46 protein-coding genes are annotated in these 51,999 nt (G+C 69.1%); 24 read left to right on the top strand and 22 right to left on the bottom strand.

Going from position 1 to position 51,999, the window contains the following annotated elements; genetic code table 11:
* From MOQ72_RS34075 to MOQ72_RS34035, 9 genes are all read right to left on the bottom strand, one after another.
* On the bottom strand, nucleotides 1-806 hold an 806-nt coding region (locus MOQ72_RS34075), incomplete at its 3' end, for an iron-sulfur cluster assembly protein (RefSeq protein WP_308198031.1).
* A complete protein-coding gene (locus tag MOQ72_RS34070) occupies nucleotides 803-1,807 on the bottom strand; it encodes an amidohydrolase family protein (RefSeq protein WP_242189939.1) in 1,005 nt (334 codons plus the stop codon). The genes MOQ72_RS34070 and MOQ72_RS34075, both read right to left, overlap by 4 nt.
* A gap of 34 nt (nucleotides 1,808-1,841) precedes the next feature.
* Nucleotides 1,842-2,870 (bottom strand): NAD(P)-dependent alcohol dehydrogenase, encoded by a 1,029-nt coding sequence (locus tag MOQ72_RS34065; RefSeq protein ID WP_242189938.1) that lies wholly within the window; start codon nucleotides 2,868-2,870, stop codon nucleotides 1,842-1,844.
* A 170-nt stretch (nucleotides 2,871-3,040) separates the two neighbouring features.
* A complete protein-coding gene (gene groL / locus MOQ72_RS34060) occupies nucleotides 3,041-4,690 on the bottom strand; it encodes a chaperonin GroEL (protein WP_242189937.1) in 1,650 nt (549 codons plus the stop codon).
* 55 nt (nucleotides 4,691-4,745) lie between these two features.
* Complete coding sequence (locus MOQ72_RS34055; RefSeq protein WP_242189936.1) at nucleotides 4,746-5,210, bottom strand: hypothetical protein; 465 nt, start codon at nucleotides 5,208-5,210, stop codon at nucleotides 4,746-4,748.
* A 111-nt stretch (nucleotides 5,211-5,321) separates the two neighbouring features.
* The gene (mimD, locus tag MOQ72_RS34050; RefSeq protein WP_242189935.1) at nucleotides 5,322-5,675 is read right to left on the bottom strand and encodes a propane 2-monooxygenase effector subunit MimD; all 354 of its coding nucleotides are present in this window, start codon (nucleotides 5,673-5,675) and stop codon (nucleotides 5,322-5,324) included.
* Nucleotides 5,672-6,775: an aromatic/alkene monooxygenase hydroxylase subunit beta gene (locus MOQ72_RS34045; RefSeq protein WP_242189934.1), complete on the bottom strand. Its 1,104-nt coding sequence runs from the start codon at nucleotides 6,773-6,775 to the stop codon at nucleotides 5,672-5,674. Before MOQ72_RS34045 ends, mimD begins: the two co-directional genes overlap by 4 nt.
* A 39-nt stretch (nucleotides 6,776-6,814) precedes the next feature.
* Nucleotides 6,815-7,849 carry an FAD-binding oxidoreductase gene (locus MOQ72_RS34040; RefSeq protein ID WP_242189933.1) on the bottom strand — a complete coding sequence of 345 codons (1,035 nt, stop codon included), beginning with the start codon at nucleotides 7,847-7,849 and terminating at the stop codon, nucleotides 6,815-6,817.
* A gap of 111 nt (nucleotides 7,850-7,960) precedes the next feature.
* Nucleotides 7,961-9,595, bottom strand: a complete 1,635-nt coding sequence (locus tag MOQ72_RS34035) for a ferritin family protein (RefSeq protein WP_242189932.1) — start codon at nucleotides 9,593-9,595, stop codon at nucleotides 7,961-7,963.
* Between the two features lie 214 nt (nucleotides 9,596-9,809).
* Here MOQ72_RS34035 and MOQ72_RS34030 point away from each other — a divergent pair, with 214 nt between their 5' ends.
* The 3 genes from MOQ72_RS34030 to MOQ72_RS34020 all read left to right on the top strand — a co-directional run bounded on the left by MOQ72_RS34030 (nucleotide 9,810) and on the right by MOQ72_RS34020 (nucleotide 12,986).
* Nucleotides 9,810-11,597 (top strand): sigma-54-dependent Fis family transcriptional regulator, encoded by a 1,788-nt coding sequence (locus MOQ72_RS34030; RefSeq protein WP_242189931.1) that lies wholly within the window; start codon nucleotides 9,810-9,812, stop codon nucleotides 11,595-11,597.
* A gap of 91 nt (nucleotides 11,598-11,688) precedes the next feature.
* Entirely contained in the window at nucleotides 11,689-12,162 is a 474-nt protein-coding gene (locus MOQ72_RS34025) for a GbsR/MarR family transcriptional regulator (RefSeq protein ID WP_242189930.1), read from the top strand.
* On the top strand, nucleotides 12,159-12,986 hold the full coding sequence (locus tag MOQ72_RS34020; protein WP_242189929.1) for a class I SAM-dependent methyltransferase: 828 nt from the start codon (nucleotides 12,159-12,161) through the stop codon (nucleotides 12,984-12,986). Before MOQ72_RS34025 ends, MOQ72_RS34020 begins: the two co-directional genes overlap by 4 nt.
* A 4-nt stretch (nucleotides 12,987-12,990) precedes the next feature.
* Here the strand turns inward: MOQ72_RS34020 and MOQ72_RS34015 are convergent, their stop codons facing one another.
* Entirely contained in the window at nucleotides 12,991-14,391 is a 1,401-nt protein-coding gene (locus MOQ72_RS34015; protein WP_242189928.1) for an MFS transporter, read from the bottom strand.
* Between the two features lie 104 nt (nucleotides 14,392-14,495).
* On the opposite strand from MOQ72_RS34015, the gene MOQ72_RS34010 reads away from it, so the two are divergent.
* Both MOQ72_RS34010 and MOQ72_RS34005 read left to right on the top strand, forming a co-directional pair.
* Complete coding sequence (locus MOQ72_RS34010) at nucleotides 14,496-15,269, top strand: IclR family transcriptional regulator (protein WP_242189927.1); 774 nt, start codon at nucleotides 14,496-14,498, stop codon at nucleotides 15,267-15,269.
* A gap of 147 nt (nucleotides 15,270-15,416) precedes the next feature.
* Nucleotides 15,417-15,563 carry a hypothetical protein gene (locus tag MOQ72_RS34005; protein WP_242189926.1) on the top strand — a complete coding sequence of 49 codons (147 nt, stop codon included), beginning with the start codon at nucleotides 15,417-15,419 and terminating at the stop codon, nucleotides 15,561-15,563.
* Between the two features lie 75 nt (nucleotides 15,564-15,638).
* Here the strand turns inward: MOQ72_RS34005 and MOQ72_RS34000 are convergent, their stop codons facing one another.
* The 6 genes from MOQ72_RS34000 to MOQ72_RS33975 all read right to left on the bottom strand — a co-directional run bounded on the left by MOQ72_RS34000 (nucleotide 15,639) and on the right by MOQ72_RS33975 (nucleotide 22,440).
* Nucleotides 15,639-16,661 (bottom strand): hypothetical protein, encoded by a 1,023-nt coding sequence (locus MOQ72_RS34000; protein WP_242189925.1) that lies wholly within the window; start codon nucleotides 16,659-16,661, stop codon nucleotides 15,639-15,641.
* Nucleotides 16,662-16,860: 199 nt separating this feature from the next.
* The gene (locus tag MOQ72_RS33995; RefSeq protein ID WP_308198030.1) at nucleotides 16,861-17,526 is read right to left on the bottom strand and encodes a response regulator; all 666 of its coding nucleotides are present in this window, start codon (nucleotides 17,524-17,526) and stop codon (nucleotides 16,861-16,863) included.
* Nucleotides 17,502-18,713 (bottom strand): sensor histidine kinase, encoded by a 1,212-nt coding sequence (locus MOQ72_RS33990; protein WP_242189924.1) that lies wholly within the window; start codon nucleotides 18,711-18,713, stop codon nucleotides 17,502-17,504. The genes MOQ72_RS33995 and MOQ72_RS33990 overlap by 25 nt, the downstream gene beginning before the upstream one ends.
* Before the next feature lie 193 nt (nucleotides 18,714-18,906).
* Nucleotides 18,907-20,121 (bottom strand): SfnB family sulfur acquisition oxidoreductase, encoded by a 1,215-nt coding sequence (locus MOQ72_RS33985; RefSeq protein ID WP_242189923.1) that lies wholly within the window; start codon nucleotides 20,119-20,121, stop codon nucleotides 18,907-18,909.
* A 168-nt stretch (nucleotides 20,122-20,289) separates the two neighbouring features.
* Complete coding sequence (locus MOQ72_RS33980) at nucleotides 20,290-21,462, bottom strand: LLM class flavin-dependent oxidoreductase (protein WP_242189922.1); 1,173 nt, start codon at nucleotides 21,460-21,462, stop codon at nucleotides 20,290-20,292.
* Between the two features lie 216 nt (nucleotides 21,463-21,678).
* Nucleotides 21,679-22,440 (bottom strand): 3,4-dihydroxy-2-butanone-4-phosphate synthase, encoded by a 762-nt coding sequence (locus MOQ72_RS33975; RefSeq protein ID WP_242189921.1) that lies wholly within the window; start codon nucleotides 22,438-22,440, stop codon nucleotides 21,679-21,681.
* Nucleotides 22,441-22,572: 132 nt separating this feature from the next.
* Between MOQ72_RS33975 and MOQ72_RS45810 the strand changes: the two genes are divergently transcribed.
* Both MOQ72_RS45810 and MOQ72_RS33970 read left to right on the top strand, forming a co-directional pair.
* Nucleotides 22,573-22,653 carry a putative leader peptide gene (locus MOQ72_RS45810; RefSeq protein WP_372495608.1) on the top strand — a complete coding sequence of 27 codons (81 nt, stop codon included), beginning with the start codon at nucleotides 22,573-22,575 and terminating at the stop codon, nucleotides 22,651-22,653.
* Between the two features lie 127 nt (nucleotides 22,654-22,780).
* Nucleotides 22,781-24,112 (top strand): MFS transporter, encoded by a 1,332-nt coding sequence (locus MOQ72_RS33970; RefSeq protein WP_242189920.1) that lies wholly within the window; start codon nucleotides 22,781-22,783, stop codon nucleotides 24,110-24,112.
* 20 nt (nucleotides 24,113-24,132) lie between these two features.
* Here MOQ72_RS33970 and MOQ72_RS33965 read toward each other — a convergent pair whose 3' ends face one another.
* Nucleotides 24,133-25,026 carry a LysR family transcriptional regulator gene (locus tag MOQ72_RS33965; protein ID WP_242189919.1) on the bottom strand — a complete coding sequence of 298 codons (894 nt, stop codon included), beginning with the start codon at nucleotides 25,024-25,026 and terminating at the stop codon, nucleotides 24,133-24,135.
* 121 nt (nucleotides 25,027-25,147) lie between these two features.
* Here MOQ72_RS33965 and MOQ72_RS33960 point away from each other — a divergent pair, with 121 nt between their 5' ends.
* The 4 genes from MOQ72_RS33960 (at nucleotide 25,148) to MOQ72_RS33945 (ending at nucleotide 29,642) form a co-directional block, all read left to right on the top strand.
* Complete coding sequence (locus MOQ72_RS33960; protein WP_242189918.1) at nucleotides 25,148-26,224, top strand: alpha/beta fold hydrolase; 1,077 nt, start codon at nucleotides 25,148-25,150, stop codon at nucleotides 26,222-26,224.
* A 124-nt stretch (nucleotides 26,225-26,348) separates the two neighbouring features.
* Nucleotides 26,349-27,644 (top strand): flavin monoamine oxidase family protein, encoded by a 1,296-nt coding sequence (locus MOQ72_RS33955; protein WP_242189917.1) that lies wholly within the window; start codon nucleotides 26,349-26,351, stop codon nucleotides 27,642-27,644.
* A gap of 125 nt (nucleotides 27,645-27,769) precedes the next feature.
* Complete coding sequence (locus MOQ72_RS33950) at nucleotides 27,770-28,387, top strand: TetR/AcrR family transcriptional regulator (protein ID WP_242189916.1); 618 nt, start codon at nucleotides 27,770-27,772, stop codon at nucleotides 28,385-28,387.
* Between the two features lie 73 nt (nucleotides 28,388-28,460).
* Entirely contained in the window at nucleotides 28,461-29,642 is a 1,182-nt protein-coding gene (locus MOQ72_RS33945; protein WP_242189915.1) for a macrolide family glycosyltransferase, read from the top strand.
* Nucleotides 29,643-29,828: 186 nt separating this feature from the next.
* Here MOQ72_RS33945 and MOQ72_RS33940 read toward each other — a convergent pair whose 3' ends face one another.
* Nucleotides 29,829-31,067, bottom strand: a complete 1,239-nt coding sequence (locus tag MOQ72_RS33940; RefSeq protein ID WP_242189914.1) for a cytochrome P450 family protein — start codon at nucleotides 31,065-31,067, stop codon at nucleotides 29,829-29,831.
* Between the two features lie 97 nt (nucleotides 31,068-31,164).
* Here MOQ72_RS33940 and MOQ72_RS33935 point away from each other — a divergent pair, with 97 nt between their 5' ends.
* Entirely contained in the window at nucleotides 31,165-31,758 is a 594-nt protein-coding gene (locus tag MOQ72_RS33935; RefSeq protein WP_242189913.1) for a TetR/AcrR family transcriptional regulator, read from the top strand.
* 86 nt (nucleotides 31,759-31,844) lie between these two features.
* Here the strand turns inward: MOQ72_RS33935 and MOQ72_RS33930 are convergent, their stop codons facing one another.
* A complete protein-coding gene (locus MOQ72_RS33930; protein ID WP_242189912.1) occupies nucleotides 31,845-32,039 on the bottom strand; it encodes a hypothetical protein in 195 nt (64 codons plus the stop codon).
* 602 nt (nucleotides 32,040-32,641) lie between these two features.
* On the opposite strand from MOQ72_RS33930, the gene MOQ72_RS33925 reads away from it, so the two are divergent.
* From MOQ72_RS33925 to MOQ72_RS33870, 12 genes are all read left to right on the top strand, one after another.
* Nucleotides 32,642-33,511 carry a HalD/BesD family halogenase gene (locus MOQ72_RS33925; protein WP_242189911.1) on the top strand — a complete coding sequence of 290 codons (870 nt, stop codon included), beginning with the start codon at nucleotides 32,642-32,644 and terminating at the stop codon, nucleotides 33,509-33,511.
* Between the two features lie 29 nt (nucleotides 33,512-33,540).
* Nucleotides 33,541-34,362 carry a class I SAM-dependent methyltransferase gene (locus MOQ72_RS33920; RefSeq protein ID WP_242189910.1) on the top strand — a complete coding sequence of 274 codons (822 nt, stop codon included), beginning with the start codon at nucleotides 33,541-33,543 and terminating at the stop codon, nucleotides 34,360-34,362.
* Entirely contained in the window at nucleotides 34,359-36,167 is a 1,809-nt protein-coding gene (locus MOQ72_RS33915; protein WP_242189909.1) for a choline/carnitine O-acyltransferase, read from the top strand. Before MOQ72_RS33920 ends, MOQ72_RS33915 begins: the two co-directional genes overlap by 4 nt.
* A gap of 243 nt (nucleotides 36,168-36,410) precedes the next feature.
* Nucleotides 36,411-39,107, top strand: coding sequence for a sensor domain-containing protein (locus MOQ72_RS33910; protein WP_242189908.1), 2,697 nt, complete (start codon nucleotides 36,411-36,413; stop codon nucleotides 39,105-39,107).
* A 191-nt stretch (nucleotides 39,108-39,298) separates the two neighbouring features.
* Entirely contained in the window at nucleotides 39,299-39,676 is a 378-nt protein-coding gene (locus tag MOQ72_RS33905; RefSeq protein ID WP_242189907.1) for an ArsR/SmtB family transcription factor, read from the top strand.
* Nucleotides 39,677-39,753: 77 nt separating this feature from the next.
* Complete coding sequence (locus MOQ72_RS33900; protein ID WP_242189906.1) at nucleotides 39,754-40,239, top strand: NADH-quinone oxidoreductase subunit B family protein; 486 nt, start codon at nucleotides 39,754-39,756, stop codon at nucleotides 40,237-40,239.
* Between the two features lie 78 nt (nucleotides 40,240-40,317).
* Complete coding sequence (locus MOQ72_RS33895; RefSeq protein WP_242189905.1) at nucleotides 40,318-42,252, top strand: proton-conducting transporter transmembrane domain-containing protein; 1,935 nt, start codon at nucleotides 40,318-40,320, stop codon at nucleotides 42,250-42,252.
* Nucleotides 42,249-43,196: a respiratory chain complex I subunit 1 family protein gene (locus tag MOQ72_RS33890; RefSeq protein ID WP_242189904.1), complete on the top strand. Its 948-nt coding sequence runs from the start codon at nucleotides 42,249-42,251 to the stop codon at nucleotides 43,194-43,196. Before MOQ72_RS33895 ends, MOQ72_RS33890 begins: the two co-directional genes overlap by 4 nt.
* 14 nt (nucleotides 43,197-43,210) lie before the next feature.
* Complete coding sequence (locus MOQ72_RS33885; RefSeq protein ID WP_242189903.1) at nucleotides 43,211-43,873, top strand: hypothetical protein; 663 nt, start codon at nucleotides 43,211-43,213, stop codon at nucleotides 43,871-43,873.
* Complete coding sequence (locus MOQ72_RS33880; protein WP_242189902.1) at nucleotides 43,873-45,342, top strand: proton-conducting transporter transmembrane domain-containing protein; 1,470 nt, start codon at nucleotides 43,873-43,875, stop codon at nucleotides 45,340-45,342. Before MOQ72_RS33885 ends, MOQ72_RS33880 begins: the two co-directional genes overlap by 1 nt.
* Nucleotides 45,339-46,847 carry a hydrogenase large subunit gene (locus tag MOQ72_RS33875; RefSeq protein ID WP_242189901.1) on the top strand — a complete coding sequence of 503 codons (1,509 nt, stop codon included), beginning with the start codon at nucleotides 45,339-45,341 and terminating at the stop codon, nucleotides 46,845-46,847. Before MOQ72_RS33880 ends, MOQ72_RS33875 begins: the two co-directional genes overlap by 4 nt.
* Nucleotides 46,848-47,326: 479 nt before the next feature.
* Nucleotides 47,327-49,153: a phosphoenolpyruvate carboxykinase (GTP) gene (locus tag MOQ72_RS33870; protein ID WP_242189900.1), complete on the top strand. Its 1,827-nt coding sequence runs from the start codon at nucleotides 47,327-47,329 to the stop codon at nucleotides 49,151-49,153.
* A gap of 26 nt (nucleotides 49,154-49,179) precedes the next feature.
* On the opposite strand, the gene MOQ72_RS33865 is transcribed toward MOQ72_RS33870, so the two are convergent.
* The 3 genes from MOQ72_RS33865 to MOQ72_RS33855 all read right to left on the bottom strand — a co-directional run bounded on the left by MOQ72_RS33865 (nucleotide 49,180) and on the right by MOQ72_RS33855 (nucleotide 51,785).
* A complete protein-coding gene (locus MOQ72_RS33865) occupies nucleotides 49,180-50,067 on the bottom strand; it encodes a universal stress protein (protein ID WP_242189898.1) in 888 nt (295 codons plus the stop codon).
* A 58-nt stretch (nucleotides 50,068-50,125) separates the two neighbouring features.
* The gene (locus MOQ72_RS33860; RefSeq protein WP_242189896.1) at nucleotides 50,126-50,635 is read right to left on the bottom strand and encodes a universal stress protein; all 510 of its coding nucleotides are present in this window, start codon (nucleotides 50,633-50,635) and stop codon (nucleotides 50,126-50,128) included.
* Between the two features lie 265 nt (nucleotides 50,636-50,900).
* On the bottom strand, nucleotides 50,901-51,785 hold the full coding sequence (locus MOQ72_RS33855) for a universal stress protein (protein WP_242189894.1): 885 nt from the start codon (nucleotides 51,783-51,785) through the stop codon (nucleotides 50,901-50,903).
* Nucleotides 51,786-51,999 lie beyond the last annotated feature (214 nt).

Genomic DNA, 51,999 nt, shown 5'->3' with positions numbered 1-51,999 from the left:
CGGGCGCGGCCCCCCCCCCCTCCCACCCCCCGCCGGCCGCCCCCCCCCCCCCCCCCCCCCCGCGGGGGGGGGCGGGGGGGGGGCGGGGGCCCCCCCCCCCCCCCCCCCCCCCACGACCCTGTTGTCGCATCTCCGTAGCGGGTTGCGAGCAGGCCGCGGCACCAGCCCGCGTTCGCTTCGATGCTGACGCGCGTGGTCCGCGCGAAGCGCAGCCGCACGGGCAGCTCCTCCGCGGTCATCGGTGCGCCGTCGTCGTCGACCAGCAACGGCGCTTCGTCGTCCGCGGGCAGGCCGAGCTGCCTGCGACGGCGGCGCAGTTCGTCGAGTTCGCGGCCTTCGCCGAGGTCTCCCAAGCGCAGCCGCACCAGCTCCTCGCGGGTGGTCCGCGACGCCAGGAGCCGACTCGCCAGCTTCTCCTGGAATGCGAGATGTGCCTTGCGCAGGAACGTTTTTCGGAGCTCGTCGAGTTCTCCGGCAGCCAGTCCCGGGAATGCGGCGTCGAATCCACCACCCGCGCTCACCCCGGCGTTGATCTCCGCCGCCGCGAAGTGGTCGAGCAGCCGCACCGAAACCCGGTCCACACCGGGGATCGCCGCCACCGCGTCGTGGGCGTCGGACACCATGAGGTAGGCGAAGTTGGGTGCGCAGAAGTAGGTCGGCAACCGGAGGTCCACGCGCACCGCCGCGCCGACGACCTCGCAATCGACGACGAACCGCAGGTCGGTGATCGGTTCGTCGAGTTCGGGATCCACGACGGTGCCCAGCGCCCGCCACACCTCGGACACCAGGTCGACGGCCGCCGTCACGACGCCATCACCTCCTCCGACGCGCGCAGCTCCGCAGGCACTTCGATGTCGTAGAGCCGGGCCATGTTCAGCCCGAGGATCTTCCGCTTGACCTCCGGGGTGAGCGTGCCGTACTCGCTCTGCAGGTCCGCCGGGATCTGGAAGTCGACGAACTTCTCGATCAGCCACTTCGGCGTCCAGATCGCGTAGTCGCTGGCGAAGGTGATCCGGTCGGGGTCCAACCAGTACAGCAGTTCGCCGAGGATCTGCGCGAAGTAGCGCGGCCGGGAATGGATGAACGGCATCGCCACCGCCAATCCGCCGTAGACGTTGGGCTCCTGGGTGGCGATCCAGCAGAAGTCCTCCAGCCGGGGCAGGCCCACGTGCTCGACGATGAAGTTCAGCTCCGGGAACGCGGTGGCCACGTCGTCGACGTCGGCGACGTCGAAGGCGTCCCGGTTGAGCGGGTAGATGGTCGGTCCCTTGTGGATGTGGATGTTGCGGATCCCCAGCTCCAGGCACTTCTCCAGGTAGCGGTAGGACCACGGGTCGGTCAGCTTCCAGCCCTTGGAGTTGCCCTTCCACTCCGCGGTGTAGAGCTTCACGCCCTTGAGCTGCCAGCGGTCGGCCAGATTCGCCAGCTCCGCCAGTCCGGCCTCGCCGTCGCGCGGGTCCCAGCTGCCGTTGACGATGAACTTGTCCGGGTGCTTCTCGGCCAGCGCCCCATCCTGCTCGGTGGTGTTGAACCCGTTGACGAAGAAGTCCGTCAGGTAGGTCGGCTGGAAGATCGCCTTGTCCACGTAGCCGACCTCGAACAGGTCGTGCAGCACATCCGCTTCGCTCTGCTTCTGGAAGTGCTCCAGCGACCACAGGGCGTCCGCCGGGCTCAGGTTGCGGTGGTAGTCGTAGAAGCAGTTCAGGAATCCCGTGCCGTAGCGGTTCGCCTGATTCTCCGGGGTGCCGTCCCAGAAGTGGACGTGGCCGTCCACGATGAAGTACTTCTCGCCGTCCTTGGCGTACATGGCTGCCGCCTTTCCGTGTCGTCCGGTGCGGATGTCAGGGCACGAGGATGGCGCGGCCACCGGGAATCCGGCCCGCGTCGAGGTCTGCCAGGGCCTGCAGCGCTTGGTCCAACGGGTACTGCCGGGTGCGCAGCGCGACCTTGCCCTGCGCGGTCAACGCCATCAGCTCGACGAGGTCGTTGTAGGAGCCGACCAGGTTGCCGATCACGTTGATCTCGCGGGAGATGATGTCGATGGTGGGGACGTCGACCCGGCCGCCGTAGCCGATCACGAAGTAGGAACCCGCTTGCCGGGTCAGCGCTACCCCGTCGGCCTCGGTGCCCTGCTCCCCCACGAAATCCAGCACCACGTGCGCGCCCTTGCCCTCGGTGATCTCCAACGCGGCGTCGATGTGCGTGCCATCGGCGAGCACCGCGTGGTGCGCCCCGAGCTGGGTTGCGAGGTCGAGCGCTTCCGGCGATCGGTCGATCACGGTGATCTCGGCCGGGGTCATCGCCAGCAGTGACTGCAGCCCGATGTGTCCCAGCCCGCCAGCCCCGATCAGCGCGACGTGCGTCCCCGCGTACAGCAGCGGCACCGCCTTGCGCACCGCGTGGTAGGCCGTCAGCCCCGCATCGGCGAGCGCCGCCACCGCGGCGGGCTCCAATCCCTCGTCGAGCTTGACGACTGAGCGCGCGCTGGTCAGCAGCAGCTCCGCCATCCCGCCGTCGGTGTTGATGCCGGGGAACTGGGAGCTCTCGCAGTGCACGTCGTCGCCGGAACGGCACGCGCGGCACAGCCCGCAGGTCACCAGCGGGTGCAGGATCACCTTGTCGCCCGGCGACGCATTGGTCACCGCGCTGCCCACCTCGCGCACCGTGCCCGCGTTCTCGTGACCGATGGTGTAGGGCAGCTGGACACCGCTCTTCTCCCGCCACTGCCCCTCGATGATGTGCAGGTCGGTTCGGCACACCCCGGCGGCGTTGATCTCCACCAGAACGTCCCACGGACCCTTCACCACCGGCTCGGGCACGGATTCGATCGTCGGCTGCCGGTCGTAGGCGTGCACTCGTACTGCTTTCACCTGACACTCCTTCGTGTCGAAGTACCTGGGCCACTCTCAGGTTGCGACGCCGCGTCCTGGCGCGCTAGGGGGTGCCGGGCACCCGTGGGGTTCCAACCGCCGCGACCCGACCGGAGACCCCACGAGCTCTACCGGCGGCGCCGGTAGTTCAGGGCCCCCGGCTGTGCTGGTCAAGCAATGTTCGAAGGTCTCACCATGCCCTCGGCGAGATCGCCGAAGCCCGGCGCCACGATCGCTCCCGGGTTCTGCACGACCTCCTCGACCAGCAGGGTTTCGGTGGTCAACAGCAGCGAGGCGATGGATGCCGCGCTCTGCAGCGCGGAGCGGGTGACCTTCAGCGGGTCGATCACGCCGAAGTCGAACATGTCCCCGTACGCACCGAGCAGGGCGTTGAACCCGTGCCCGGCCGGTAGCTCCGCCACCCGCGCGAGCACCTCGTCGGCCGGATGACCTGCGTTGATCGCGATCCAGCGCAGCGGCTCGGGCAGCGACCGGCGGACGATCTCGTGGCCGAGCGCCGCGTCGCCGGTCAGGTCGGCCGAGTCGAGCGCGACCGCCGCCTTCACCAGGGCTGTTCCGCCACCGGCGAGGACCCCTTCCTCGATGGCCGCCCGGGTGGCCGAGATAGCGTCCTCGACGCGGTGCTGCTTCTCCTTCAGCTCCACGCCGGTGGCTGCCCCCACCCTGAGCACGGCGACGCTGCCGGACAGGCGGGCGATGCGTTCCTGCAGGGCGTCCTGGTCGTGCTCGTTCTCCGCGCGCGCGAACTCGTGCTTGAGCTGGTCGATGCGGGCCGACACGGAATCCGGCCGTCCCGCGCCGCCGACGATCGTCGTGCTGTGCTCGGTGACGGTGATCTTCTCGCAGCGGCCGAGGTGTTCCAGCTGGGTGGACTCCAGCCGCAGGCCCGCGTCGCCGGTGATCACCTGCCCGCCGCACAGCGTGGCGATGTCGGCCAGCTGCGCCAGCCTCCGGTGCCCGAAGCCGGGCGATCGGAGGGCGACCGAGCGGAACGTGCCGTGCACGTTGTTCGTGACCAGCATGCCCAGCGGCGGGCCCTGCACGTCTTCGGCGATGACCACGAGCGGTTTGCCGGTGCGGGTCACCTGCTCCAGCACTGGCATCAGCGCCTGCACCTGGGTGATCTTCTCGTTGGTGAGCAGCAGGTACGGGTCCTCCAGGACGGTTTCCATCCGCTCCGGGTCGGTGACCATGTAGGGCGAGAGGTAGCCGTGGTCGAACTCCAGGCCGTCCACGAAGTCGACCTCGATGCCGAAGCTCGGGGACTCCTCGACGGTCACCACGCCGGTGGTGCCCACCCGGTGCATGGCCACCGCGATCAGCCGCCCGACCTCCGGGTCGTTGTTCGCCGACAGGGTCGCGACCTGGGCGAGATCCGCCTCGCCGGTGACCGGACGCGCTTCGGCGCGCAGCACCTCCACGACCGCGCGCACGGCGTGCTCGATGCCGTTCTTCAGCAGCATCGGGTTGGCGCCTTGGTCGACGGCCTTGAGACCTTCCCGCACCATCGCCTGCGCCAGCACGGTCGCCGTGGTGGTGCCGTCCCCGGCGACCCCGTTGGTCTTGTTCGCGACCTCCTTGACAAGTTGTGCGCCCATGTTCGCGAACGGGTCCCGCAACTGGATTTCCCGCGCGATGGTGACCCCGTCGTTGGTGATGCTCGGTGGCCCGGTGAGCTTCTCGATGACCGCGTTGCGCCCCTTGGGGCCCAACGTCACCTTGACCGCGTCGGCCAGCGCGTTGACGCCGGATTCGAGCAGCTGCCTTGCTTCCACGTTGAAGCGGAGATCCTTGGCCATCTCTGGTTCGTCCTTCTGGCTAGTTGGTTCGTCGCGGCGGTGCGGAAGAACGAGTTCAGGCGGTGCGCAGCGGACCGCTCACCGCTTCTCCGGCCCGCTGGCGGACGCGGGCCTCGACGATCACACGCACGGTGCCGCTGCGGTCGAGTCCGGCCGTGTTCGGGCGTTGTTCGATCCCGCTGATCCGCCAACCTTTCGCGTGCAGTCCGGACAGCGCGTTCCGCACGCAGTCGTGATGCTCGGCCAGCGGCGGCCGGTAGACCTTGACGCTCGTCCGAACGTCGTGCAGTGCCGGAGCGGTCCGCACGGCGGCTTCGATCTCCGGCAGCAGCTCGCGTTGTGCACCGGTCCGCCACAGCGTGGCTGGCAGCCGCAGCAGGATCCGCAGCGAACGGCCGTCGGTCGAAACAGCGGTGACGAGTTCCCGTTCCGTCAGCGAGAGTTCGCCGTCTCCGGGGCGGATCCGGGCCAGCGCATCCCACACCTCGGCCAGCACGTGACTGCAGAAATCGCGTTCCATTCCAGTACCGCTTCCGTGTGATCGTCGACAGCGGGCACCGAGGGCGGGCGGCCGGAGGCATCCCTTCCGCGCCGCCGCCCGCTCCCGGCTTCACCCCAGCCGACCGGTTCGTCAGGACATCGGTTTGAGGTCGAAATCGATGTGCTCGGCGGCGTCCTCGGGATTGGCGAACAGCACCGTCCGGTCGTCGAGGTGCACCATCCGCCCGTAGTGGGTGGACATGATCTCCTCGAAGTCGGCCTGGTCGAAGTCGAACCCGATCTCCTCAGCGATCTCGTCGAAGTCGAAGACCAGCGAGCCGCGCCCGTCGACCCGGATCATGGACGGCAGGTGGTCCACCTGGACGCCCTCCTTGCGGGCCATGATCTCGGCCACCACGTGGCCGTTCTGGTTGTTCATCAGGGTCACGCCGCACATGTTCGAAGCGGTCTTGTTCGCGGTGAACGGCTCACGCGTCGCGCTCATTCGGTCAGCTCCTTCGGTTCGGACAGGCCCAGTTCGCCGAGCAGGGCGGCGAAGCCTTCGCGTGCGGCCGTCCACGAGTCGGCGAAGGCGACGACCTTCTCCTGGGGTTGCGACCAGATCGGCTGCAGTTCATGCGCCGCGCCGCGGCACAGCGGCGCCCATTTGTCCACCCACGACTGCAGGAGTTGCCGATTCGCCGGGGCATGTTGGGGATCCTGGGTGAGCATGGTGAAAAGCGCGCGGGTGTACTTCAGGTCGCGCTCGTAGTCGTTCTCGCCCGCTCCGACGAGCGTCGGGGTGACGTAGTCGCCGTTGCGCGCCGCGATCTGCATCACCAGGTGGCTGCGGAACAGCACGCCCACCAGCGACTCGAAGACGACGTTCGTCGCGAACAGCGCCTCGGCCCAGTCGCCGATGGCGGTGAGGTTCTCGACGACTTCGCGGACCGGTTGCCACACCGGATCGGTGTGCCAGGCGGACCGGTGCGCGGTGCCGTCGAAGTCGTCGAAGGATTCGCTGAGATCCAGGTTGTACAGCGCGAGGTCCTGCGCGTAGCGCAGCTTGTGCGCGCTGTTCACCGCGATGGCGTTGTTGATCATGTTGGTGGGACCGGAGCGCTGGGCGGCCACGAAGACGTGCATGCCCAGCCCGTTCTCCGCGTGCATCCAGGCACCGAGGTGTTGTTCGACGAAGCGGGTCCAGCCGCGCGACCAACCGCGGTAGGCACCGGCCTGCTTGGCGTTGGCCAGGTTCTGCTGGATCTGCCGGACCACGTTTGAGTTGTTCCGGTAGATCGTCTGCTCCCACTCCTCGTTCGGATCGCGGAACCGGTGCCAGTCGGCGGATTTCAGCGCCGTCCAGTCCTTTGGGTAGCCGCCGTCACCGTCCGCGAAGCCGTAGATCCAGCCCTGGCTGAGGTGTCGTTCGGGGTCGGGCTGCACGTCGAAGGTGACGTCCTCGTACATGGTGGCCCGCATCTTCTTGGGCGTGAAGTAGTTGTACGAGCGGCTGCCGGAGCTCGGGAACTCCAGCGCACCCGCCTCGGCGTCGGTGAACTCCGGTTTCGGGAAGCTCCGCCCGCTCTTCTGCTGCGTTGCCATGGATGCACTTCCTCGTCAGTTGGTCGTCCACTGTGGATCTCATCGGTCGGCTTCCGCGGAAACCGTGAACTTGTCGTAGAAAACCTGCTCCTGCGGTACCTGCCGCTCGGCCAACATCGCGAGTCCGGCTTCGACCATGGGCGGTGGCCCGCACAGGTACACGTCGCAGGCCGCCAGCCGGTCCTCGCAGCTGTCGACGACGTCGGTCACCATCCCGCAGCGCCCGGACCAATCGACGTGCGAGAGCACCGGGACGAAGTCGAACCCTGCGATGCCGGAGCCCAGGTCCCGGATCTCGTCGAGGTAGAACAAGTCCTGCTCGGTCCGGGCGCCGTAGTAGAAGACGACATCGCGGTCGAAGTCGGTCTTCGCCGCGATCTGCCGCAGGATCGACAGCACCGGCGCCATGCCCGCCCCGCCCGCCACCAGCACGATCCGGCGGTCGGATCCGGCCCGCAGGGTGAAGGTGCCGTACGGGCCGGTGACCTCCAGTTCGTCGCCGACCGACAACCCGTCGGCCAGCAGCGCGGAGAACTTCCCGCCCGGGTAGCGCTTGATGATGAATTCGAGGGTGCTGTCGTGGCTGCGCGGCAGGTTCGCCATCGAGAACGACCGGTGTTCACCGGTACCGGGCACAGCGATGTCGACGTATTGGCCGGGGTGGAACTTGAACTCGTCGGCGCCGGTGACCACCAGCCGCAGCAGGCTGATGTCGGCGGTGACCGCTTCGACCGCGGCGACCCGCGTCGGGACGGTGACCACCGGGAGCCCGGCGCGGATCATGTCCTCGTCGTAGTTGAGCAGTTCGATGTCCAGATCGCTGTAGGCGTGCGATCGGCACAGCAGCACGTACCCTTCTTCGCTCTCGTAGTCCGCCAACGCGAACGTGGAGTAGCGCCCCATCTGCAGGTCACCGTCGAGCAGGAACGACTTGCACGACGAGCACTGGCCTTCCTTGCAGCCGTGCATCAACATCACGCCCTGCCGGAACGCCGCGTCGAGCACGGTCTCGTCCTCGTTCGCCTCGATCTCGATGTCGACGGGATCGAAGTGGATGCGATGGGTATCGCCCATGGACGTCACTTCCTTTCAGCGCTGCGGAAACTTCCGGCGGCGCCTTGAAACGACGTGTGTGACGGGCGGCGGCGGCCCAGGCCCCGTCCGGCCGCCGCCGCCCGAGCTCGATCAGGCCGACACGTTCGGATTCGCCCGGTAGGCGGCCACGTGCCGTTCGCGTTCCTCGTCGGTCATCTCGTTCAGCGCCACGTTCGGACTGCCGAACTCGATGCCGCGGACGTCGTCGAGCGTCCACAGCTTGCGCTGGTCGTCGAGGTCCAGGTGGGGCTGCGGGATCAACGTCTTGCCGTCGTCCCGGACGTATCCGAGGTCGGTGACCACATCGGCCAGGTCCCAGCCGTGGTAGAGGGTCTCCCACTCGCGCTTACCGGTCAGCCGCCCCATGTTCGGCGTCTCCCGGCCCTCGTAGGACGCGCGGAAGGCCACCGCGTCGGTCCAGTGGCAGGTTTCCGAGCAATAGGTGCGCCACTGGTCGTCGACCTCGTCGACCACCATGTCCTCGCGCACCAGGCACGGCACCATGCAGGTCCAGCAGCGGTGCGGGTACTCGTACCCGACGTCCTCGAACGCGATGGGCTTGTTCCGGCCCGGATAGCGCAGCCGGTTGTAGTTCTCCCACCACTTGCCGAACTGGGCGTACCAGCCGGGGTACTTCTCCTCGAACCACTCGAAGTCCGCGTCGGTCATCGGATCGATGCGCCAGTAGTTGACCGGCCACCCGGTCGCGAAGAACTGCGCGACCCGGTGCACGTAGTGCTTGTTGACGATCCGGTTCCACGCCTCTTCGACCAGGTCGTGCGGGATGACCAGGCCGTACTTCTCCAACGGGATGAGGTAGCTGCGGTAGTAGTCGTCGTAGATCCACCGCCGCCACATCTCCGCGTAGCTGTCCCGGTCCTTTCGCCGGTCCTTGGAGCCGTACTCGATGAAGGTGCCGATCGCGGCGTCGACCACGCAGTGGTTGTTCCACCACGCGTACCGCAGATCGCGTTCCAGCAGCTTGCGGTTCTCCTCGTCGGCCAACGCCATCAGCAGGATCGAATACCCGTTGCTGATGTGCCGCGACTCGTCGGACTGCACCGAGTGGAACACGGTCGGCAGCAGGTAGTCGCCGTTGGCCGCCGCCTCGGACGGCATCGCCACGAACAACGTGTTGGTGAAGGCGGTTTCGGCCACCACGGTCAGGTAGATGTTCGCCGCGGTGATCGCGTCGCCGGTGATGAAACCCTCGCCGAACTGCCGACCGATGGTTCCGGCGTAGTTGTTGGCGAACGCCTTCTCGCTGATGTCGAACCCGGCCGGGTCGATGTAGTGGTTCATGTACAGCCGCTTGAGGTTCATCTGGATCGTCGAGTGCCGGACCTCGTCGATCATCTGCACCGCCAGCCCGTTGTGGATCTGCGGGTTCGGCACTGCGTCGATGGCCATCGGCATCGCCCGCGCCGCCGAGATCTCCGGGAACGGGATGATCGACAGGAACAGCTTCTGCCACTCCATCCAGCGTTGCTGGACCTGGCGGAACATGTTGCCGCGGATCGCGCCGTCCATGGCGCCGTAGACCCGGTTGTCCTTCTCCTCCTCCATCGGGAAGTACGACCGGAGGATCTGCTTCAGCGGGTCCTTCTTCGGGGACTTGTCGAACCGGTAGTCGGTGCCGAACCGGGTCGCCGGGGTGGCGAAGGTCGGCTCCCAGGACAGCTCCGTGATCTTCTTGTGCGCCTTGCTCAGACTCTGTCGGCTCACGCCTGCCTCCTGCGCTTAAGGTGCTCCCGGAGAGATCCGTCGCGGTGCCGGGATGAACAGAATCACAGCGCAGAGATGCCTGGTTGTTCATCTCAATATGAGACAATGCGCGGCGTTCATCGAGCAGTAACATCACGGTCACGCAGCGGCCACAGCTGCGCCCGCGACCGAGGCTGTGGCCGGACGGACGCGAGCCAGCGCTGGAGGAGCCGCCATGACCGTCTGGCCGAACCCCACGTCGCGCCCACCGGGCACCGGTCTTGCGGTGGGATTACCAGCTGGTGGGTTGGGTCTGGCCCGCGCGAAATTCCTCAGCGCCGAGCCGGTGGAATCAACGGAGGTCCGCAGCGCGATCTTGGCTTCCTGGCGGCGCTCCAACGATTTCCGGGTGGACTGCGACGAGCTCAGCGCGCCGTTCGAAGCGGATCTGGACGTCCAGGGCCACCTCGTGCAGGCCGCGGCCCCGGTGCTGGACCAGTTGTCCAACCGGCTCAACGAGCAGGCGGTCAGCATCGTGCTCACCAATGCGGACGGATTCGTGCTCGACCGGCGCACCGGCAAGCGCGACCTGCAGGACTACCTCGATAGCGTCTACCTGGCACCGGGTTTCAACTACGCCGAGCAGTTCGTCGGCACCAACGGCATCGGCACCGCGCTGGAAGCCGGTGAGGCCGCACTGATCTACGAGCAGGAGCACTTCACCGGTCCGCTGGTCAACCTGGCCTGCGCGGGCGTGCCCATCCACGATCCCATCACCGGCTCGCTGGAGGGCGTGCTGGACATCACCTGCTTCGCCCGCGACGCGAGCCCGCTGCTGATGGCGATGGCCATCAGCGCGGCGCAAGGTGTGCAGGAGCGGTTGCTCGACGAGAGCCGAGGCCAGGACATCGCGCTGCTCCGGGAGTACCTGCGGGCCACGCGCCGATCCGGCGATCCGATCGTCGCGGTCAACGACGACGTCGTGATGCTCAACCCCCGGGCGCAAACCAGCCTGAGCGCGCAGGACCAGGTGCTGCTGATGGACCACCTGCGCACCGAACGCCCCTCGGCCCGCCCGGCGGAGCTCGATCTCCCGAGCGGCGCGAAGTGCCGCGTGCACACCAAGCGGGTGGCCGACCGCGGCTTCGGCGCCGTCGCCCGGATCCAGTTCGTGGACCCGAGTCCCGCAGGCGCCCTGGAAATCCAGCCGCCACCAGTGCTGCCGGGCGTGGTCGGTTCCGCGGTCATGTGGCGCCGGTGCCACCGAGCGCTCGATGCCCACTACCGGGACGGCTGTTGGGTCGTCCTCGAAGGCGAGTCCGGCAGCGGCAAGGCCGCCATCGCCCAGGCCGTGCACCGCTACCACAACCCCGACCAGCAGATCCGAGTGGTCGACGCGCTGGAGAGCAGCGGCCCCAGGTCCTGGGTGCCCGACGAGGTGCTCGGCCGCCCAGGTGCGGTGCTCCTGCAGCACCTCGACCGTCTCTCGGATGCCCAGCTCGCCGAACTGGCGGAGCTGCTGGAATCCGCGGACAAGCGCCGAAACTGGCTTGCGGGCACGGTGGACAGCACGACCACCAGAAGTCCGCTGCTGGACCGGGTCCTCGCCTTCTTCCCCCGGTCCGTGGAGGTCCCGCCGCTGCGGCACCACATCGAGGACGTCGCCGAGATCGCCGACTTCCTGTTGCAGCAGGCCACCAAACGCGCCAACTCGCACTTCTCCCCCGCCGCGCTGCGGGTGCTGATGCGCGCCCAATGGCCGGGCAACATCGCCGAACTGCAACGGGTCGTGCAGTCCGTGGCAGCCCGCACCAGATCGGCCACCGTCCTGCCGGAGGACCTGCCGCCGGAGTGCAACAGCCAAAGCCGCCGGATCCTCACCCCGATCGAGTCGATGGAGCGCGATGCCATCGTGCGCTGCCTCGCGGAAGCGGGCGGCAACCGCACCAAGGCCGCCCGCTCGCTCGGCATCTCCCGGGCGACCATCTACCGGAAGATCACCAACTACGGCATCGACACCTGACCGCGGGGTCACCCCGGCCACAGACCCTTGCCTCGACGACGGCACGCTCGTACATTTCGTTCAGAACTTGCTTAACGAATGGATGGTGTCGATGTCACCGGACGAGGCGGAGTTCGTCGACCGGATCGGTCTGTTCATGGAAACGGTCGGCGGACCGCGGACGATGGGCCGGATCTACGGCTGGTTGATGATCTGCGATCCCCCACAGCAGTCGCTGACCGAACTGGCCGCCGAACTGGGCGCGAGCAAAGCGTCGATCAGCACCATGATCCGCCCGATGCAGGAGGGCGGGCTGGTCGAACGGCTGCCGTCGTCGACCCGCCAGCACCAGTACCGGATCGCGCCGGGCGGTTTCACCCACCTCCTGCAGGTCCAGCTGGTCCGGATGGGCGCCGGTGTCGAGGCCGCCGAATTCGGCCTGTCGGTGATCGGCGACGACCGCCCGCAACAGCGCGAACGACTCGAAGACCTCCGTGACTTCTGCCGGTTCACCGCGACGGACGCTCGCGACGAGATGATGCAGCGGTGGACCGACTACCGTGCGGCGAACAGGAGCGACCGATGACCGGCAAGGTCGATTTCACCGGCGTGCAGTCCACGATGCTCGTCACCCTCTACCTGCGGGCGTTGGACAGCCGCGAGCAGGATTCGATCCTCGGCGACCACGCCGCCGCCGAGGCGGTGGGCCGGATCGACTACGACTGGGCGAAGTTGGCCCAGCCGGGCATGGCGAGCAACCGGTTCTTGGTCGCGTTGCGCGCGAAGCAGTTCGACGACTGGGCCGCAGACTTCCTGCGGCGCAATCCGGACGCGACCGTGCTGCAGCTCGGCTGCGGGCTGGACAGCAGGGCGTTCCGCCTCGACCTGCCGTCCGGGGTGCGTTGGTTCGACGTCGACCTGCCCGACGTCATCGAACTGCGCCGCGAGCTCTACCCGGAGTCCGAGGGCTACCGCACGATCGGCGCGTCGGTGACCGATCCGGCGTGGCTGGCCGAGATCCCCGCCGACCAGCCCGTGCTGATCATCGCCGAGGGGCTGCTGATGTACCTGCCCACCAGCGAGGTCGAGGCACTGCTGCGGCGGCTCACCGATCACTTCCGCACCGGGGAGCTGATCTTCGATGGTGTCGCGCTCTGGGTCGTCCGGATGACGCAGTGGTGCGCGCGGCGACTGCCGAAGCGCATCTACGACTACCCGGGGTACCTCACGGCGACCCAGGAGGGCCGGGACGTCGAGCGGTGGAACCCGAAGTTCCGGTTCCTGGCGGCAGTTCCTATCTTCTCGTTGCACGCGAAGGTCCCGAACCCGACCTTCCGCGCGCTGTACCGGGCGGCCAACCGGTGGCGCGCCGTCCGCTACTGGCTGCGGGTGTTCCGCGCCGAGTTCTGACGGCTCAACTGCTCGGCGCGGGTTGCCGGGCCTCGCTCTCCTCCTGCTCCACGTAGCCGTACACCTCGGGGAGGATGTAGCGCGCCGCGAGGTAGCCGATCAACGACAGCACCGACACGATCAACGTGGCTACCGGCACGCCTAGTTCGGTGAACAGGATCGGGAAGAAGAAGATGGTGATGAAGGCGGCGAGCTTGACGAAGATGTAGCCGAAACCCGAAGCCGTCGCCTTGTAACGGCTCGGCGCGACCATCGACGAGATCGTCATGCCGTTGGACGCCGCCCAGTAGTGCCCCCACATCAGACCCGCGGCGGCCAGCGGAACCAGCCACTTCCAGTCCAGTTGCAGGAACAGCGCGGCCAGCAGCAGCGAGACGAACGCGGTGCCGAAACCCCACTGCGCCACGCCGCGGTGGCCCAGCCGCGGGGTCACCATGGGCGCCACGAAACCGCTGATGGTGGCGATGACGTAGATCGCGCCAGTGACGAAGTTGGTGGCGCCGATCCCGGAAACCCCGGTGAGCACCAGGATGACCGGCAGGTAGAAGGCGAAGGCAGAGAACTCCGCGCCCTGCATGCCGTTGGAGATCCAGGAGAAGATGCTCGCCCGGCGACGCACCGGGTCCCGCCAGATGCTGGCCAGGAAGTCGCGGATGCGCGGCTGCTGCAGGCGGAAGTCCTGATCCGGCAACATTTCCAGCCCGTCGTCGAACATCTTCTTCGCGACTGCCTTGGCCTGTTTGAACTTGCCGCGCTGGATCAGCCACAGCGCGGTGTCGGGCACGTCCAGCCGACCGATCAGCAGCACCAGGGCGGGCACCGCGCCCAGTCCCAGGCCGATCCGCCACAGCAGGCTGTGGTCCATGCCGGACAGGTACATCCCCGTGATCACCGCGATGGCGGCGATCTCGCCGAGTCCGAACATGCCCTGCCAGCGGTTGCCCATGACCTCCCGCTTGCCCTTCGGCATCGACTCCATGATGTAGGCGTAGCCGGTCGAGATGTCACTGCCCAGCGGCAGCCCGAGCAGGAACCGGACGATGACCAGCTGCCACATGTCGGTGACGAAGGACTGCGCCAGGGACAGCACGACGAAGAGGACCATCGTCGTGATGAAGACCTTGCGACGGCCGAACCGGTCGGCGAACCAGCCACCGCACAGCGCACCTATCAAGGCGCCGAGCTGCACCGCGCCGGAGGCGAGGCCGAGCATCGTGGCGCTCGGATGCAGGTCGTCCTTGACGAACAGCAGCAGGAACGAGATCGCGTACAGGTCCCACGCCTCGATGAGGATGGTCGAGATCATCAGCCAACCGGTTCGATTACCGGTGCCGGTCCCGTGCTTGCTGAGGACGTGCCTGGCCGCGCGATCGGAAAGCTGCCGTAGCTCTGCCTGACTGGTCACGGAAACTCCTGACATTGGCCCTGCCGGGCCGATATTCCGCCTGCCGGAACATCATTTTGGACGCTAGAACGCACTCACGCTAAGTTGGCGTTACGGAGGTGTCAATGACCGCGACGAAGCCGTTGACCGCCAAATCGAACGATGGTTCGGGGCCGCGCCGCGTGCTCCGGTTGATCGAGGCGCTGTGCCGATCGGACGAGCCGACGCGGCTGGCCGACCTCGCGGCCACCGCCGCCCTGTCGAAACCCACCGCGCACCGCCTGCTCAGCGTGCTCATCGCGGACGGCTGGGCGGTGGCGCACGAAGGCGGTCGCTACGGCATCGGACCCACCGCGCGCGCGGTCGCCGCGATGGTGATCAGAGCGGGCCGGGAGGACAGCGTCGAGTCGGTGCTCGTCGAGTTGCAGCAGAAGGTCGGGCAGACCGTCCACCTCGGCATGCGCAGCGGCGACCGGATCGTCTACACGCACAAGGTCGAGGGCACCCAACCGTTCGCGATGGCCTCCCGGGTCGGTACGGAACAACCGCTGCACTCGACCGGCATCGGCAAGTGCATCCTGGCCGGACTGGACGAACCAGCGCTGGCCGAATTCGTCGAACGGGCCGGGTTGGCACGCCGCACCGAACGGACGATCACCACTTCGGACGCGCTGACCCGCGAACTGGCGACGGTGCGGGCACGGGGTTACGCGCTCGACGAAGAGGAGAACGAGGCCAACATCAGGTGCGTCGCGGCGCCCATCCACGCAGCGGACGGCCGGACCATCGGCGCGGTCAGCGTCTCGACGGTGACGTTCGTGGTGGCGCGGGAGGAATTGCTGGCACTGCGCGATGACGTGCTGGAGACGGCCAAGCGGCTGGAGGCAACCCTCGGCTGACCGGTCCGCCCACTGGAGATGGTCGCGCCGAGGAGTGACGTGCGTCGCAGCTTTTCCAGCGGCGCCGCAGTGCCTCCGATTGGCATGCTGATGTTGTCCTTGAACCACTGGCTGGTGCCGACGGCACCGGCCGACCGGAGGAAAACAGTGAGCACCGAAGTCGACTCGACCAGCGACCCCGCGGGCAAGCCGAGCCACGCCGCGCCGGAAGGCGCGGGGGTGCACCCGCTGATCGACCTGTCCCGCGATCCGCACCCCGGCGTGCCCGACCACGCCAAACCGGACGAGCGCTGACCGCGCGAGCTCCAAGCACTGAAAACACCACGAGGGGGGCGCGATCGCGGCCGATCCCGCGATCGCAACCCAGGTTCACCAGCTCCGAAGGGCTTCTGACCAGGCATTGAGAAGCCGGTTCGCCGAACCGCCGACCGGTCCGACGGCGTCGGCCAGCGCTTCCGGGTCGGGAAGTTCGGCTTGGTCCACTGCGGACACCGCCTGCGCCGCGTCGTCGATGGTGCTGGAGCAGACCGAAAGCAGGTAGTCCGGCACGGTCAACGCCGGATCGGTGCAACCCACCACAGGCGTGCCGACCGCGGCGATCAGCGGGAACACCGTGCCGGGAATTCCGATCGCGGCTTCGGTCCTGGCCGCGGCCTGCACCGACGGAACGTCGCTGATCTCGTAACGGCTCCACAACGCCGGATCTTCCCTGGGGTGCAAGCCGACCAGGATGCGCTTTCCGGCTGCCTGGAGCTCCTCCGCCGCAGCCAGCAGGAGTTCGGTTCCCGGCGCGGCGTCGCCGGTCTCGTCGGCATGCGTGACGCTGGTGAGCACCAGCACCAAGCCCGGTTCCGGGGCGCGCTGTGGCAGCGCGTCGGTCTGCGGTGAGCCGACGACCTGGATTTCGCGGTGCGTCCCGAGGTAGGAGCCGAAGGCGCGGGATTCCGCTGGGGACGACGAAGTGATGGTGCGCAGCCGGGGACGCACCTGCTTGGCGCGAGCGGCTTCTTCCGGATCCAGATAGGCCAGTGAACTGGCCGCCAGCGGAAGTCGGCGGAACCGCGCCGCGCAGTCCGCGGGCCAGTCCTCGGCACCGTTGAGCACGAGCAGGTCGGCGGGCGGAGCCGAGTCCGGCAGCGCGGTCCGCACCGGATCGTCCGGGGCGATCTCGGAGAAGTCCGGAACCAGCTGGACGAGTTCCCAGCCACGGCGAGCGGCTTCGGCCAGCAGGGGCGCGACGTGGTAGGTGCCCCAGGGCTCGTTCGTCGCGATCAGCACCCGCACCCGGCCGCCACCGATCGCGGTGCCGCCCATCGCGAGAAGTCCGGCCCCGGCCAACGCGCCGCCCAGCACCGCCCGGCGAGACAGCGATACCTGCTCCGCAGTGTTCATGACCGGAAGCTACGCGGCCGAGTCGACCGGCACATTAACGTCCGGCGAACGCGAGCACCCCGCGGACATCCACCTCCGCCAGGCGACGACACTCCCCGGAAGGACAACGTCCGCCGCGCACTTCGCACTGGCAGTCCACTTCGGACACGCTCGCACGTCCCCGACTCTGGCGGAGAGGCGGGATCCAGCTGACGCGGAATCATGGGCGGACGGCGCGCAGCGCGAGTTGGGTCCGGTTGTCGCATCCGAGCAGCGTCATCAACCGCGAGACGTGCCCTTTCACGGTGCCTTCGCTGAGGTAGAGGCGGGCCGCGATGTCGGCGTTGGACATGCCTTCCGCGACCAGCGCGAGCACTTCGCGCTCCCGTTCACCGAGCGCGTCGAGTTCGGGGTCGGGTCGCTTGGTCGGCTCCGCCGGGCGTCGGTTGCGCAGCCGCTGCACCGCTTCCGGAGAGAGCACCGATGCGCCGGTCGCTGCGGCGACCACCAGTGGGACGAGCCTGGCAGGCGGCGTGGTCTTGAGCAGGAAACCGGTCGCACCGGCGTCCAGTGCGGCCAGCACGTGCTCATCGGTGTCGAGCGTGGTCATCGCGACCACGACCGGCGGACTCGCGAGCGCGCGGATCTGGGCGGTAGCGGTGACGCCGTCCACGCCGGGCATCCGCAGGTCCATCAGGACCACGTCCGGGCGGTGCCGCACCACTGCTTCGACGCCCGCGGATCCGTCGTGCGCCACGGCATCAACCACGACCTGTCCGCTGGCGGACAGGATGATGCGCAGGAAATCGCAAACCATCGGTTCGTCGTCCACCACGACTACGTGCACGGCCTCGCCGGTCGTCACGGCTGGTGCGTCAGCGTCCACGTATTGTCCCGCTCATCCACTCCCGTGCTGCTGCCAACGGGCAGACTCGCCCGCAGAGCGTAGCCGCCGTCCGCGGTCGGCGTGTGCTCGCAGCTTCCGCCGAGCAGCGCGATCCGCCGCCGCAGGCTCTCCAGCCCCAGCCCGTTGCCGGGGCTGGAACCGGCCGCTCCTGGCCCGTTGCGGACCGATACCTCGACCGCTTCGGCCACGGTGACACCGACGTGCACTTCGGCGCCCGACGCGTGCTTCCGCGCGTTGGTCAGTCCTTCGCGCACCACTTGGTGCACCGTACGAGCGAGAGCGGGCGACAGATCCGCGACATCGCCCGCTGTTTCGAGGTGTACGGCCTGCCCTGCGGCGCGGGCTTCGCCGATCAGCTCATCCAACGTCGGGACCGCAAGGGACGCGCGGCTCGGGGCGCCCAGCAAATCCAGGAGTTGGCGCAGCTCGGTCAGCCCGTCGGTGCCCAATCTGCTCATCTGTTCGGCGGCTTGCCGCGCATCGCGGTCGGCCGTCGTGACAGCGAGGGCGTTGGCGTGCAGCACGAGCAGGGTGAGCAGGTGTCCGAGCGTGTCATGGATCTCCGCGGCAAGCTGTTGCCGCTCGCTTTCCCGTGCTTGCCGGGCCACCGCCGCCCGCTCCCGAGCCAGCGCCGCGACGCGGTCGCGGCGGGCCTGTCGCAGCCGCCCGGCCAGGCTGACCGTCATGCCGCCGAGGATCGGTGCGGCCGCGCCCAACGTCGCGGCCACCACCGAACGCTCGACGAATGCCGCATTCGTTCCCACGGCCAGCAGATAGACGAGCACGACCGCGCCGGAGATCTGCAACTGGCGCGGGGTGCGGGCACCCTGCACCACCCGCGAGGTGAACCAGGTCAACGTGAACGGGATCCAGAGCACGGCCTGTTCGGTCACCAGCGTGCGCCACGGCGAATCGATCGCCAGCAGCAGCACCGCGACGACCACCACCGCACCCAGCCCCAGGTGCGGATACGCGTCCAGGCGGCTGAGCAGCACGGTCACCGCGAGTTGCACCAACAACCCGACCGCCAGCACGGGCGCGAGAGCCAGAGCTGGACCCGGTAGCACGGCGGCGCCGAAGGCCGCACCGAGCACGGCGAGCGCCGCCGCGATCAGCGGCAGCCACCGTTCGACGACGCGGCGGTTCTCAGCGCAGGCTTCGGTCATCCGGAAATGGTAAGTCGGGACCAGCGCCAAGACACCGAGCACGACGGCGGATCCGGACTTTCGTCGACCAACACCGAACTTTCGTCGTGAGTGCTCAACCGGGCTCCAGCCCGATTACGCACTCACGACCCCATTCAGGTGAGGAGTGAAGGGCACCTTTGACTCCATCTTCGTCATCATGGGGCTCGCGGGGTCAGATTTGGCCGTGCCTGGGCGGTAGGGCGCCGTTCAGGACGTAGCGTCCGATGTGCTGGATCTTCCACCGGACCGGGTCGTGCAGGGTGTGCGTCCGCGCATTGCGCCAGTGCCGGTGCAGGTTTGCCGTATCCAGGCTGGACCGGGTGCCCGAGACCTCGAACAGGGCGCTGCTGAGTTCCACCGCGACGCCGTCGGCGAACACCTTCGCCGTGGCCACCGCGATCGACGCCGCACCCGCGGACTCCGCGTTCAGATCGCCGCGCGCCGCATCGATCGCCTCGCCCGCCTTGTCCAGCAACGCTTCGGCGGCACGCAACCGCACGGCGAGTTCGCCGAAGCGCTGGATGGTGAGCGGATCCTCCGCCGCTGTCCGCACCCCGCTTTCGCCCCACGGGCGACTGCGGGTGCGCACGAACTCGACGGCGTCGGCGAGCGCTCCCCCGGCGATGCCGACGTCGATCGCCGCGTGCAGGGCTTGGGCGAGCGCGCCGTGCAGTTGCGGCCGGTCGAACGTCAGGTGGTGCGGCACCACCCGATCCGCGGGCACGCGGACCTGGTCGAGCTGGACTGTCCCACTGGCGGTGGTCCGCTGCCCCATGCCCGCCCAGTCGTCGACGACGGTCAGGCCCGGTGCGTCCTGTGGCACGTAGGCGACCTGCAGTCGGTCCCGGTCGTCCTTGGCCAGCACCGGAATCCATTGCGCCAGCAGGGCACCGGTCGAGTACGCCTTGGTGCCCTGCAGGACGAAGTCGCCGTCCACAGTGGATACCAGCCGCGTCTGGATCTCCTGCACGGTGCGGCTCCCGGCCTCGGACTGCGCGTTGCCGAACCGCTTGCCCGCCAGCACTTCGCCGAAGAAGAACTGCCGCTGCTGGGCGGTTCCGTTCTCCCGCAGCACGTTGACGTAGGCGAAGTGGCTCTGCGGGATCTGCGCGATGTTCGGATCGGCGGCGGCCAGCAGCCGGAAGACCTCGACCAGCGTTCGAGCCGAAACCTCGGCGCCACCGTGGCTTCGCGGCACCGTGATGCCCAGCAGCCCGCTGGCCGACAGCGCGTCGAGTTCGGCGTACGGGATCCGGCGTTCGCGGTCACGCTCGGCGGCACCGGCGGCGAACCGTTCGGCGAACCGCGCGGCCAACTCCAACGCCTCGGCGTCGTCGCACACCAGACCTGCCGTGCTCGCCGTACCGACGGACCGAGAAACTGCCATCAAGAGCTCCTAGGAAGTGGCGCGGCCCCATTCAGGTGAGAGGTGAGGGGCACCCTTCACCAAGTAAGTTGGTGAAGGGTGCCCCTCACCCCGTTCCTCCGCACCGTGTTGGGGACAAAGTGGGGTTGGCTTCGGCCCGGTTGCGCGGTCGCGTCCGTTGGGACGCGATCAGGACGTGGCAGCGGGAGAGCGCGACACCCCGGCGAACGGGATGCTCGCCGGGGCCTGTTCGACCGCACCGGCCGGGTGCCGCCAGAGGCCCTTGCGCGCCAGGATCGGCAGCACGCCTTCGCCGAACCAGTACGCCTCCTCCAGGTGCGGATGGCCGGAGAGCACGAACTCGTCGATGCCGAGCGCGTGGTACTCCTCGATCCGCTCGGCGACCTCGGCGTGGCTGCCGACCAGCGCGGTACCGGCGCCGCCTCGAACCAGACCGACACCGGCCCACAGGTTCGGGTAGATCTCCAGGTTCGCCGTCGAGCCGCCGTGCAGGTCCAGCATCCGTCGCTGCCCCTCGGACTCGCTGCGCGCCAAGCCTTCCTGCACCCGCGAGATGGTCGCCGGGTCGAGGGCGTCCAGCAGTCGCTGCGCCTCCGCCCACGCCTGCTCGCTGGTGTCGCGGCTGATGACGTGCAGCCGGATCCCGAAGCGCGGGGTGCGCCCCTGCTCGGCGGCGAGCGCCCGGATCCACTGGATCTTCTCGGCAACCTTGCTCGGCGGTTCGCCCCAGGTGAGGTAAACGTCGACGTGTTTGGCGGCGACGGTACCGGCGGCGGGTGACGATCCGCCGAAGTACAGCGGTGGCACCGGCTCCGGCGTCCGGGTCAACTCCGCGCCTTCGATCCGGATGTGCGCGCCGTCGAAATCGACCCGTTCCCCGCGCCACAACGCCCGCACGACGTGCAAGAACTCGTCGCAGCGTGCGTAGCGGGCCGCCTTGTCGAGGAAGTCGCCGTAGGCGCGCTGCTCGCTGCTCTCGCCCCCGGTCACCACGTTGAGCAGCAGCCGCTGGCCGGAGTGCCGCTGGAACGTCGCCGCCATCTGAGCGGCCAGCGTCGGCGACAGCAGGCCGGGGCGAAATGCGACCAGGAATTTCAGCCGCTCGGTGACCTCCGCCAGCATAGCCGTCGACAGCCACGCGTCCTCGCACCACGCTCCGGTCGGTGTCAGCGCACCCTCGAAGCCCAGTTGTTCCGCGCTGCGGGCGATCTGGCCGAGGTAGGCCAGCGTCGCCGGGCGGGACCCAGCCGCCGTGTTGGTCGTGGCCACTCCGTGGCCACCGCCGACCAGGTACCGGCTGTCACCGTAGGTCGGCAGAAACCAGTGGAACGTCAAAGACATCTGTTTCTCCAGGAGAAGGCGCCGGGTCTTCGAACCGCCCGAGTGTCCAATGTCGACGGATGGCCTACCCGGCCGAGGTCCGCCGACCGGACGGCGGTGGTACCAGGTCAGCCGCGACACGCTTGCGACGCCACGCGGTGGAAATCCACGTGGCGACGCTTGGTGAACAATGCCGCGACCAGCACGGCGCAATCGCAGCAGAGCCCACCGGGGGTGTCAACCGGCGGTCCGGCCGTCCCACCTGGCGGAACGGCGCGCGGCTTCGATCTCCGCCACGCCGACGGATGCGATGTGCTGCGCAGCGGCGAACCGGCGCAGTTCGTCGTCGGTGGCCATCCGGGTCGCATCCGCCGGGCTGACCAGGTGGGCGAACACCGCGACCGGCGCTGAACCGGCGAGTACGGCGAGGTCGGCGGCTGCCTCGGCGAGCCCCGCGTTGTCGAGCACGCCACCGTCTCCGACGGCCACCGGCACGACGTGCCCAGGCCGCGTGAAGTCGGCGGGCACCGCTTCGGGCGCCGCGAGCAAACGAGCGGTCCTGGCCCGGTCCGACGCGGAGATGCCGGTGCTCACACCCATGCTGGCGTCCACAGTGACGCAAGCCGTCGCAGCCGGACTCTCTTGCGCGCGGGGGAAAATCGGCGGCAGCGCAAGCTCATCGCAGCGCTGCCTCGGGAGCGCGACGCACAGGAAACCGGACGAATGGCGCACGGTGAAGGCCGTCAACTCGGTGCTCGCTCGCGACGCCGCGAACACGATACCGCCGTCGCCGTGCGCGAAGCCGTGCACGACCGCCGCTCGACCAGCCGCGATCTCCTGCACCGCCAAGTCGATCAGCCCGATCTCGCCCGGACGACCGACATCGAGCAATGCGGCATCCCGTTGATCGATCAACTCGTCCCCTTCGAAAACCTCCGCCTGGCCACGAACCCAGGCGGCGCCACCGTCCACATCGGCCCGCGAACCTGGTCCCTGCAAGCATTGCCACCCCGGCTGGCGAACGTCAACGGCTGGGGTTGACGTCTCACCAGCTGGAAACCGCGCTGCGCTCGGCTGTGATGTGCTGACCCGTGCTTGACACCGCGACGATCGCCTCCATAGCGTCAGCGTGTGCTTCGACCGGCGCTGCTGACCAATCGCCACCACGTGGATCTGCTGCGGGTGGCCTCGGCGGCGTGTCCGGCGTCCTGATCGCCCCGGTTCGAGAACACCGCTGCTGACCGCTCCGGACGACGAGGTCGAATTCCGGCGCTGGCATTGCGTGCCGATCGCGGTTCCGCCGCCACGGCCGACAGCGGCCGATCCCCAGGAGACAGGAATGACCGCCGGTCTGCACATCGACCCTCCCGCGTCCCGGCCAGTGCCGGTGCGGCAGGTCCGCACGGTGATCGCGGCCAGCCTGGTGGGCACCACCGTCGAGTGGTACGACTTCTTCCTCTACAGCACGGCCGCCAGCCTGGTGTTCGACAAGCTGTTCTTCCCCACCGAGAACCCCACCGTGTCGACCATGCTGGCGTTCGCGACCTTCTTCGTCGGATTCGTCGCACGCCCGCTCGGCGGTGTCCTCTTCGGACACATCGGCGATCGCATCGGCCGCAAACGGACCCTGGTCACCACGATGCTGCTGATGGGCGTGGCCACCGCCGCGATGGGAGCGCTGCCGACCTACGCCGAGATCGGCTTGTTCGCGCCTGTCCTGCTGGTCCTGCTGCGCGTGGTGCAGGGCCTGGCGATCGGCGGCGAGTGGGCGGGGGCGGTGCTGATGGCCGTGGAGTACGCGCCGCCGGGCAAGCAGGCCAAGTACGGGGCGTGGCCGCAGGTCGGACTCGCCCTCGGGCTCGGCCTGGGTACCGGGCTGTTCGCCCTGCTCGGCATCGTCCTCGACGAGGACCAGTTCCTCGGCTACGGCTGGCGGATCGCGTTCGGGTTGAGCATCGTGCTGGTCTTCGTCGGCTTGGTGATCCGGCTGCGCGTCGCCGAAACCCCGGCCTTCGAGCAGGTGCGGGCAGCGCGGCAGACCTCTCGCGCACCGTTCCTGGATCTCTTCCGCGATCGCACCGCCCGGCGCAACACGCTGCTCGGCCTGCTCTCCCGCTGGGCGGAGGGCGCGGCCTTCAACACCTGGGCGGTGTTCTTCCTGTCCTACGCGACCTCGACGCTGCACCTGCCGCGCACCGGTGTCCTGGTGGCCGTCATGGCGGCCGCGATCGTCCTGGCCGTGCTGCTGCCCGTTTTCGGGCAATTCGCCGACCGGTGGACACCCCGCCGGGCCTACGCGCTGGGTGCGTCGCTGTTCGCGTTGTCGGTGTATCCGGCGTTCCTGGCCTTCCAGACGCGCGACCCGTTGCTGACCGGTCTCGTGATCGTCCTGGTGCTGGGCGTCATCCACGCGATCCTCTACGCGCCCCAGGGAACGCTGTACGCGCAACTCGCACCGGTCCGCCTGCGATACACCGGAATGTCCTTCGTGTACCAGTTCTCCGGTATCTACGCCTCGGGCCTCACCCCGCTGATCATCACCGCCCTGCTGGCGGCCAGCGGTGGATCGCCGTGGTGGGCGTGCGCGTACCTGGTCCTCACGGGAGCCATCGGCACCGCTGCGACATTGGCGCTGCGGCCGCGCGATCTCTACTTCGGAACCCGGCACTGACGGCCGTGGGCCCTGCGGGCCTACTGCTGGCCGAGTTCCTGGGTGATGGCCAGGAAGTTGCGCGCGGCCGGGTTGAGGTTGTCGCGCCGGTGGGCGGCGGCGAGGTGCACGATCCGGGTAGCCGGACGCAGCTGGCGGTAGACCACGTCGGGGCGGCGCTGAAGCGCGACCGATGATGGCACCATCGAGATGCCGAGTCCGCCCGCGACGAGCGCGACGATCGTCTGCATCTGCACGGCTTCCTGGGCGATGGTCGGGGTGAACCCGACTTCGTTGCAATAGCTGAGGATCTGGTCGTGCAACCCGGCACCGAGCTCACGCGGGAACAGCACGAAGGGCTCGGCGGCGAGCCGTTCCGCGGCGATGCTGCGCTCAGCGGCCAGCGGGTGGCCGGCGGGCAGCACCACCAGCAGCCGTTCGGCGCCCACCGACTCGACGTTGATCGTCTCGGTATCCCCCAGGGGTAGCGGCGGACGCAGCAAGCCCACGTCCAGGACACCGTCGCGCAGCGCGCGGACCTGCTCCGCAGTGGCCATCTCCCGCAGGGTCAGGACCACCCGCGGGTAGCGATCGCGGAACCGGCGCAGCGCGAGGGGAAGCAGCGTCAAGGTCGCCGATCCCACGAAGCCGACGACCAGCCCCCCGGTTTCGCCACGCCCCGCGTTGCGGGTGGTCTGGCGGGCCGCCTGGGCCGACGCCAGCACCTGACGGGCGGCGGGCAGCAACGTCTCACCGGCAGGGGTCAGGCGCACCCGCCGACTGCTGCGGTCGAGCAGCGCCACGCCCAGATCGTCCTCCAGCGCCCGGATCTGCTGGCTCAACGGCGGCTGCTTGATGCCCAACCGCTGCGCGGCGCGGCCGAAGTGCAGTTCTTCGGCCACTGCCACGAAGTACCGCAAATGCCTGAGCTCCACGGCCGACTCCTTTCGATATCCCGAGGATATCGATATCGAGGTCTTTGCCTATGCCGCATATCGATGGGCCGGTTCGCCGCGAGTATCGAGGGAGCTCAACCTGGTACGAGGAGAGGACTCCATGATCGGCAGAATCGCGTCCGTCGCCGTCACGATCGCCGCGGCGTCGTTGTCCGGCGGGGACAGCGCCGAGGCGGGCTTGGTCCGCAACGACTTCAGCGTGCGCAGCGACGCCGGAGTGCACATCGCGGTGCGCGAGGTTCGCAACACGTCGGCTCAGCGGCCGAAACGTCCCGTCCTGCTGCTGCACGGCGCCAGGGTGCCCGGTGTCGCCAGCTTCGACCTCCCCGTCGCGGGCGGGTCGCTGGCCGCCGATCTCGCGCACGCCGGGCACCCGGTCTTCATCATGGACGCGCGCGGCTACGGCGGCTCCACGCGGCCGGAGGCGCTCTCGGCTCCGCCGGATGCCAATCCACCGGCGGTCCGTTCCGATACCGTGGTCCGCGACGTCGCGGCCGTCGTCGACCGCATCGCGGACCGCTCCCCCACCGACGACGACAAGATCGCGCTGCTCGGCTGGGCGACCGGCGGGCATTGGCTCGGGCAGTACGCCGCCGCGAACCCGGAGCGGGTGAGCCATCTCGTGCTCTACAACACCCTGTACGGCCCGATCGACGGGCACCCGACGATGGGCCGCGGCAGCGACTCCGAGGATCCCGAGCACCCCGGCCGGTTCAACGCGGCCCAATTCGGCGCCTACCGGCTCAGCACCGGCGAAAGCCTGCTGCCGTCATGGGACGCCAGCATCCCCATCGAGGACAAGGACGCATGGCGCGACCCGGCCGTCGTGCACGCCTACGTGACGGCGGCGCTAGCCTCCGACCCCACCAGCGAGAGCCGCACCCCGGCCAGTTTCCGCGCGCCGACCGGCGCGATGGAGGACAGCTTCTACCTCGCCACCGGGCGCCAGCTGTGGGACGCCAGCCTGATCACCGCGTCAACGCTGATCCTGCGCAGCGAGAACGACTTCTGGAGCCGCCCCGAGGACCCCGAACTGCTGGCGTCGCACCTGGTCCACGCCCGCGCCGTCCGCAACGTCCAACTCGACGACGCCACGCACTACGTCCACCTCGATCGAGCCGAACGCGGCCGGACCCAATTCGTCAACGAAGTCCGCGAGTTCCTGGCAAGCCGATGACGCGAATTCGCGGTGCGCGCCCCTAGGCTGACGCCGAACTCGTCCACATCCTCGTCCGGCGGATTGCCGTGCTGCGACCCGCCGGACGAGGATGCGCAACTGACAACGGGAAACGGGGGCGCGCATGGACTCCTACGACGTCGTCATCGTAGGCGCCGGATTCGCCGGGCTGACCGCAGCGCGCGAGCTGTCGCTGCGCGGCCGGTCGGTGGCGGTGCTCGAAGCCCGCGACCGCATCGGGGGTCGCACCTGGACCGACGAACGGCTCGGCCGACGCCTGGAGATGGGCGGCACCTGGGTGCACTGGCTGCAGCCGCACACGTGGAGCGAAATCACCCGGTACGAGCAGCACATCGAGCCGAGCCCGAGTTCGACGACCGTCCTGTGGATCGCGGACGGGAGGGCGCACCGCGGCAGCCCCGAGGAGTTCGACGCCCTGATCGAGCGCAGCATGGACCGGCTCGCCGCGGACAGCCGGACTTGGTTCGAGCGCCCCTACGAGCCGCTGCGCCGACCGGACCTCGACCAGATCGATCACCAGTCCGTCACCGACTACTTCGACCGGCTCGAACTCACCGCCGCCGAGCGCGAGGTGAACATCGGCGTGTGGGCGGAGCACTTCAACGGCCCGGCCGTCGTTTCCGGGCTCAGCCAGGCGATGCGGTGGTGCGCGGCGGCTTCCGGCAACTGGCGACTGCTGCACGAGGCCACCTCGGGTTACCGGCTCACCGCGGGCACCGCTTCGCTAGCGGCCGCGATGGCCGCGGACAGCAATGCCGACATCCGGCTCAGCACGGTCGTGACCGGCATCGCCCGGACCGACAGCGGTACGACAGTCACCACGGCCAACGGCACTCGCCTCGCCGCGAAGCGGGTGATCTGCACCCTGCCGCTCAACGTGCTCGACAGCATCGACTTCCAACCCGCGCTGCCCGCCGCGAAGCAGGCCGCCAGCGCCGAACGCACCGCGTCGCAGGGCCTGAAGACCTGGATCCGGGTACGCGGCGAAGTCCCGGCGTTCACCGGCTACGCGCCGGACGACCACGACCTGACCTTCGTCCGACCCGAGTACACGGTGGACGGTGACACCATCCTCGTCGCCTTCGGGACCCGCGCGCACGACCTCGATCCCACGGACAAAGCGGGCGTCGCACGCGCACTCCGGGCTTGGCGGGACGATCTGGAGGTCGTCGACGTCACCGGGCACAACTGGATGGCCGACGAATTCTCCCGGGAGACCTGGCCCATGCAGCGCCCAGGTCAGCTCACCAAGTACCTGGCGGCCCTGCAGCAGCCGCACGGCCCGATCCACTTCGCGGGTTCCGACATCGCCAACGGCTGGGCGGGTTTCATCGACGGCGCGGTGGAAAGCGGCCTGCGCGCCGCCGGGCAGGTGAACGCCGCGTTGCGCGTCTCGTAACCCGTCTTGCTCGTGAGTGGACAGCCGGGTTGGAGCCGGGTTGCGCACTCACGACCCCACACCGCCGAGCAGGTGTGAGCCGATGCACCTTGCATGAGTGAGTGCTCACTCATAGGCTTGACGTCGTGAGCGCGGAGCAGTCCCGGCGCCGGGCACCGGCGATGAGCCCCGACCAGCGGCGGTCGGCCATCGTGCAGGCCGTTCTACCGCTGCTGGTCGAGCACGGCGCGAACATCACGACCCGGCAGATCGCACAGGCCGCCGGGATCGCCGAGGGCACGGTCTTCCGCGCCTTCAACGACAAGGAAGAACTGCTGCGCGCCTGCGTTGCGGAGGCTTTCCGGACCGACCAGCTGTGCGCGGCGATCCGGCAGGTGCCCCGCGACGGGGAACTGGCCGACCGGCTCAACGAGGTCGGGACGCTGTTCCTCGAACACTTCACCCGGCTCGGCGACCTGATGCAGACCCTGGTCACCACCGGCTACGACGTCCGCCGGGACCGACCGACCGACCGGACCCCGTCCGATGCCAGGGCGGAATTCATGCGGAACATCTCCGAGGCGGTCACCGACGCGCTCGCCCCGGACGAACCGCGGCTCCAGGTGCCGGTCGAGGAGTTCGCCCAGATGTTGCTCGCACTGGTGACGGGGATGCGGTTCGCCGCGAAGCCGGAAGAAGACCGCTCGGCGGGCATCCGCAAGCGCGTCGAAGTGCTGCTGCACGGCGCGCTGGCCAAGACCTGATCGGGTCGCACGCGCACACCGGTCAACGCCCCGCCGCAATCGTCCACCGCAGACCACGAGGTTTGGAATTCCCGTGCACTTCGCTTTCGTCAGCATGCCCGGCCACGGGCACGTCAACCCAACGCTGCCGTTGGTGCAGGAGCTGGTCCGCCGCGGCCACCGCGTTTCCTACGCCACCAACGAGAAGTTCCGTGACGCCGTCGAATCCGCCGGCGCGACGCTGCTGCCCATGCCCGGTGAGATGCCCAATCGCCCACCCAACATGGACCCGGCTGAGCTGGCCGAGATGATGGACCGGTTCATTGCCACGGCCCGCGAGGGTGTCGCCTTCCTCGAAGAGCACCTGACCGGCGATCGACCGGACGCGTTGTGCTTCGACGCGATGACGATGGCTGGCCGGTTCGTCGCCGAGCGGATGGGCCTGCCCGACATCGCCCTGCACCCCACCTATGCCAGCAACGAGCAGTTCTCGCTGCGCTCCGAGCTGATGGCGAACGCGTCCACGCCGCTGCCACCGGAGTACCGGCAGATCTTCCAGCGGATGCGCGAGGTCCACGAACGGCTCGCCGCCGATCTGGGCGTCAAGTCCGCCAACCCGCTGGAAGGCCCGCCCGCATCGCTGAACATCGTGTTCATCCCCCGCGAGTTCCAGTTCGCCGGGGACACCTTCGACGAGCGGTTCCGCTTCGTCGGCCCGTCGCTGGGTTCCCGCGTGGTCGACCCGAGCTGGCGGCGACCGGACAACGCCAAGCCGCTGCTGTTCATCTCGCTCGGCACCGCGTTCAACAACCAGCCGGAGTTCTTCCGGAACTGCCTGCGGGCCTTCGGGGACGGCCGGTGGCAGGTGGCGATGGCCGTCGGTGAACAGGTCGACCCGGCCGATCTCGGTCCGATCCCGGACAACTTCGAGATCCGCGACTACTTCCCGCAACCCGCCGTGCTGCAGGAAGCCGACCTGTTCCTCTCCCACACCGGCATGAACTCCACGATGGAATCGCTGTGCTCCGGAGTGCCGATCGTGGGCGTGCCGCAGCAACCCGAGCAGGAGGCCAATGCACGTCAGGTCGAGCAGTTGGGCATGGGACGCCGGTTGGCCAGCGACGGCCGTTCGGCGGAGGCCCTTCGCCAGGCCGTCGACGAAGTGCACGCGGACCAGCAGATCCGCGCCAATGTCGCGGAGATGAGCAAGACGCTGCGCGGCACCGACGGCGCGGTGGCCGCCGCCGATGCCATCGAAGCCCACCTGGCGGGCTAGGCCGTTTTGTAAGCGGGCGTAGCCGCTTGCGGTGTGGGACTCAGCTGGCACCGCGGCGGGTTCTCAGCAGTCGGCTCGCAAGGACGGCCACGACGGGCATTCATGATGTCCAGGATCCCGGAGTCGAGGCGGCTGCTGAGGTTCCGCTACCCGCACCGCAACGCAAACCACTCCTGGAAACAGTCTCTAGAGGCGCAGCGGCAGGGTTTCCAAGCCGCGGAAGACGTTGGCCGCACCGCCGGGTCGCCACCGCAGTTCTTCGGGACGGCAGGCGAGCGCCAAGTCCGGGAAGCGTTCCAGCATGGCACCGATTGCGATCTGGCCTTCCAACCGAGCCAGCGATGCGCCCAGGCAGTAGTGGATGCCGTGGCCGAAGGCGAGGTGCCCCCGGTCGGTGCGGGTGACGTCGAGCCGGTTCCCGTCGGAGATGTGCGCGCGGTCGCGGTCGGCCGAGCCCAGCACGACGGACACGACACTGCCCGCCGGGATGGTCACCCCGCCGATCTCGACGTCCTCGGCGGCGAACCGAGGCGTGGCCCGCTCGACGGGACCGTCGAAGCGAAGCAGCTCTTCGACCGCCGAGGGCAGCAGTTCCGGCCGTTGGCGCAGCAGCGCCAACTGGTCGGGGTGCGTCAGCAGGGCGAGCATCCCGTTGCCGATCAGGTTGACGGTGGTTTCGTGGCCCGCGACCAGCAGCAACTGGATCGTGCCGAGGAGTTCCCGCGCCGACAGGCGGTCGTGCTCGTCGGCGGCGACGATCAACGCGCTCACCAGGTTCGGCTGGTCGTCCGGCGCCACGCTCGGATCGATCCGCGCGCGGGTGCGCTCGATCAGCTCGGTGAGGTAGTTCTCCCGCGCCACCCGCGCCTGCTCGCGCAGCGCAGCACCTTCCTCGGTGAGCGGCGCGGAGACGAACGCCGTGGTCCAGGCACGGAAGTCGGCGCGGTCCTCGGTGGGCACACCGAGGAGTTCGCAGATCACCGTGATCGGCAGCGGGAAGGCCAGTGCCGTCAGCAGATCGACTTGCTGCCCCTGCGCTGGCATCTCGGCCAGCAGCGCATCGGTGATCTTCTGGACGCGCGGCCGCAGTTGCTCGACGCGGCGCCGGGTGAACGCCTTGGCGACGAGCTTGCGAAGCCGGGTGTGGTCGGGCGGATCGGTGCTGAGCACGTTGGTGCCCAGCGGACCTTCACCCTCGTCGCTGACCACGCCCTGGTCCCGCAACCACTTCGGGGCGTGCGCCATGTCCCGCACCAGCCGCGGATCGGCGAGCGCGGCGCGCGCGTCCTCGTAGCGGGTGACCAGCCAGGTTTCGAAACCCATCGGCCCGGTCAGCCGGTGGACCGGCGAATTCGCGCGCAGTGCCGCGTACGCCGGGTACGGGTCGGCCTGGAACTCCGGGCTCCACAGATCCAAGTCGGTCATCATGACCCCTTTACGAGACTCGATAGTCACCTATCTGAGGCTATTGTCACTCATTAAGAGACGCAACAGTTTCTTACGAGGAACGTAGGATGCTCGCGTGACATCCGCACCGGAGACCCGTCAACGTCGGCGCGGCCAAGCCCTGGAGACCGCGATCTACGACGCCGTGCTCACCGAGCTCGCCGCCGTCGGCTACGGGCGGCTGACCATGGAAGGCGTCGCGGCTCGGGCGCGCACCGCGAAGTCGTCGCTGTACCGGCGGTGGAGCTCGGTGGAAGACCTGGTCATCGCCGCCGTGCACCAGGCGCTGCCCGATGTCGCCACCGTCCCGGAGACCGACGATGTCCGCGAGGAGCTGATCGCCGCCCTGACGCTGATCGCCGACACGCTCACCGGGTCGATCGGGCCAGCGATCACATCGATCCTCGGCGGCATGCAGCAGTCACCGAACCTGCACGCCGCGGCCCGCGAACGGATAGTCGCGCCAAGGGTCCGGGCCCTGCAAACCGTCTTCGAACGGGCGGCGGCGCGGGGCGAGATACGAGCCGGTGCGGCCACCCCGTTCGTCGTCCAGGCCGGGCCCGCCATCGTCATCAACACCTGCCTGGTGCGGGGCCTGCGGTTGTCCACCCAAGACATCGAGGACATCGTGGACCAGGTGATCCTGCCCGCGGTCCGGCCCGCGTCCTGAAACATCGCGGTAGCCGCTCGTGGCGTGGACGGAGCTTGCGCCTTCCCAGCTGCCGCGACCTGCACCGCCGCGCGAACCACCGATGGCTAGTGCCGCGGCACTGGGATGTCCATGCCGTCGTTGCCCTGCGGTCCGTTCTCGACGTAGTCGGCGACGAAGCGCATGCCCGCCTGGTACGCCTCGACGCGGGCGCGGCCGATTTCGGCCTCGATCCCCTCGGGTTGCAGTTCCTCGGCCAACGATCGAACCTCCACCAAACGCCTGCGGGTCTCGTCGTCCATGTCCGCTCCGTCCGTCGTCGTCAGCTCACCAACAGATCCTCGCTCCGCATCCTGCAGCGCGCACGATCGAGTGACGGAAGCGCCGGGGGCTACCACGCCCGTGCGGAAGCGGCAGCGCCGGACTCCACCTCAGCGGACGGAGCGATTTCGCGCGAAATCGGTAGCACCCCGCCCCTGCAAGCCGCTTGCGCAGGACGGCGCGCAGGTCCGCGTCGAGAAAGCTCCCAGGCAGGCAGCGTCGTCGTCGGGGGTGTCCGAACGCGGGGTTCGAGCACTGCGACCGCAGCCGCTCGCGACAGCGGAATTCCCCTGTGGCTTCGGGATTTTCGGCGCAGTTACCCGATCTCCGGCGAACCGCACAATATGGGCACGATCACGGGATCTGGGAATCCTCGCGGGGCTGCGGCGAAATGACAGGTCATCGGCGGGAAACCGGGGCGGGAGAACGGCATTCGCGCACTGGATTGCGCCAAAGCGCGCAGTAACCGGCGTCGGCGGTGTTCGTTGATCCGGAGGTGCCGGTGCGGTCGACGCCGATCGCCCGGCATGCGCGAAAACCCCGGACCCGGTGCGGGTGAGCTTCGCCCGTGGAGAGGAACTTCATGAGCACAACGGAAGCTCGGCTGGTGGCGCAGGTGGTCGACACGGCTCGGTATCCGCTGTCGGATCCGACGAGCACCGCCTGGCAGGACGCCATCGGCCAGGCCCGGCGAGACCTGCGGGAGCTCGGTTGCAGCGTGCTGCCCGACTTCATCCTGCCTTCCCGGCAACACGACCTGCGGATGGAGGGAGCCGAGATCGCGCCGCTGGCGCACTACGACGTCGAAGTGGTCAACGCCTACAACATCGACACGAACGCACCGCTACCGGACGATCATCCCGCTCGCACCACCATGACCCGCGGCAACGCGTTCGTGGCCCGCGACCACATCCCCCGCCAGTCCATCGTCCACCAGCTCTACGCCAGCCCGCTGTTCCAGCGCTTCGTGGCCAGTTGCTTCGAACTGCCCGACGTCCACGAACTCGCGGATCCGCTGGCCGGGCTGTGCCTCAACGTGGTGCGCCCCGGAATGGACCACCCGTGGCACTTCGACACCAACGAGTTCGCGGTCAGCTTGCTCACCCAGCAACCGGAAGCCGGTGGGATCTTCGAATACTGCCCGAACATCAGATCCGCGCACGCGGAGAACTTCGCCGACGTCCGGGCGGTGCTGGCCGGGCGCGGCGAGCACTTGATCCGTCGGCTGACGCTGCGCCCCGGTGATCTCCAGCTGTTCAAAGGGCGTTTCTCGCTGCACCGGGTGACCACCGTGCGCGGCGGGACGGCACGGCATTCGGCTATCTTCGCCTACAGCGAGCGCCCCGGCGTCGTCGGCAGCGTCGCGCGGACGAAGCAGATCTTCGGCCGGGTGCTGCCCGAGCACCTGGCCGCCGAGGGGCGTGCGGTGCGGGGCGACCAGTTGCTGGATTGACGTCAGAGCACGCCGAGAGGAGCACTGCCGTGTCTTTCGATGCGACCGGCAAGATCGCGCTCGACGAGATCTACACCCAGCGCGATCCGCGTGCCTACTTCAGCGCCCTGCGCGGGCTCGACTACCGCATCCCGCAGTTGGCCAAGCCGCATTTCGCGGAACTCATCCAGGAATACCGGCGAACGAGCGGGGTCAGCGCGCCGACGACGGTGCTCGACGTCGGTTGTTCCTACGGCATCAACGCGGCACTGCTGCGGTTCGACGCGACGATCGATGAACTCTACGAGCGCTACAGCGGCGTGGACGCCGCCTCGGCAGACCGGGAGGAACTGCTGGCCCGCGACCGGAACTGGGCCCGTTCGGCCGGACCGCTCAACGACATTCGGTTCATCGGGCTCGACAATTCGGCCCCGGCCCTCGCATATGCGCTCGCGGCCGGGTTCATCGACGATGCGGTGCACGCCGACCTGGAGAAGGATGAGCCGACCGATCGGCAACGCGAGCAACTGGCCGCCGCGGATCTGGTCATCTCGACCGGCTGCGTCGGTTACGTCGGTGAACGCACCATCGCGGAGATCGCCAGCGCGGGCAAGCAGCCGTGGATGGCGCATTTCGTGCTGCGGATGTTCCCGTTCGAACCGATAGCGCATCGATTGGCCGAACTGGGATATGAGACCCTGCCCGTCACCGGCATGTTCGAACAACGCCGGTTCGCCTCCGCACAGGAGCAGTCGTTGGTCCTGGACACGATGTCGACCGCGGGAGTGGATCCACGAGGTCTGGAAGCCGACGGCTGGCTCTACGCCCAACTCCACATCTCCCTGCCGCGACAACGACGAGGACGAAATTGAACAGCAGCCAGACGTGGTCCACCCGCACCTTCGGCAATGAGGATCGGCTGCCCCGCGTGCCGTTGCCGACTTTGGAGGACAGCTGCCAGCGGTTCGTCGAGTGGTGCGCGCCGCTGCTGACCCCGGACGAGCTTGCGGCGACCGAAGCCGCGGTGGCTTCGTTCCTGCGCCCGGACAGCCCGGCTCGCACGCTGCACGCGGCTCTTGAGCAGTACAATGCCGATGCCGACGTGCACAGCTGGCTCGACACCTTCTGGCCGTACCGGTACCTGGGCCGCCGCGACCGGATCGCGCTCAACGCGAACTTCTTCTTCCTGTTCCGGGAATCGGCGCAGCGGCAGGTGGAACGGGCGGCCGACCTGATCGCCGCGGCGGTCGACTACAAACTGCTGCTCGACGACGAGCGCATCGCCCCGATCGTCCAGCGCGGCCAACCGCTGTCGATGGAGCAGCAGAAGTTCCTGTTCTCCACCACCCGAATTCCCGGCCCGGTGCAGGACACGGTTCGCGCGCCCTACTCCGAGGAGTGGCCCGGCCCGTCCCCAGCCCGGCACATCGCGGTGTTCTTCCGCGGGAACCTATTCCGCATGGACGTGTTGAGCGCCGACGGTCAGCCGCATGCGGCTGACGACCTCGCGGCGGGTTTGCGCACGATCATGAAGTCTGGCGCGGTGCGCGCGTCGGAGACATCCGTCGGGCACCTCACGACCAAGGCGCGCGCGGAGTGGGCCGCCAGTCGACAGGCCCTGCTCGCCTGCGATCCCGGCAACGCGGACGCGCTCGACACCGTCGAATCTGCGTTGTTCTGCGTGTGCTTGGAGGACTTCACCCCCGAGGACACCCAGCAAGCGTGCGACCAGCTGCTGCACGGCGACAGCGGAAACCGGTGGTTCGACAAGGCGGTGTCGCTGATCGTCTTCGAAGACGGCACGGCCGGTATCAACGTGGAACACTGCGGCCTGGACGGAACCACGATCCTCGCGTTCGTCGACGCGTTGCTGGCCGAGTCGCCGAAAGCGCCGCGGGAGTCCCGTGGTTTGCCCGCCGTCGATGCGATCGAGTTCGTGCTCGACGCCGACCTGCGAGCCGATGCGCGGGCCGCCGCCGAGTCGTTCGCGGACTACGCCGACAACACCGCCACCCGAACCGTGTCCTTCCAGGACTTCGGCGCGAACCAGGCGAAGCAGCTGGGCATCTCGCCGGACGCGTTCGTGCAGATGGCCTATCAGCTGAGCCACCAGCGCACCAAGGGACTCATCGGCGCGACGTACGAGTCGATCGCCACTCGGCAGTACCAGCACGGGCGCACCGAGGCGATGCGCGTCGTCACCCCCGAGGTGCTGCGATTCGTGGACGTCATGGCCGACCCCGACGCCGATGCGGCGGCCCGGCTGGCGGCATTCCGGGCGGCCGCGGAAAAGCACGTGGCGCGGGCGAAGGAGTGCCAAGCCGGACAAGCACCCGAGCAACACCTCTGGGAGCTGCAACTGATCCAGCAGCGCCGGGGCGCCGAGCTGGGCGCGACCGAGCCCCTCGAGCTGTACGAGACGCCGGGCTGGCGGAAGATGCGCGACGACTACCTGAGCACCAGCTCCGCACCGTCGACCAACATCCAGTACTTCGGTTTCGGCTCCACCAGCAGCCAGTGCATCGGCGTCGCCTACGTGCTGCTCCCGGACCGCTTCAACCTCTACCTGAGCACACCGCGGCCGGTGGCCGACGAGATGTTCGCGTTCGCCGACAACCTCAAGCAAGCGGTGCGCGAACTGCAAGACCTCCTCACCACCGAACCAGCCGCGCGCTAGTCGCGTCGGACCACTTCGCACGGCGGTGCCGCGCCGTCTCGGTCCGCCGAGCGCTCCACAGTGGATTACGCTGGTGAGCCGGGGCAGGCGGAACCGCAAGGGTCCCGCCAGTACCTCCCGCCCCAACCGCACGTCCAGGAAACGCATTCGTGTGCGATCCGCCGATGGCGGGTAGTAAGGAACCACGAGCCGCTGCGAACGTGATGCCCAATGGTGTGTCCAAACGATCCTGGCGGGTTCGCGATGGTCGATCGCGAGCTCCTGGAAGCCGCGTGGTCGTTGACGGACACCGTGCACTGGTCGATGAGCTTCAGCCACGACCGGGCCTCCTGGGGGCACGGCCTGGACAAACTGCTGGGGATCCCCGGCGCTGGCGATGACGAGTTGCGCGCACGGTTGTCCGAGCTGGTGGCCCCGCTGCTGGAGAAGGCCAGGGTGGCCCCGGACTGGCAGGTCGATGAGCTCGATCAGCTCTGCGAGCCGCCGGGTGGCGCAGCGCGGCTCGTCCGGTTCCGAGCCCGTCGACTGGGCAGCGCGCTGGTCGGGATCGCCACCGAGGTGACCTACGGGTTAGCGGGCGAGCAGGAGCTGCCCGAGCTCCCCGACTACTACCGCAAACTCGTCGAACTCACCCCGAACGCGATCTACATACAGCAGGAGGGGGTCGCGGTTTTCGCGAACCCCGCGGCCGTGCGCATGCTGCGTGCCGAATCCGCCGGGCAGGTCGTCGGCCGACCGGTCACCGACTTCATCGCCGAGGAATCCGTGCCGACCATGCAGGCGCAGCTGGCGACGCTGCTGACCTCGGGTGCCACCACTGACTGGGTGCAAGCGGCGGTGCGCTGCTTCGACGGGGCCTCGGTGCTGGTCGAGGCGGTGGCGGTGCGAACCACTTGGCGGGGGCGGACGGCGTTCCAGATCTTCATGCGCGACATCACCGCCCGCCGGGCGGCCGAGGCCGCGCTGCGCTACCAGGCGGCGCTGGTCGAGCACGTCAGCAACGCCATCATCGCCACGACCAAGTGCGGGGTCGTGACCAGCTGGAACCCAGCCGCGGAGGCGATCTACGGCTGCCCCGCCGAGCACGCCATCGGCCGGGGTGTCGCCGACGTCGTGGGTGCGCCGCTCGACCCGGCGGCGCTGGCGGCGGCTGGCGGCGTCACCGAGGCCACGCACCGGAGGGCCGACGGCTCGGCCCTGACCATCACCATGTCGGTCGCCCAGATGGACAGCGGGTTCGTGCTGGTGTGCACGGACGAGACGGCACTGCGACGCGCCCAGCGGCACCACGCCACCGTCGTCGACGCCCTCGTCGAGGGTGTTGTCGTGATCGGCACCTCCGGGCTGGTCGAATCGGCCAACCCGGCCGCGCTGCAGATCCTCGGCATCAGCGAGGCCGACCTGGTCGGGTCCCCGCCAGCGTCCTGGCCGCTGTTCGACGAGGCGGGCGGGCTGTTGCCGCCGCACACGCACCCGTCCACGTGGAGCCAGCGCACCGGGAAGCCGCAGGACGCGCGCCTGGTCCGCACCCGGCGGGGCGACGGGCGCAGCGTGTGGCTGTCGCTGACCTCGCGCACCCTCAACCCCGACGACGACCCGCCGCATCCGATCGTGCTCTCGTTCACCGACGTGACCGAATCCCGCGCCATCCGGGAGCGCCTGGAACGGGATGCGACGCATGATCCGCTCACCGGCCTGGCCAACCGCGTGCTGATCCTGCAGCGCCTCGAAGCGGAGTTGCGCAAGCGGCACCGCACCCGCGACATCGGGGTGCTGTTCATCGACCTGGACCACTTCAAGGTCATCAACGATTCGCTCGGGCACAGCGTCGGCGATGACGTGCTGCGCGTGGTCAGCGGACGGCTCAGCCGCGTCACGCGGCACCACGAACTGGTCGGTCGACTCGGCGGCGACGAGTTCGTGATCATCTCCCCGGACGAGAACGACATCAGGAAGCTCCGCCTGCTCGCCGAGCACCTGCGCCGCTGCCTCACCGATCCGATCCACGTCGAGGACCGCCAGCTGCACGTCGACGCCAGCGTCGGCATCGTGCTGGCGGCGCCCGGCGACCCGCGCAGCGCCGCCGATGTGCTCCGCGACGCCGATGTGGCCATGTACGAAGCCAAGAAGCTCGGCCGCGGGCGTTGCGCCGTGTTCGACGTTCGGCTGCGCAAGCGGGTGCAACGCCACCTGAACCTGGAGCAGGACCTGCGCCGCGCGATCTCCCGGCACCAGCTCTGGATGGCTTACCAACCGATCGTCGATCTGCACACCTGCCGGACCACGGCGGTCGAGGCGCTGCTGCGCTGGACGCATCCCGTCTACGGCACCATCTCGCCCGCCGAGTTCATCCCGCTCGCCGAGGAGAGCGACCTCATCAACGACATCGGCATGTTCGCGCTGCGGACGGCTGTCAGGGAACTCACAGAGCACCGGAGGCGCCACAACCTGGAGCTCCGGCTCAAGGCGAACCTCTCGGCACGCCAGCTCGAGGACCCGCACCTGCTGACCTCCGTGCAGATGATCTTGTCCGAGACCGCGCTCCCGCCCGCTTACCTGTGCCTGGAGATCACCGAAAGCACCCTGATGCAGGACCCGTCCGCGGCTGCGGAGGTCCTCAGCGGACTGCGCCAGCTGGGGGTCAAGCTGGCCATCGACGATTTCGGCACCGGGTACTCCTCCCTCGCCCAGTTGCACCGCCTGCCGCTGAACACCCTGAAGATCGATCGGTCCTTCATCGCCAGGCTGGGCGATTCCAGCGGCACCGAGGCGCTGATCGCCAGCGTCGTCGCGCTGGCGCACGCGTTGGACCTCACGGTCGTGGGCGAAGGCGTGGAAACCGTCGAACAGCTCGACATCATCCGACGGCTGGGCTGCGACCACGCCCAGGGCTTCTACTTCGGCAAACCGGTCCCGATCAACGAACTGCCCGACATCTGAGCGGGCGAACCGGGCGACGGCGCCCCACCGCGTGACATGTACTTCGGAGTTGCTAAGGTTTGCAACTGCTGAACCTCGCGAGCTACTGGTCCTGCGGTAGGCGAGGGCGGGTGCGGGAGGATCAGCGGTATGACCACGATGGACCGCCTCCGGGCGGGCAGCGCGTCGCGAACCCGCGAGGAGGGGTGTCGATGAGCAGGCCCCTCTACCAGGTGAAGGCGGATTTCTTCAAAACGCTCGGGCATCCGGTCCGGATCCGGGTGCTGGAGCTGCTGAGCGAGCGCGAGCACTCGGTGGCCGAGATCTTGCCCGACGTGGGTATCGAGGCCGCCAACCTGTCCCAGCACCTGGCGGTGCTGCGGCGTGCGGGACTGGTCGTGACGCGCAAAGCGGGATCGACCGTCTTCTACTCCCTGACCAGCCCACATGTGGCGGAGTTGCTGGCGGTCGCGCGGCGCATCCTGACCGGGGTGCTCTCCGGCCAGGTGGAGTTGTTGGAGGACCTCCGCACGGCGTCGGCGGCCTCGACCGACCACGGCCAGCGGGACTCGGGGCGACCAGCGGAGTGAACCAGAGCCACCTCGCCGAGTCCCGCAGAGCTGGGTGGCCGAACTTTCCCAGATCGATCCGAGGCAGGAGCGAGAGCGTGCTGGGTTTGTGGCGCAAGATCCGCAGAACCGGACGGGTGGCCGAGCCCCCGCCCGCGCAACCGGTCGGCGAGGCTCACCCGGTCGCGGCGCAGTTGGGCGGCTCGGTGCAGATCCGGCACGTCGACGCGGGTTCGTGCAACGGGTGCGAGGTGGAGATAGGTTCCGCGTTCGGGCCGGTCTATGACGCCGAACGCTACGGTGCCCGGCTGGTCGCCTCACCTCGGCACGCGGACGCCTTGTTGGTGACCGGGCCGGTCACCCGGAACATGGCCGAGCCGTTACGGCGCACCTACGACGCGGTTCCAGGTCCGAAGGCCGTGGTGGCGGTCGGCGACTGCGCCCGCGACTGCGGTGCCTTCGCCGGTGCGTACGGAGTGGCCGGTGCGGTGCGCGACTTCGTTGCGGTGGATGTGGAGATCGCCGGATGCCCGCCGCGACCGGAGGCGATCGTCGAAGGGCTGCGGAAGCTGACCGGTCGATGAACTTCGCAGCAGCGGGCCTCGGTTCCGCCGTGGCCGTCGGAGTGCTGACCGCATTGGTGGCGTTGGTAGTTCCGGCACGTGCCCGACCGGCCAGCGGTAGGTGTGGGCACCGCGCTGACCGGCGCGGCCGGTGCGGTCGCAGGGACCGCAGCGATGACTGGGCAGGCGTTCTCACTCGCACTGCCCGGATTGCTGCCGCTGGCCGGGGTGTCGATAGCGCTGGACGCCCTCGGCGGCCTGTTCGTCGCCGTAACGGGCGCGGTGGCGGTGGCCGTCGGCGTCTACGGGATTTCCTACGCGCAAGCACACGACCTGCGCTCCCGTGCCGTGCAAACCGTGTTTCCGCTGTTCGTCGTCGCGATGATGCTGGTACCAGCGGCAGCGAGCGTGGGCACTTTCCTGGTCTGCTGGGAACTGATGGCCCTGACCTCGTTGCTGCTGGTGGTGGCCGAGCACCGGCGACGCGCCGAGGTGGCGCGGGCGGGCCGCTGGTACGCGGTGCTGACCCACCTGGGTTTCTTGACCGTCCTCATCGGACTGCTGGTGTTCGCCGCCGCGGCAGCGGACGACTCGTTCGCCGCGCTGCGCGCCACTCCCCTGTCCCCCGCGCTGCGCAACGTTGTTTTCGTGCTGACGCTGGTGGGATTCGCGTCGAAGGCCGGAATCCTGCCGCTGCACGCGTGGCTGCCGCGGGCGCACCCGGAGGCTCCCAGCCACGTGTCGGCACTGATGTCGGCTGCCATGGTGAATCTGGGCGTTTACGGCATCGTTCGGGTCGGATTCGATCTGCTCGGCGGCGGTGCCCAGTGGTGGTGGCTGCTGGTGCTGGCGCTGGGGGCGGCCTCGGCGGTGTACGGCATTCTGCAGGCGGCGATGAGCACCGATCTGAAGCGCCTGCTCGGGCAGTCGACGATCGAGAACATGGGACTGGTGCTGATCGGCCTCGGCGCGGCCGGGCTGTTCCACGTGGACGGTAACCGGGTGCTAGCCGGGCTGGCGCTGGTCGCGGCGCTGCTGCACGTTGTCGGGCACGCGGCCTTCAAGACGCTGCTGTTCCTGGCCGCCGGATCTGTCTTGCACAGCACCGGAACTCGCGACCTGGACGCGTTGGGCGGGTTGCGAGTCGGCATGCCGGTGACGACCGCAGCCTTCGGGTTGGGTGCGCTTGCCGCGTCTGCGCTGCCGCCCGGCACGGCGTTCGTGTCCGAGTGGCTGTTGCTGCAGGCGCTGGTCCACGGGCTTTCGACACCCGGCGCGGCGGCGACCATCGCGATGCCGGTCGCGGTGTCGGCGGTCGCGTTGACCGCCGGGCTGGCGGTGGCCACCTTCGCCAAGGCGTTCGGGGTCGGGTTCTTGGCCAAGCCGCGCACCGGAATCGCAGAGCACGCGCACGAAAGCCCGGCAAACATGCTCGCCGGGATGGGTCTTGCTGGCGTGGCCTGTGCCGTGCTGGCACTGGCTCCGACGGTCGTGCTGCCCGCGATCGGCGCGGCCAGTGGAGTCGCGTTGCGGATCAATGATCCGGCGGTGGCTGGAACCGTGACGCTGCACCTGATCGGCGTCACCGGGTCGCTTTCCCCGCTGCTGCTCGCGCTCGCGCTGATGGCGGCGATGGTCGTGGCCGTCGGCGTCGTGCGTGCCGTGGCGGTCCGACGGGCACGGCGGACCGCGCGGCTGTGGGACTGCGGCGCAGGCCCGTTGTCGGCTCGGATGGAGTACACCGCGACGTCGTTCGCCGAACCGCTGCAACGGGTTTTCGACAACGTGGTGCAGCCCGAACAGGACGTGGACGTGAGCCACTACGAGGAATCCCGCTACCTGGTCCGGACCGTGGAGTACCGCCGGGCGGTGCCCGATCGGATCGAACGCCGCCTGTACGCGCCGGTCCTGGCAGCTGTGTCGGCCTGGGGCCGGTGGGCACGCCGCTTGGCGACGGGCAGTGTGCACCGCTACCTCGGTTATGGCTTCTACAGCGTCTGCGCACTGCTGCTCCTCTTGGCGGTGACCCGGTGAACGCGCTCGGTCTGGTCGGCGGCATCGTGCAGGCGGTGCTGATCGTCGGCGGTGCACCGCTGCTGGTCGGCGTGATGCGGCAGATCCGGGCGAGACTCGAAGGCCGTGCAGGCCCCGGAGTCCTGCAACCGTGGCGGGATCTGCGCAAACTCCTGCGCAAGGAACCGCTGACGCCGCGCGGGACGAGCGAGGTGTTCAGGCTCGCTCCCCTGGTGCTCGTTGCCACCGCACTGGTCGTCGCGATGGTCGCACCGTTCGTCACCACCGCGTCCGCGATCGCTGCGGTGGCGGATCTCTTCGCGGTAGTCGCATTGCTGGCTCTTGGCACCGTGGCGCTGGCACTGGCGGGGCTGGACACCGGCACGGCGTTCGGCGGGATGGGCGCCAGCCGGGAGATGACCATCATCGCGCTGGTCGAACCCACCCTGCTGGTGGCGATCTTCGCGCTGTCGGTGCGGGTCGGTTCGACGAACCTCGGCGCGATCGTGTCCTCGATGCTGCACGAACCGGCCCTGGTGATCTCCCCGGTCAGCCTGCTCGCCGCGGTCGCGCTCAGCGTGGTCATCATCGCCGAGACCGGGCGGCTTCCGGTGGACAACCCAGCCACCCACCTGGAGCTGACGATGGTGCACGAAGCGATGGTGCTGGAGTACGCCGGTCCGGATCTGGCGCTGGTGGAGCTGGCTTCGGCGATGCGGTTGAGCGTTTTCCTCGGCCTGCTGGCGAACCTGTTCGTCCCCTGGGGCATCGCCACCGCGCTGACGCCGGTCGCGCTGATCGTCGGTGTGTTGGCGCTGGTGGTCAAGGTCGGACTGCTGGGCGCGGTCCTGGCCGCAGGCGAGGTGTTCCTGGCCAAGCTGCGCCTGTTCCGGGTGCCCGAATTGCTGGCTGGCTCGTTCCTGCTCGCACTGCTGGCCGTCGGCGCCTCGTTCTTCCTGGCTTGAGGAGAGAGAAGCGGATGGACGAGACGCTGTACGGGCAACTGCTGGATCTGGCCGTTGGTGCCCTGCTGCTCACCGCGGTCCTCGTGCTGTGGCGGCGCGAACTGGCCATCGTGATCAGGAACTTCGCGTTGCAAGGCGTCGCGTTGGCCGCGCTCGTCGCACTCCTGGCCGCCGAGGAGAACTCCTGGGAGTTGGGTGTCGTTGCCGCTGGTGTGCTGGTGCTTCGGGCTGGCGTGCTGCCGCACCTGCTGAGGCGGGCGTTGGCCGGTGCCGGTCCGCAGCGGCGGGAAACCCGGCCGCTGGTCAATGTCGCCGCCTCGCTCCTGGCCGCAGCCGTGCTGACGCTGCTGGCGTACGCGGTGTCGCGACCGCTGGTCGAGTTGGCGCCGTCACCTGCCGCCGAAGCGATCCCGGTCGCGATGGCCGTGGTGCTGATCGGGTTCTTCGTGCTCGTGACACGGCGACTGGCCCTGTCGCAGCTCATCGGATTCCTGTTGCTGGACAACGGCATCACCGCGATCGGATTCCTCACCACGGCCGGGGCGGGGCCGATCGTCGAACTCGGGGTGTCGCTGGACGTGCTGTTCGTGGTGCTGGTGCTGCAGATCCTCACCACCCGGATGCGCGAGGCGTTCGGCGATACCGATCTGGACGAGCTGCGGGAGTTGCGCGACTGATGACCAGCTTGTTGATGTCCGTGCCGGTGGCGGTGCCATTGCTCGGGGCACTCGCTTACGTGGCGTTGGGATGGCGGCGTGCAACCGCCTGGATCAGCACCGCCAGCGCCGTGCTGATGCTGGCCGCCGCCATCGCGATGATCCGCGCCGACCCGTCCATCGCGCTCGGCGGGCTGCTGCGGGTGGACGCGTTGTCGACGTTCATGCTCATCGTGATCGGTGCTGTCGGCCTGCTGTCGACTGTGGCCACCCCCAGCTACCTGCACGGTGAGATCACCGCTGGGCGGGCCACAACGCGCACCGCGACGCGGCACAGCGTGCTGGTGCAACTGTTCTTGGCAGCGATGGCACTCGCGGTGTTGGCCGCCAACCTGGGCGTGCTGTGGGTCGCGGTCGAGGCCACCACCATCGTCACCGCGTTCCTGGTCGGCCAGCGCCGAACCCGCGCGGCCGTCGAGGCCGCCTGGAAGTACGTGGTGATCTGTTCGGCCGGTATCGCCCTGGCACTGCTGGGCACCTTCCTGCTCAACTACGCCGCCGCGCACGCCCCTGGCGACGCGGGATTGGAGTTGGCCGAACTCACCGCGCACGCGACCGGTCTCGACCAAGGGGTCACCCGCATCGCCGTCGTGCTGCTGATCATCGGCTTCGGCACCAAGGCGGGGCTCGCCCCGCTGCACGCCTGGCTGCCGGACGCGCACAGCCAGGCTCCGGCGCCGGTGTCCGCGCTGATGTCCGGAGTGCTGCTGTCCGTCGCCTGCTACGCGATCCTGCGCGTCAAGGTCATCGCCGACGCCGCGCTGGGCATCGGCTTCACCCGCGCACTGCTGGTGGGCATGGCGCTGGCCTCCCTTCTGGTGGCCGCATCACTGCTGCTGGCGCAACGCGACTACAAGCGAATGCTGGCGTACTCCAGCATCGAACACCTGAGCCTGGTCGCCCTCGGCGCGGCCATCGGCACCCCGTTCGCGCTGGCCGCCGCTTTGCTGCACGTCCTCGGGCACGGCTTGGCCAAAGGAGTCCTGTTCCTCGGCGCCGGACGGCTCCTACAACTCACCGGCACCAGCCGGATCGACGAAGTCCGCGGGCTCGCGGCCCGCCACCCCGTGCTGGCCTGGTGCCTGGGGCTGGGGGTGCTGGCGCTGATCGGGTTGCCGCCGTTCAGCCTGTTCGCCAGTGAACTCGGCATCGCCCGAGCTGGCTTCGCCGGTGGTCTCGGTTGGCCCACCGCGACCGCGCTGCTCCTGGTCCTGGTGATCGCTGCCGCGCTGATCGGCCACACCAGCCGGATGTTGCTCGGCCCCGCACCGGAGGGACCCGGTGCAGCCACCGCGCCGCGCCGCCTGCCCGCACCGCTCGCGGTCGCGCTCGTCGGCGGGCTGCTGGCCTGCGCGGCGCTCGGCGTCACCACCGGTCCGCTGTCCAGCTTGCTGCACCAGGCCGCCGAAATCGTGGGAGGAGCCCGATGACCAGTTCTCCCGGCGAACCGGTCGGTGCGCGCCGCACCGCCTGGACCATCACCCCCGACCAGTTGCCCGACCAGGCGGCAGCGCTGCTGCGCGACGGGTTCCGGGTGGCGATGATCGCTGGTCACGACGACGGCGATCGGCTGCGCGCGGTCTACCTGTTCACCGCCGGAGCCCCGGACCGCCGCGTTGAGCTGCGGGTGCCGCTGCACCGCGACGCGCCGGAGGTGCCGAGCCTGGCCGCGCTGTCGTTCCCGGCCGGGCGGTTCGAGCGGGAGATGCGCGACCTGTTCGGCATCGTGCCCGCCGACCACCCGCTGCCCCGCCGCCTGGTCCGCCACTTCCACTGGCCGCAGGGCTGGTACCCGATGCGCTCGGATGCCGGTGCGCCGCCGGAGTTCGGCGACGTCGCTGGGCCGTACCCGTTCCGCACCGTCGAAGGTCCTGGGGTTTACGAGATCCCGGTCGGCCCGGTGCACGCCGGGATGATCGAGCCCGGCCACTTCCGCTTCTCGGTGGTCGGCGAGACCATCCTCAACCTCAAGGCCCGCCTCTGGTTCGTCCACAAAGGACTAGAGAAGCTGTTCCAGGGGCACCGCCCCCACCAGGGGATCGAACTCGCCGAACGCGTCAGCGGCGACACCTCCGTGGGGCACACCCTGGCCTTCTGCCTGGCCGTTGAAGACGCCCTCGACCTGACCGTGCCGTCCGACGCGCAGCGCATCCGCGCGGTTCTGCTGGAACTGGAGCGGATCTACAACCACACCACCGACATCGGCGCACTGTGCAACGACGTCGGCCACAGCATCCTCAACACCCACGCCCAGCGCGTCCGCGAACAACTCCTGCGCATCAACGACCACGTCACCGGCCACCGGCTGCTCCGCGGCGCCATCGTGCCCGGCGGGGTCACCGTGGCAGCCCTCCCCGACACGGACCGGCTGGCCGCCCTCGGCCGCGACATCGCCGAGATCGTGGATCTCGCGCTGGGCCACACCGTGGTCCTCGACCGCTTCGCGGGCACCGCGATCCTCACCGCCCAGCAGGCGGTCGACCTCGGCACCCTCGGTTACGTGGCACGCGCCAGCGGACACCCGGTGGACGCCAGGCACGACCACCCGGCGTTGCCCGACACCCCGGCCCGCACCCAGCACACCCGCACCGACGGTGACGTGCTCTCCCGATTCGTGGTCCGCGCCGAAGAGATCAACGCATCCATCGAGCAGATCGCCAGCCAGCTGGGCGCGCTCGGCGGCCCGGCGCAGGTTCCGGCGTTGCCCGAGGGCCGCACGGCCCGCTCCGGCGTGGGCATCGTCGAGGGCTGGCGCGGCACCATCGTGCACCGCGTCGAACTCGCCCCGGACGGCACGCTTACCCGCGCGAAGATCGTCGACCCCAGCTTCTTCAACTGGCCCGCGCTGCCCGTGGCGCTAACCGACACGATCGTCCCGGACTTCCCGCTGACCAACAAGAGTTTCAACCTCTCCTATGCCGGGAACGACCTGTAGTCGCATCCGCACCCCGACTTCCGATATAAGGTGCGCGAATCGAGCGCGACGACCGGCGCGTGACAAGATCAAGCAGTTGCGAAATTCCTTAAATGTGCAGATGATGTAGTTCGTTCCGCGGTCAACGGGGCTGCTGGCTGTCGGGATGACTGGCGAATTCAGGGCGATCTCACGACGTCGGGTGGGCGAGGTCCAGGGGGGCGATGAACGGGGCTCGACGGGTCGGGCGCCAGGTCCAGTTGCACGCGCGCGGCTGCGGATCCTCCTCGACCTAACCGCGCAGCACGACATCGACGCGATCCGCCACTTGCTGCGAGGAGAGAAGCCATGACACCCCCTGCGCCAACCGCAGTCCTCCCGAACCGCACCCCAGGGGAACGTGACGCAAACCAGCCACGAGAAACCACAAAACGGAAGATTGGGCTGGACGTAACCACAACTGCAAAACGCGGAGCGGCGGAACTGGAGGCGGACCAGCCATGACCACCACTGCGATCCCCGGCTTGGACCAGGCGCCCACCACCCACCAGGCCCTCGTGGAATGGGTTCGGAAGGTCGCCGAGCTCACCACCCCGCAGCAGGTGGTGTGGTGCGACGGCAGCGACGCGGAATGGCGACGGCTGACCACCGAACTCGTCGCGGCGGGCACCCTGGTGCGCCTGTCGGGGAAACCGAATTCGTTCTGGGCGGCCTCCGATCCCAGCGACGTCGCCCGCGTCGAGGGCCGCACCTTCATCTGCTCGCGGCGCGAGGAAGACGCCGGACCCACCAACAACTGGATGGACCCGGCCGAGATGAAAGCCGTCATGACCGAGCACTACCGGGGCAGCATGGCCGGGCGCACCATGTACGTCGTCCCGTTCTGCATGGGTCCGCTGGAGAGCAGCAGTCCGAAGCTGGGCGTGGAGATCACCGACTCCGCCTACGTGGTGCTCTCGATGCGGGTGATGACCAGGATGGGCGGCCGCGCACTGGCGAAGTTCATCGACCCGGACGGCGGCGAACGCGAGTTCGTCAAAGCCCTGCATTCCGTCGGGGCTCCGCGCAAGCCCGGCGAGCCGGACGTGCCGTGGCCGTGCAATTCGACGAAGTACATCACGCACTTCCCGGAGGAACGCGGCATCTGGAGCTACGGCTCGGGATACGGCGGCAACTCGCTGCTCGGCAAGAAGTGCTACGCGCTGCGGATCGCTTCGGCCATGGCCCGCGACGAGGGCTGGCTGGCCGAGCACATGCTCATCCTCAAGCTCACCTCGCCGCAGCACTCGGTCCACTACATCGCCGCCGCCTTCCCCAGCGCCTGCGGCAAGACCAACCTGGCGATGCTGCAACCCACCGTGCCCGGCTGGCGGGCCGAAACGCTCGGTGACGACATCGCCTGGATGCGCTTCGGCGACGACGGTCGGCTTCGCGCGGTCAACCCGGAGTTCGGGTTCTTCGGCGTGGCTCCGGGGACCGGCTACCACACCAATCCGGTCGCGATGCGCACCATAGAGCAGGGCAACACCATCTTCACCAACGTCGCCCTCACCGACGACGGCGACGTCTGGTGGGAGGGCATGACCCAACAGCCCCCGGCACACCTGACCGATTGGAAGGGCCGCGACTGGACGCCGGGCAGCGACGAGCCCGCCGCCCACCCCAACTCCCGGTTCTGCACGCCCATCGAGCAGTGCCCGATCATCGCGCCGGAGTGGAACGACCCCGAGGGCGTGCCGATCTCCGCGATCCTCTTCGGCGGCCGACGCGCCACCACCGTCCCGCTGGTCACCGAATCCCGGGACTGGCAGCACGGCGTGTTCATGGGTGCCACGCTCTCCTCGGAGACCACCGCCGCGGCCACCGGCCAGGTCGGCGTCCTCCGCCGGGACCCGATGGCGATGCTGCCGTTCATGGGCTACCACGTCGGTGACTACTTCGGGCACTGGCTCGCCATCGGCAAGCTCGCCGACGCCGCCAAGCTGCCGAGGATCTTCCACGTCAACTGGTTCCGCCGGGGCGCGGACCGGCGCTTCCTGTGGCCCGGATTCCGGGAGAACTCCCGCGTCCTCAAATGGGTCGTCGGCCGCATCGAAGGCACCGCCGACGCCACCGACACGCCCATCGGGCTCGTGCCCGCGGCCAGTGACCTCGACCTCGGCGGGATCGATCCCGCCGAGGTCGCCGCCGCGCTCGCGGTCGACCCCGACGAGTGGCGGGCGGAGCTGCCGCTGATCGAGGAGTGGTTCGCCAAGGTGGGCGACAAGCTGCCCGCCGCGCTGCGGGACGAGCTGGCCGGACTGCGGCACCGGCTCAGCGGCACCTGACGACAGTCCACAATGGCCAGTCGAGGTCAGCCCGCCCGGAGCACCGCGACCGGGCAGGGTGCGCGGTTGACCACGGCGTGGCTGACCGAACCGAGCAGCGCGCGTCGGATGCGACCTCGACCGTGGCTGCCCACGACCAGCAGACTCGCCTCCTGCGCTTCCCGGAGCAGGGCTTGGGAAGGCTTTTCCGGGGTGACCGCCCGCCGGACTGCCACGTCCGGATACTTCTCACCCCATCCGGCCAGGGATTCGGCGAGCACTTCCAGCGCGTCGTCGCGCACCTCGCTCCAGGGCAGCTCCCACTGCTGCACCCGCGAGAACGGATCCAACGGCAGATCGCTCCAGGCGTGCACGGCCACGAGTTCGCGGCGGTGGCGGGACGCGAAGTCGTAGCCGAAGCCGATCGCGAGCCTGCTGGTCGATGAACCGTCGACGCCCACCACGACTGGCCCCGAGTCAGGCTGCTCGCGGTTACCGCGGACCACGACGACCGGCGCACCCATCCGGCGCGAGAGCAGTTCCGCCGAGGTCGAGCCCAGCACCCCGAGTTCCTCCTCGATCCGCGGCCCACCCAGCACCAGCAGTTCGGCTTCCGCGGCCTGCTCGCCGAGCACCTCGGCCGGGTCGCCGTACGGCAGATCGCTGCGCACCTCGAGCGCTGGATCGATCTCCCGACAGCTCGTCTCCAACACGCCGAGTTCGCGCCGCAGGGCCTGCTGAAGCGGCTCCCGCAGATCGGCCTCCCCCGGTACCCGGACCGAAGTGCGCTCTTCGAACGGCCAGGCGAGCACGTGCACCAGCACCAGCGGCCGACGGCGAGCGGACGCCTCGCGCGCCGCCCACCTGACAGCCCGCCGGGAGGACTCCGAGAGATCGAACCCCGCCACGATCGCCTTGCGGCCTGCTTCCGGCATCCCAATCGCCCCCTGCCAAACGACTTTCCTGATGCGATGAGCCCGGCGCCGGTCGACGTCAACCCAGCACCGGGTCGATGGCGGCCACCTCGTCCGGTTCGGCCGCTCCAGTTCCCGCACGCGCCATGCCACTCGGCACGACCAGCACCGGGGATCGCGCCCGGTGGATGCACCGCAATGCCGTGCTGGCCTGAACCGCGTCGGCGACGCGGCCGTGCCCCCGGTTGCCCAGCACCAGCATGGCCGCCCCCGCCGATCTGTCCGTCAGCACCTCGGCGGCCTCGCCCTCGACGAGTTCGGCGTGCACTTCCGGTGTCGACGCCCCGCCCAGGCAGCTGCGCACCACCCGGTTCAGGTCCTGCCAGTGTTGCTCCCGCAGGTGGTGCGGAGCCAGTTCTGGCCGCAGCAACACCGGAGCCGGTCCGCCCAGTACCGCGTGCGATTTCCACGCCATGATCGCGTGCACCTGCGCGCCACGCCGCCGACCCTCGTCCAAGGCCCACCGGAGTGCGCGCGCGCTGGCCTCGGATCCGTCCACACCCACCACGAGCAACTCGCTGCGAGCCATGGAACCCACCCCGCACTCCGGTCGCGATCCACTTCGGGATGACGGCTGTCGAAGGGTGCGCGAATCGGCTCGGGTAGCGGAACCTCAGCAGCGCTCCGGACTCCCGGAGGCTGTCCTGGCGAGCAAGCAGTCCTCCGAGAACCCGGGTCACGCCCATCCGCGCGGTTCCAAGGTTGCTGCCCCAGTCCGCAACCGATAGGGCACTTCGTCACCGGTGCCCCGAGGTGGTCCCGCCGTCACGCAGCGGCGACATGCCTGCGGGAGATCAGCGCGCCACGATGAACGGACAAGGCGCGTGGTGCACCAACTGCTGGCTCGTCGAGCCGAGCAGGAGCCCGGCGAGGCTACCTCGACCGCGGGACCCCACAACCACCAGCTGGGCGTGCTGCGCGTGGTCGAGCAGGACCCGTGCTGGCTTGCCGCGCGCCACGATCCGCCGCACCTCGACGCCCGGGTACTTCTCGCTCCAGCTCGCCAGCGTCTCAGCGAGGATGCGCTCCTCCTCTTGTTGGACCGCCGCGGCACGGCCTTCGCTGTGGAAGCTGTACCAGGCTTCCTCGGTGCCGACCGCGTACCAGGCGTGCACGGCCTCAAGCGGGGCGCTGCGCGTCACGGCTTCCTCGAACGCGGCCTGCAACACCGTGTCCTCGGGCGCTGGGTCGGCCACGCCGACGACGACAGGGGCGTCGGCAGCGGTCGTCGGCGGCTGCCGCACGACCGCGACCGAGCAATGTCCGTGCGCGCACAGGCCGACTGCGACCGATCCCACGACCAGGCCGGTGAACCCGCCGAGCCCACGACTGCCGACGACCACGAGCTGAGCGCTTCGCGACTCGTCGACGAGCACCGGGATGGCTCCGCCGGTGCGCACGAAGGTCCGCACCTCCACCTCGGGAACTGCCTCACTCGCCTCGACCCTGGCCCGGTGCAGCCACAGGTGGGCCTGCCGCGTCATGGCATTGGCGTAGGTCTCCGGAAGCGGCATCGTCGGCAGGTCCGGCAGGTACGCCAGTGCGAAGGCGTCGCAGAAGACCACCTGCAACCAGGTGCGCCGCCGCTGTGCCTCGACGGCGGCCCAGCGCGCGGCATCGACCGCCGAGGAGGACCCATCGATGCCCACGACGACCGGTTTCGTGCCCGCAACGGTCATGAATCCTGCACCCCCGCCCTCGCGCGGCGACAGCCAAGACCCTCGCGCACGCGCGGAATCCGCAGCTAGAGGAGATAGTCACCACCTTCGCGGCCGGGGGGGGGGGGGGGCCCCCCCCCCCCCCCCGCGGGGGCGGGGGGGGGGGGGGGGGGGGGGGGGGGGGGGGGGGGGGGGCCCCCGGGCGCCGCCCCCCGGGGGGGGGGGGGGGGGGGGC

This window comes from Saccharopolyspora soli (assembly GCF_022678645.1).
GTDB lineage: Bacteria > Actinomycetota > Actinomycetes > Mycobacteriales > Pseudonocardiaceae > Saccharopolyspora > Saccharopolyspora soli.
This window is presented reverse-complemented; position numbering and strand designations above follow the sequence as displayed.

Coding starts and splice junctions, on each gene's coding strand:
- MOQ72_RS34040 (WP_242189933.1), bottom strand. CDS start 7,849: ATGGGCGATACCCATCGCATCCACTTCGATCCCGTCGACATCGAGATC.
- MOQ72_RS33990 (WP_242189924.1), bottom strand. CDS start 18,713: ATGACCGAAGCCTGCGCTGAGAACCGCCGCGTCGTCGAACGGTGGCTG.
- mimD (WP_242189935.1), bottom strand. CDS start 5,675: ATGAGCGCGACGCGTGAGCCGTTCACCGCGAACAAGACCGCTTCGAAC.
- MOQ72_RS33980 (WP_242189922.1), bottom strand. CDS start 21,462: ATGTCTTTGACGTTCCACTGGTTTCTGCCGACCTACGGTGACAGCCGG.
- MOQ72_RS34055 (WP_242189936.1), bottom strand. CDS start 5,210: ATGGAACGCGATTTCTGCAGTCACGTGCTGGCCGAGGTGTGGGATGCG.
- MOQ72_RS33905 (WP_242189907.1), top strand. CDS start 39,299: ATGAGCAGGCCCCTCTACCAGGTGAAGGCGGATTTCTTCAAAACGCTC.
- MOQ72_RS33865 (WP_242189898.1), bottom strand. CDS start 50,067: ATGCCGGAAGCAGGCCGCAAGGCGATCGTGGCGGGGTTCGATCTCTCG.
- MOQ72_RS33855 (WP_242189894.1), bottom strand. CDS start 51,785: ATGACCGTTGCGGGCACGAAACCGGTCGTCGTGGGCATCGATGGGTCC.
- MOQ72_RS33960 (WP_242189918.1), top strand. CDS start 25,148: ATGATCGGCAGAATCGCGTCCGTCGCCGTCACGATCGCCGCGGCGTCG.
- MOQ72_RS33930 (WP_242189912.1), bottom strand. CDS start 32,039: ATGGACGACGAGACCCGCAGGCGTTTGGTGGAGGTTCGATCGTTGGCC.
- MOQ72_RS33885 (WP_242189903.1), top strand. CDS start 43,211: ATGGACGAGACGCTGTACGGGCAACTGCTGGATCTGGCCGTTGGTGCC.
- MOQ72_RS33955 (WP_242189917.1), top strand. CDS start 26,349: ATGGACTCCTACGACGTCGTCATCGTAGGCGCCGGATTCGCCGGGCTG.
- MOQ72_RS33910 (WP_242189908.1), top strand. CDS start 36,411: ATGGTCGATCGCGAGCTCCTGGAAGCCGCGTGGTCGTTGACGGACACC.
- groL (WP_242189937.1), bottom strand. CDS start 4,690: ATGGCCAAGGATCTCCGCTTCAACGTGGAAGCAAGGCAGCTGCTCGAA.
- MOQ72_RS34010 (WP_242189927.1), top strand. CDS start 14,496: ATGACCGCGACGAAGCCGTTGACCGCCAAATCGAACGATGGTTCGGGG.
- MOQ72_RS33880 (WP_242189902.1), top strand. CDS start 43,873: ATGACCAGCTTGTTGATGTCCGTGCCGGTGGCGGTGCCATTGCTCGGG.
- MOQ72_RS33925 (WP_242189911.1), top strand. CDS start 32,642: ATGAGCACAACGGAAGCTCGGCTGGTGGCGCAGGTGGTCGACACGGCT.
- MOQ72_RS34020 (WP_242189929.1), top strand. CDS start 12,159: ATGACCGGCAAGGTCGATTTCACCGGCGTGCAGTCCACGATGCTCGTC.
- MOQ72_RS34025 (WP_242189930.1), top strand. CDS start 11,689: ATGTCACCGGACGAGGCGGAGTTCGTCGACCGGATCGGTCTGTTCATG.
- MOQ72_RS34045 (WP_242189934.1), bottom strand. CDS start 6,775: ATGGCAACGCAGCAGAAGAGCGGGCGGAGCTTCCCGAAACCGGAGTTC.
- MOQ72_RS33870 (WP_242189900.1), top strand. CDS start 47,327: ATGACCACCACTGCGATCCCCGGCTTGGACCAGGCGCCCACCACCCAC.
- MOQ72_RS33970 (WP_242189920.1), top strand. CDS start 22,781: ATGACCGCCGGTCTGCACATCGACCCTCCCGCGTCCCGGCCAGTGCCG.
- MOQ72_RS34070 (WP_242189939.1), bottom strand. CDS start 1,807: ATGTACGCCAAGGACGGCGAGAAGTACTTCATCGTGGACGGCCACGTC.
- MOQ72_RS33860 (WP_242189896.1), bottom strand. CDS start 50,635: ATGGCTCGCAGCGAGTTGCTCGTGGTGGGTGTGGACGGATCCGAGGCC.
- MOQ72_RS33985 (WP_242189923.1), bottom strand. CDS start 20,121: ATGGCAGTTTCTCGGTCCGTCGGTACGGCGAGCACGGCAGGTCTGGTG.
- MOQ72_RS33940 (WP_242189914.1), bottom strand. CDS start 31,067: ATGACCGACTTGGATCTGTGGAGCCCGGAGTTCCAGGCCGACCCGTAC.
- MOQ72_RS34000 (WP_242189925.1), bottom strand. CDS start 16,661: ATGAACACTGCGGAGCAGGTATCGCTGTCTCGCCGGGCGGTGCTGGGC.
- MOQ72_RS33875 (WP_242189901.1), top strand. CDS start 45,339: ATGACCAGTTCTCCCGGCGAACCGGTCGGTGCGCGCCGCACCGCCTGG.
- MOQ72_RS34030 (WP_242189931.1), top strand. CDS start 9,810: ATGACCGTCTGGCCGAACCCCACGTCGCGCCCACCGGGCACCGGTCTT.